This window comes from Leucobacter chironomi DSM 19883, from assembly GCF_000421845.1.
Taxonomy (GTDB): domain Bacteria; phylum Actinomycetota; class Actinomycetes; order Actinomycetales; family Microbacteriaceae; genus Leucobacter; species Leucobacter chironomi.
This window is the reverse complement of record NZ_ATXU01000008.1, coordinates 1-56,724: the sequence shown is the minus strand read 5'-3', so window position 1 is coordinate 56,724 and position 56,724 is coordinate 1. Positions and strand designations below refer to the sequence as shown.

Genomic DNA, 56,724 nt, shown 5'->3' with positions numbered 1-56,724 from the left:
CGCTCCAGCCTATGGCCGCGCCGCCACGGGTGTCATCCGGCGGTGCTATAGTGGCTGCATGCTGTTCGGCTCGCTTCTCCTTAGCTGCCGCGACGAGTCCTAATCCCAGGCCTCCCTCGTCGCGGTGTTCGTGTTTGGCTGAGCAAGAGATATTGAGACGAGAAAGTACGAGCCCATGAAGAACACGCAGAAGCCCTCCGGTATGCCGGTGCACCGGTACCGCCCGTTCCACGAGATCATCAATGTGGAGCTGCCGGACCGCACCTGGCCCACGAAGCGCATCACCGAAGCTCCTCGCTGGTGCGCGGTCGATCTGCGCGACGGCAACCAGGCGCTCATCGATCCCATGAGCCCCGAGCGCAAGCGGATCATGTTCGAGCTGCTCGTCAAGATGGGCTACAAGGAGATCGAGGTCGGCTTCCCGTCGGCCAGCCAGACCGACTTCGACTTCGTGCGCCAGCTCATCGAAGACGACGCGATCCCTGACGACGTGACGATCCAGGTGCTCACCCAGGCGCGCGAGCACCTCATCAAGCGCACCTACGAGTCGCTCATCGGCGCGAAGCAGGCCATCGTGCACCTCTACAACTCCACGAGCATCCTGCAGCGCGACGTGGTCTTCCGCTCCGACCGCGAGGGCATCAAGAGGATCGCGACCGACGGCGCGAAGCTGTGCCGCGAGAGCGAAGCGATCTGCGCCGGCACCGACATCTACTACGAGTACTCGCCCGAGTCGTACACCGGCACCGAGCTGGAGTACGCCGCCGAGGTGTGCAACGACGTCCTCGAGATCTTCGAGCCCACGCCCGAGCGCAAGGTCATCATCAACCTGCCCGCCACGGTCGAGATGGCGACGCCGAACGTCTACGCCGACTCGATCGAGTGGATGAGTCGGCACCTGAACCACCGCGAGAACGTGATCCTCTCGCTGCACCCCCACAACGATCGCGGCACCGCCGTCGCCGCCGCCGAGCTCGGCTACCTGGCGGGCGCCGACCGCATCGAGGGATGCCTCTTCGGCAACGGCGAGCGCACCGGCAACGTCGACCTCGTCGCGCTGGGCATCAACCTGTTCACGCAGGGCATCGACCCGCAGATCGACTTCTCGCGTCTCGACGAGGTGCGCCGCACCGCCGAGTACTGCAACCAGCTGCGGGTGCCCGAGCGCAGCCCCTGGGCCGGCGACCTGGTCTACACGGCATTCTCGGGATCGCATCAGGACGCCATCAAGAAGGGCTTCGAGCGTATGGCGCGCGACGCCGAGGACGCCGGCGTGACGGTCGACGACATCGAGTGGGCCGTGCCCTACCTGCCCGTCGACCCGAAGGATCTCGGCCGCTCCTACGAAGCGGTCATCCGGGTCAACTCGCAGTCGGGCAAGGGCGGCGTCGCCTACCTGTTGAAGACCGACCACAGCCTCGACCTGCCGCGTCGCCTGCAGATCGAGTTCAGCGCCGTGGTGCAGGGCCTCACCGACAGTGAGGGCGGCGAGGTCTCGAGTGATGAGATCTGGCGCATCTTCCAGGACGAGTACCTCCCGACCACCGACTCCTCCTTCGATCGTTGGGGTCGCTACGAGCTGTTCCGCACCGCCTCGACCAGTGCGGGCGACGGTGTGACCGAGCTCACCGTCGACTATCGCGACGGCGAGGGCGAGCACCAGCTCACCGCGCGAGGCAACGGACCCGTCGACGCCTTCATCTCGGGCATCAACGAGAACGGCCACGCCGTGACCCTGTTCGACTACGTCGAGCACGCGATGAGCTCCGGCGGAGACGCCGTCGCCGCGGCCTACGTCGATCTCGAGGTCGACGGGCAGCGACTGTGGGGCGTGGGCATCGACCCCGACACCACGCGGGCCACGCTCAAGGCGATCGTGTCGGCAGTGAACCGTGCGGTGCGCGCGTCGCGCGAGCAGGCGCAGCCCGTCGGAGCGAGCGCCTGACGCAACTGCGAACCACGCCCTGTTCGTAGATATATTCGAATGATCGGTGTGGCGCGGGCCCGTCTGTCGGAGGCGCACCCTAGGCTGGGAGCGTGATTGCTTCGATAGGCGGGCCCGTGCTCGCATCCGGCGCCGGTTGGGTCGTCGTGAGTGTCGGCGGGCTCGGCATGCGCGTCGAGGTGCCGAGCGGCCGAGTCTCCCAGTCGGCCGTCGGCGACGAGGTCTTCCTGCACACCTCGCTCGTGGTGCGGGAGGACTCGCTCACCCTCTTCGGTTTCGCCACGCAGGACGAGCTCGAGGTCTTCGGTCACCTCATCGCGGTGTCTGGCGTCGGTCCCCGCAGCGCACTCGGCGTGCTCTCGGCGCTGAACCCCGCCGAGGTGGCCCGCGCGGTGTCAGCCGAAGACGAGAAGCCGTTCCGCAAGGTCTCGGGCATCGGCCCCAAGACGGCGAAGCTCATCGTCGTATCGCTCGCGGGCAAGCTGCCCGAACTCGGATTCTCCGACGCGGGCGCCCCGGCCGGAGGCGCGGGCGATCCCGCGCAGCTCGTCGCCGAAGCGGTCGGGGAGGGGCTCGTGGGGCTCGGCTGGTCGGATTCCGACGCGCGCCAGGCGGTGCAGGACGCCCGCGACGCCGGCGCCCCGGAGGACCACGCGGGTCTGCTGCGCGCGGCGCTCGCGCTGCTGCAGGCCGCCCGCAGCGGAGCCGGAGCCCGCCGATGACCGGCGAGCTGTCCCCCCAGGCATCGCCCTCCGAACAGGGGTACGAGGGTGCGCTGCGCCCCTCGACGCTGTCGGAGTTCGTCGGTCAGTCGAAGGTGCGACGCCAGCTCGGGCTGCTGCTCGACGCGGCCACCATGCGCCGGCACACGCCCGATCACATCCTGCTGGCGGGGCCTCCGGGACTGGGCAAGACCACCCTGTCGATGATCGTGGCCTCCGAGCTCGGCAAGCCGCTCCACCAGACCTCGGGCCCGGCGATCCAGCACGCCGGCGACCTCGCGGCCGTGCTCTCCGCCCTCACCCCGGGCGAGGTGCTGTTCGTCGACGAGATCCACCGGATGGCCCGCAGCGCCGAGGAGATGCTCTACCTCGCGATGGAGGACTTCAAGGTCGACATCATGGTGGGCAAGGGCGCCGGCGCCACCTCCGTGCCGCTGGAGCTCGCGCCGTTCACCCTCGTCGGCGCCACCACACGGGCCGGCCTGCTGCCGAACCCGCTGCGCGACCGCTTCGGCTTCACCGCGCATCTCGAGTTCTACTCCGATGACGAGCTGGCGAGCGTCGTGCGTCGCGCCGCAGGGCTGCTCGACTTCGGCCTCTCCGCGCAGGGCGTCGAGGAGATCGCGCGGCGGTCCCGGGGCACCCCCCGCATCGCGAACCGGCTGCTGCGCCGCGTGCGCGACTACAGTCTCGTGCACGAGACCCCCGGCGACACCGCGAGCGTGCAGGCCGCACTCGCGCTCTACGACGTCGATCAGCACGGGCTCGACCGGCTCGACCGGGAGGTGCTGCGCGCGGTGGTCGAGCGCTTCGCGGGCGGCCCCGTCGGTCTCTCGACGCTCGCGGTGTCCGTGGGGGAGGAGGCCGAGACGATCGAGGCGGTCGTCGAGCCCTTCCTCGTGCGCACGGGCCTGCTGACCCGCACTCCGCGGGGGCGGGTCGCGACCCGGCTCGGCTGGGAGCACGTGGGCGTCGTACCGCCCGCCGCCCCGGCGGGCACGCCGACGCTGATCTGAGCGGCGATGCACGGCGCGAATACGGGCTCGAATCGGTCGGGTTTCCCAGCCTGAGCACGCTAAGCTAATCAAATCTGTGCCTCGCGGCTCCAATTTCGGGACCGCCCACCGAAAGGACCCTCGTGACTCTCGACCCGATCAGCATCCTCATGTTCGGACTCATCGCCGTTCTGATCTTCTTCATGTTCCGCAACGGCAAGAAGCGTCAGCAGGCCATGCAGGAGCTGCAGAACGGCCTGCGCCCCGGCGCCGAGGTGATGCTGCAGTCGGGCATCTTCGGCACCATCGAGTCGATCGACGAGGACGAGAACCGCGCCACCGTGCGCAGCGGCACCACCACCCTGATCGTGCACCGCAACGCGATCTCGCAGATCATCACCCCCGTTGAGAGCGCCGACGAGGCCGAGCAGACCACCGCGTCGTTCGCTCCCGACGACGACCCCGAGTTCGGCGAGCGTCTCGCGAAGGGCGCGCCCAGCGACGCCGCCCCCGCATCCGACGAGACCACCGAGGGCACCGGTGAGACCACCGAGCGCCCCGACGCCGACGACCAGACCGACGGGCAGAACCCCAAGGCCTGATCCGGCGCCGCCGCGGGAGGGGACCGCGGCAACCTCCACTTCACTCAGACAGAAAGCAGTCAGTCTTGGCGTCCACACCTGCGGTGCGGAGGGCTCGTCGCTCCCTCGTATTCCTCCTGGTCCTCATCGTCGGCCTCGCGGGCCTCATCACCTACGGCGTGTTCCGCAGCGACGCGACGTGGACGCCGAAGCTCGCCCTCGACCTGCAGGGCGGCACGCAGATCCTGCTCGCCGCCGAGCAGACCGACGGTCAGGCGGTGAGCGGCGAGCAGTTGCAGCAGGCGGTCTCGATCATCCGCCAGCGCGTCGATGCGGCCGGTGTCTCCGAAGCGGAGATCACCACGCAGGGCAGCCAGCACATCTCGGTGTCGATCCCGGGCAAGGCCGACGAGGCCACGCTGCAGCGGATCGAGGCCTCCGCGAAGCTCGACTTCCGCCCCGTGCTCGCCACGGGCATGGGCGTCAACCTCGAGCAGTTGCAGCAGGATGGCGAGCAGGCGACCCCCGAGGGCGAGACCGCCGACCCGGCCGCCGATGCGACGGACGCCGACGCCAAGGAAGCTGACGCGAAGGACGCAGACGCGAAGGCCGACGACACCAAGGCCGCGGACGCCGAGGCGAAGGCCGACGACGCCGCGGCGACGACCGAGGGCGTCGATCCCGATCCGCTGCCCACCGAAGCCGGTGACCTGGCCTGGATCACCCCGGGGCTGCAGCAGCAGTTCGACGCCTTCAGCTGCGACTCCGAGGCCGCGCTCGACACGCGCGACGCCGCGGCGGATCGTCCCCTGATCACCTGCGACGACGCCGGCATGGAGAAGTTCATCCTCGGCCCGGTCGAGCTGAGCGGCGACGTCATCACCGACGCTGTCGCGCAGATGGGCACCACCAGCACCGGCGCGAGCACCGGCGAGTGGGTCGTGCAGATCACCATGAACCGCGAGGGCGCAGACACCTTCGGCAAGATCAGCACCCGGCTCTACGGCGCCGCGGAGCCCCAGAACCGCTTCGCCTTCGTGCTCGACGGCAGCGTGCTCTCGGCCCCCACCATGAACGGGCAGATCCTCGACGGCCGCCCGTCGATCAGCGGCAGCTTCACCCAGGAGTCGGCGCAGGCGCTCGCCGATCAGCTCAAGTTCGGCGCGCTGCCGATGGACTTCACCGTGCAGAGCCAGGAGGACATCTCCGCGACGCTCGGCACGAACCAGCTGCAGGCGGGCCTGCTCGCCGGCCTCATCGGTCTGCTGCTCGTGGTGGTCTACTCGATCTTCCAGTACCGGGCGCTCGGCTCGCTCACGATCGCCTCGCTCGCGATCGCCGCGGTCCTCACCTATCTGCTGCTCACCTTCTTCTCGTGGCGCCAGGGCTACCGCCTGTCGCTCGCGGGAGTCGCGGGCATCATCGTGGCGGTGGGCTTCACCGCCGACTCGTTCATCGTCTACTTCGAGCGCATTCGCGACGCGCTGCGCGACGGCTTCGGCATCGAGAGCGCGGTCGAGCACGGCTGGAAGCGCGCCTTCCGCACGGTGCTCGCCTCCGACGGCGTGAACTTCCTCGCGGCGGTGATCCTCTTCATCCTCGCGGTCGGCAACGTGAAGGGCTTCGCGTTCACGCTCGGGCTCACCACTCTCGTCGACGTGCTGGTCGTCGCGTTCTTCACGCACCCGATGATGACGCTGCTCGCGCGCACCCGCTTCTACCGTTCGGGCCACCCGGCCTCGGGCCTCGATCCGAAGCGACTCGGCGCGGTCTACCGCGGCCGGGCGCAGTTCCGCGAGCCCGTCATCACGACCAAGGGCGCCGGCAAGAAGAACGCTCGCAGCCAGAAGGAAGCAGAGCGCCGGCAGACGATCGCCGAGCGCAAAGCGGCGGATCAGGGCATCTCGCTCGAGACCGCCAACACCGGAAAGGAGAGCTAAGCATGGCTCGTTCATTCGCCGAATTCGGCAACGCTCTCTACACCGGCGAGAAGTCGATCAACTTCGTCGGCAAGCGCAAGATCTGGTATCTGGTCTCCCTAGTGCTGATCGTGCTCTCGGTGCTCGGCCCGCTTGCGCGCGGCGGCTTCACCTTCGGCATCGAATTCACCGGCGGCAGCCAGTTCCAGGTGCACCTCGCCGAGGGCGGCGACCGCGACGCCGCGCTCGCGGAGACCGCCGTATCCGAGGTGCTGCCCTCCTCGGCGCCCCGTGTCACGCAGCTCGGCCCGACCGACATCCGCGTGCAGACGGAGGCGCTCGACGAGTCCGAGAACCGGGCCGTGACGACCGCGCTCGCCGAGGCCTACGGCGTCGGCGAGGACGAGGTCACCTACTCGTACATCGGCCCCGCCTGGGGGCAGGACATCACGCGTCAGGCCGTGATCGCCCTCTTCGTCTTCCTGCTGTTCGCCGCGCTCGTGATGGCCATCTACTTCCGCACCTGGAAGATGTCGCTGGCAGCGATCATCGCGCTGCTGCACGACCTCGTCATCACCGCGGGCATCTACGGCATCTCGGGCTTCGAGATCACCCCGGCGGCCATGATCGGCTTCCTCACGATCCTCGGCTACTCCCTCTACGACACCGTCGTGGTCTTCGACAAGATCCGCGAGAACACCTCGCCGGGCGAGCTGAACGACCGCCGCACCTTCGCCGAATCGGTGAACCTCGGCGTCAACCAGACGCTCGTGCGTTCGATCAACACCTCGGTCGTCGCCCTGCTGCCGGTCGCTTCGATCCTCTTCATCGGCGCGTTCGTGCTCGGCGCGGGCACGCTGCGCGACATCTCGCTGGCACTGTTCATCGGCATCCTGGTGGGCGCCTACTCGACCATCTTCATCGCTGCCCCCGCCTACGCGCACCTGCGCGAGAAGGAGCCCGCCGTGAAGCGGCACGACGAGAAGGTGCTCCGCTCGCGGAAGGCCCAGTCGAGCGACGCAGAGGAGCAGAACGGGGCCGCGATCAGCGCCTAGCGGCCGGTTCGTGGGAATGACCTCTCGTGGTGTAACGTTCAAACATTCGAGGGAGGTCAGAGTGGTCACGAACGACGTCACGCAGCAGAGCGGTACGACGGCGCTGCGTCGGCTGGTTCCTCGGATCTTCTCTCGAGGCAGCTCGCCCGGCGCCGTCGACCAGCTCGTGCGCACGGTACGCGCGAACTATCCGCGTGCCGATCTCTCGGTGATCGAGCGCGCTTATGTCGTGGCCGAGCGCGCGCACCGCGGGCAGAAGCGCCGCAGCGGTGAACCGTACATCACCCACCCGATCGCGGTCGCCCAGATCCTCGCCGAGCTGGGCGTCGCGCCGGTCGCCATCGCCGCCGCGCTGCTGCACGACACCGTCGAGGACACCGACTACACCCTCGAACAGCTGACCGCCGAGTTCGGCGACGAGATCGCCATGCTCGTCGACGGCGTCACGAAGCTCGACAAGGTGAAGTACGGCGACTCCGCGCAGGCGGAGACCGTGCGCAAGATGGTCGTCGCGATGTCGAAGGACATCCGCGTGCTGGTGATCAAGCTGGCGGATCGCCTGCACAACGCCCGCACCTGGGGCTTCGTCCCCGGCGACTCCGCGAAGCGCAAAGCTCAGGAGACCGTCGAGATCTATGCGCCGCTCGCGCATCGGCTCGGCATCCAGTCGCTGAAGGCCGAGCTCGAAGATCTCTCCTTCGCGGTGCTGAAGCCCAAGCTCTACGCCGAGATCGAGAATCTCGTGACGCAGCGTAACCCGCAGCGCGACGAGCTCGTCGGCAACGTGATCAGTTCGATCGAGAACGATCTACGCGACGCGAAGATCCGGGGCGAGGTGACCGGTCGCCCCAAAGAGCTCTACTCGATCTATCAGAAGATGGTGGTGCGCGGCCGCGACTTCGACGACATCTACGATCTGGTCGGTATCCGGGTGCTCGTGAACTCGATCCGCGACTGCTACGCGGTGCTCGGCGCGGTGCACGCGCGCTGGACCCCGATCCCCGGCCGATTCAAGGACTACATCGCCACCCCGAAGTTCAACCTGTACCAATCGCTGCACACCACGGTGATCGGCCCCGACGGGCGCGCGGTCGAGATCCAGATCCGCACCGTCGAGATGCACCAGCGCGCCGAGTACGGCGTGGCGGCGCACTGGAAGTACAAGCAGCGCCAGCAGGGTCAGCAGGGGCCCGGGTCGAGCGACATGGCGTGGCTCGCCCACATCTCGGACTGGCAGGCGGAGACCGAGGACCCGAGCGAGTTCCTCGACGCGCTGCGCTTCGAGATCGGGGCGAAGGAGGTCTACGTCTTCACCCCGAAGGGCCGCGTCATCGGGCTGCCCGCCGGCGGCACCCCCGTCGACTTCGCCTACGCGGTGCACACTGAGGTGGGCCACCGCACGATGGGCGCCCGTGTGAACGGCCGCCTCGTCTCGCTCGAGACTCCGCTGCAGAACGGCGACGTGGTCGAGGTGTTCACCTCGAAGGATCCGAACGCGGGGCCCAACAAGTCGTGGCTCGACTTCGTGAAGAGCAAGCGCGCCCAGAACAAGATCCGCCAGTGGTTCACGAAGGAGCGTCGCGAGGAGGACGCCGAGAACGGCAAGGTGGAGATCACGAAGGCGCTGCGCAAGCAGGGGCTGCCGCTGCACCAGGTGATGAACTCCGAGGGGCTGCAGCAGGTCGCGCTCCAGCTGCGGTACGCCGATGTCACGGCGCTCTACGCCGCGGTGGGGGCGGGACACGTCTCGGCCCAGTCGGTGGTGGAGAAGGTCACCGCTCTGCTGTTCGACGAGCAGAGCTCGACGGAGCCGGCCCTCGCCACGCTGCCGATCATCGAGGCGCCGCGCGCGAGCCGGGTCGCCGACTCGAGCGGCATCGCGGTGAAGGGCGCCTCCGGGGTGCTCGCGAAGCTCGCGAAATGCTGCACGCCCGTGCCCGGTGACGAAGTGATGGGCTTCGTCACGAAGTCGGAGGGCGTCTCGGTGCACCGCGTCGACTGCCACAACTTCCTCAATCTGCGGGAGCAGCAGGATCGGGTGGTCGAGGTCGAGTGGGCACCCTCCTCGAAGAGCGTGTTCCTCGTGCAGATCCAGGTCGAGGCGCTGGACCGCTCGGGCTTGCTCTCGGACATCACCCGCTCACTCTCGGAGCACCACGTCAACATCCTCTCGGCCTCGGTGAACACCTCGACGGCCCGTCTCGCGGTGAGCAAGTTCGTGTTCGAGATGGCGAACTCGACGCACCTCGACCACGTGCTCAACGCGGTGCGTCGCATCGACGGCGTCTACGACGTCTATCGCATCACCAACTGACCGCTCGGCCTGTGCGCCGGCGCCGGCAGTGGGACCGCTGATGCCGGCCGTGGGATCGGCGATGCCGGCCGTCGCGGCCTGCTCGGCGGTGGGGATCGCGGATCGAGGCGATGGAGCGCCACGGTGCGGTACTGCGCGCGCCCGCTCGTGAGCCTCGCGCGCACTTCCTCCGCTCCGCCGGGAAGCATACCGATCAAGAGTCGCACGGCGACCCGGTGCGAACGGTCGAACTCGCCCGGCTTGCGCAGCAGGTCGCAGGCGGTCTGCGCGGGAGCGGTCACGCGCAGACCCGGGCCGAAGGCCCACAGCTCGTCGTCGGTGTAGCAGAACTGATGCAGCGAGACCCCGGAGGCGGGGGTGCGGTGCTCCGGCCTGCGGCGGTCGAGCGTGGAGAACTCGAGCGGTGGTCCCGGTTCGCGGCAGGCGCCCCACACCCAGGCGGCCGTGAGTCGCACCGCGACGCGGTCGGCGGCGAGCCAGTGGCTGAGGGCCGCGGCGCGCACGCGCGGCGTCTCGGGCCAGCCGGCGCCGCGGACGCCGGGGCCGCAGCGCAGCAGGGTGCCTCGCAGCCGTTCGGCCGAGCGGACGGCCGGGGGCCAGCGATCGAAGCAGGGGAGCGGCGGAGGTGAGAGCGAAGTCATGCTCTCATGCTCGACGCCGGGGTCCGGAAGCACCAGACCCCGGCGTCGAATGTGGATAACTCGCCCGAAGGCGGGCGGATCGCGCGGGTGTGAGCGGAGTGTTGGTCAGTCGCCGATGGCGGCGAGCCACGACTGCTGCGTCGCGAGCTTCTGCTCGGCCTCGGCCTGAGCCTTCGCGTCGCCGGCGGCGCGGGCCGCCTCGACCTCGGCGGTGAGCTCGGCGATCGAGGATTCCAGCTGGCCGCGCAGACCTTCGCTGCGAGCCTTCGTCTCGGGGTTGGTCTTGCGCCAGTGCTCGTCTTCGAGGCCCTTCACGTGGTCCTCGATCTTGCGCAGTCGCGACTCGACGTCGCGCAGCGCCTCGCGCGGCACTCGGCCGATCTCGTCCCAGCGCAGCTGCACCTCGGTGAGCGCCTTGCGGGCGGCGCCGTGCTCGCGCTGCTCGAGGATGGGGGCGGCCTCGTCGAGCAGCGCCTGCTTCGCGGTGAGGTTCGCGGCGTACTCCTCGTTGGTCTGCGCGGCCTCGGCGGCTTTCGCCTCGTAGAGCACGTCGCCGGCGGCCTTGAAGCGCGCCCAGAGCTGGTCGTCGAGCTTGCGGCTCGCGCGTCCCGCGGCCTTCCACTCGTCGAGCAGGGAGCGGTAGGCGGGAATGCCCTCGATGCCCTTGGGGGCGAGCGCCTCGGCGGCGGCGATGATCCGCTCCTTGCGCTGCTTCACGTCCTTGTTGTTGGCGTCCATCTGCGCGAAGTGCGAGCGGCGCGCCGAGTCGAACGACTGACGGGCGGTGCGGAAGCGCTTCCACATGGCGTCGGCCTGCGACTTCGGGATCTGCGGGCCGGTGCGCTGCGCCGTCTGCCAGTCGGTGAAGAGCTGCTCGAAGGTCTGGCTGGTGTCCTTCCAGCGGATCGAGGCCTCGGGCTGGGCCGCGAGGCGCTCGGCCTCGACGACGATGGCCTCGCGCTTGGCGACGGCCTCCTGGCGGGCGGCCTCGCGCTCGGCCTGCTGCTTCTCGCCGAGCGCCGCGGTCTTCTCGCCCAGCTTCTCGACGCGGTTGCGCAGCGCGGCGATGTCGCCGACGGCCGCGGGCTCGACCAGCTGCTCGCGCAGCTTGGCGACGCTGTCGACCGCCGATCCATCGGCGGTTCCCCGCGCCACGCGCGCCTCGAGCAGCACGATCTGCCCTTCGAGGTCGGCGTACTTGCGGGTGAAGTAGGCCAGCGCCTCTTCGGGGGTGCCGTCGGGGAAGGAACCGACCGCGCGTTCGCCGTCGCCCTCGCGAACATAGACGGTGCGGTCGTCGTCGACTCGGCCCCAGGGCGTTTCGTTGCTCGCTTCGCTCAAGGTTCTGCTCACCTGTCGTGTGGGGCCGGGCTCGCCGACCATAACGGAATAGACCCCTCCACTATGCCACAGCCGGGTTGCCCAGGCTCGTGCCGAGGGCGAATGTCAGGGGTGCTCGGTAGCATTGGGGGCGTGGAATCGAACACCGCTCCGTCGCACACCGCGCCTCTCGCGGTGCGCATGCGGCCCCGCTCGCTCGACGAGGTGGTGGGGCAGCAGCATCTGCTGCGCACGGGGTCGCCGCTGCGCACGCTCGCCTCCGACTCCGAGGGCGGCGGCGGGGCCGTCTCGGTGATCCTCTGGGGTCCGCCGGGCACGGGCAAGACCACGCTCGCCCAGGCCATCGCGCACTCGAGCGGCCGCCGCTTCGTCGAGCTCTCGGCGGTCACGGCGGGTATCAAAGACGTGCGCACCGTGATGGAGCGCGCCCTGAACGATCGCGATCTGTACGGCATCGCGACCGTGCTCTTCCTCGACGAGATCCACCGCTTCACCAAAGCGCAGCAGGATGCGCTGCTGCCCGGTGTCGAGAACGGCTGGGTGACGCTGGTGGCGGCCACCACCGAGAACCCCTCCTTCTCGGTGATCAGCCCGCTGCTCTCGCGGTCGCTGCTGCTCACGCTCGAACCCCTCGACGACGCCGATCTGCGTAAGCTGCTCGAACGCGCCATCGCCGATCCCCGGGGCCTGGCCGGCGCGGTCGAGGCCGACGACGAGGCCCTCGATGCGCTGGTGCAGCTCGCGTCGGGCGACGCGCGTCGTGCGCTCACCGCGCTGGAGGCCTCGGCCGCCTCGGCCCTCGCCGGGGGAGCGGCCGCCGGCGAGGAAGCCGGTGCTCGTGGTGATGCGGATCCCGATGCTGACGTGGATTCCGATGCTGACGGCGAAGCCGATCCTGACGACGAAGCCGAGACCGAAGAGAGCGACGGCGACGACGACAGTGACGGCGACAGCGAAGACGCCGCCGCGGTTGAGGCCGAATCCGGCGCCGGGCCGGCGGCCGAGCCCGCGAGACTGACCGCCGGGATCGTGTCCGCGGCGGTCGACCGCGCCCTGCTGCGCTACGACCGCAACGGCGACCAGCACTACGACGTCATCAGCGCGTTCATCAAGTCGCTGCGCGGCTCCGATCCCGATGCGGCGATCCACTATCTCGCCCGCATGATCGAGGCGGGCGAGGACCCGCGATTCATCGCGCGACGCCTCATGGTGCACGCCGCCGAGGACGTGGGCCTCGCCGACCCACAGGCGCTGCCGATCGCGGTCGCCGCGGCGGAGGCGACGCAGCTGATCGGCTTGCCGGAGGCGCGGATCCCGCTCGCCGAGGCAACGATCTACATCGCCACGGCGCCCAAGTCGAACGCCGTCATCACGGCGATCGACTCCGCGATCGCCGACGTGAAGGCCGGGCGCTTCGGCCTCGTGCCCAAGCACCTGCGCGATGCCCATTACCCGGGCGCGAAGCGGCTCGGGCACGGCAAGGGCTACCTCTACCCCCACAGCGATCCCCGCGGGGTGTCCAGGCAGCAGTACCTGCCCGACGAGCTGGCCGATCGCGTCTACTACGCGCCCACCCAGCACGGCAACGAACGTGAGATTTCCGACCGCCTTGAGAAGATCCGCCGCATCACCCGTGGCTGAGCGCCGCCAGGTTCGGATAGATCCGTCAGCTTCTGATAGACTCTTCGCTGGCCAACACCGCTGCCGCGCACGGCTGCGCGCGGAGAAGCAGGTGGCAGTCGCCCTGTAGCCGGGTTTCTGCACTGGTCGTTCCCTCACCGAAGACGGTTTGCTGCGTCGCGTGCATTGCGAGCGAGAGCTCGTGAATGCGGGCGCAGCGTGGCCGAGAGAACACAGGGCTCGATCCCGAGCCCGCATCACCAGAAACCCGAAAGGATCCACGTGTCGACTACGTCGCGTACCCGTTCCAAGACTCGCCTGAGCCGCTCGCTCGGCATCGCGCTCACCCCGAAGGCCGCGCGCTACCTCGAGAAGCGCCCCTACGGCCCCGGCCAGCACGGCCGCACCAAGCGCAAGAGCGACAGCGACTACGCCGTCCGTCTGCGCGAGAAGCAGCGTCTCCGCGCCCAGTACGGCATCCGCGAGAAGCAGCTCGTCATCGCCTTCAAGGAGGCGCGTCGCCAGGACGGCCTGACCGGTGAGAACCTGGTCGAGCTGCTCGAGATGCGTCTCGACGCGCTCGTGCTGCGCGCCGGCTTCGCCCGCACCACCGCGCAGGCCCGCCAGCTCGTCGTGCACCGCCACATCCTCGTCGACGGCAAGATCGTCGACCGTCCCTCCTTCCGCGTGAAGCCGGGCCAGCTCATCCACGTCAAGGAGCGCTCGGAGGGCCTCGAGCCCTTCCAGGTCGCCGCTGCCGGCGGTCACGCCGAGGTGCTGCCGAACCTCCCCGGCTACCTCGAGGTCGAGCTCGACAAGCTCCAGGCTCGCCTCGTGCGCCGCCCGAAGCGCGCCGAGGTCCCCGTGACCTGCGAAGTGCAGCTCGTGGTCGAGTACTACTCGGGCCGCTAAGCACCGAGCACCACACGCCGAAGGGGCGTCGGAGAGATCCGGCGCCCCTTCGGCGTCTCCGGGCGCATCCGGCCGCGTGTCGGGGGCTACCGCTAAGCTTGGAGAATGCTTCTCGCGCGCAGCCTTCGGACTGCGCGCGAACGCCACGAGGAGGAATGGGAACATGCGCAAACTGCTGTGGCTGATGAGCGGAGTCGTGCTGGGATTCGTCGCCGCGCACTTCGTCAACCAGACGCCCGAGGGGCGGCGGTTCTTCGCCCGCGTCAATCGCGGCGTCGATGAGCTGAACCGCGCGTTCGTCACCGGCTACCGGGAAGCCGAGGCCGAGGCCGACGAACTGCTCGACGACGTCGAGAACGCGCTGCGCAAACTGCGCGAGCAGCGCTGAGCCCGCCCCGCCACCCACACACCGAGAAGGACCCCGCCCGGATGCAGACCGCCGAAATCCACCGCCGCTGGCTCGACTTCTTCGAGAAGCGAGGACACACCGTCGTGCCCTCGGCCTCCCTCGTGAGCGACGACCCGAGCCTCATGTTCACGGTCGCCGGCATGGTGCCGTTCGTGCCCTACCTCTCCGGTCTCGTTCCCGCCCCGTACCCGCGGGCGACGAGCGTGCAGAAGTGCATCCGCACCAACGACATCGAAGAGGTCGGCAAGACTCCGCGTCACGGCACCTTCTTCCAGATGTGCGGCAACTTCTCCTTCGGCGACTACTTCAAGGAGGACGCGATCCGCTTCGCCTGGGAGCTGCTCACCACGAGCGAGGCCGATGGCGGGCTCGGATTCGAGGCGAAGGATCTCTGGGTCACCGTCTACGAGGACGACGACGAGGCGATCGCGTTCTGGAAGCAGCACTCCACCCTGCCCGACGAGCGCATCCAGCGCCTCGGCAAGGAGACGAACTACTGGTCGACGGGTCAGCCCGGCCCCGCGGGACCCTGCTCCGAGATCTTCTACGACCTGGGTCCCGAGCACGGCGTCGACGGCGGCCCCGCCACCGACGACGACCGCTACGTCGAGATCTGGAACCTGGTCTTCATGCAGTACCAGATCACCGACGTGAAGTCGAAGACCGACTTCACGATCGTGGGCGAACTGCCGAACAAGAACATCGACACCGGCATGGGGCTCGAGCGCGTGGCCTTCATCAAGCAGGGCGTGCAGAACATGTACGAGATCGACCAGGTGCGCCCCGTGCTCGACCGCGCCGCCGAACTCGCCGGCAAGACCTACGGCGCGAACCACGACGACGATGTGCGACTGCGCGTCATCGCCGATCATGTGCGCAGCGGCCTCATGCTCATCGCCGACGGCGTCACCCCCTCGAACGAGGGCCGCGGCTACATCCTGCGACGCCTGCTGCGCCGCGTCATCCTCTCGATGCGCCTGCTCGGATTCGACGGCCAGAGCTTCGCCGAGCTCTTCCCGGTCTCGCGCGACGCGATGAGTGCCGCCTACCCGGTGGTGGAGCGCGACTTCGACTTCATCTCGCGGGCCGCCTACGCCGAGGAGAAGACCTTCCTGCGCACGCTCGCCTCGGGCATCCAGATCCTCGACTCGGCAGTAGCCGACGCGAAGGCCGCGGCTGCCGCAGTGCCGGGCGACACGGCGTTCCTCCTGCACGACACGCACGGCTTCCCGATCGAGCTCACGCTCGAGATCGCCGAGGAGGCCGGCGTCTCGGTGAACCGCGAGGTCTTCACCGCGCTCATGCAGGAGCAGCGCGACCGCGCGAAGGCCGACGCCAAGGCGAAGAAGGGCCAGCGCGCCGATCTCTCCGTCTACAAGGAGCTGCGCGGCCTCGGCGAGACCGCGTTCGTCGGCTACGACGAGCTGAACCACGAGAGCCGCGTGCTCGGGATCGTGGTCGACGGCGCGCCCACACCCGAGGCGCGCGAGGGCCAGGTGGCCGAGCTCGTGCTCGCCGAGACCTCGCTGTGGGCAGAGTCGGGCGGTCAGGACTCCGACCAGGGCCTCATCGTGGGCGACGGCTTCGAGGCCGAGGTGCTCGACGTGCAGAAGCCGGTGCCCGGCCTCATCGTGCACACCGTGAAGGTGACGATCGGCACGGTCGGTCTCGACGCGCGCGCCGAGACGCGGGTCGACGCCGACTACCGCCGCGGCGCCACGCAGGCCCACTCGGGCACGCACATCGTGCACGCCGCGCTGCGAGAGGTGCTCGGTTCGAGCGCCCACCAGGCCGGCTCCTACAACAAGGCCGGCTACCTGCGGCTCGACTTCACCCACGCCGACGCCCTCTCGACGGAGACGAAGAGCGAGATCGAGGAGATCTCGAACCTCGCGATCCGCAGCGACTACGACGTGGTCACCCGCGAGATGCCCATCGACGAGGCGAAGGCGATGGGCGCGATGGCGCTCTTCGGTGAGAAGTACGGCGACCGCGTGCGCGTCGTCGACATCGGCGGCCCGTGGTCGCGCGAGCTCTGCGCCGGCACGCACGTGTCGAGCTCGGCCGAGATCGGCATGATCAGTCTCGTCTCCGAGAGCTCGGTCGGGTCGACGAACCGCCGGGTGGAATCGCTCGTCGGCATCGAGGCGTTCCGCAACTTCGCGGCGGAGCGCGCCATCGTGCAGCAGCTCACCGGCGGCCTGAAGGTGCCGCGCGCAGAGCTGGTCACGAAGGTGCAGGATCTCGGCGCGCAGCTGCGTGCGGCCGAGAAGAAGATCGCCGCGCTCGAGGCCGAGAAGCTGGGCCAGCGCGTGCCCGAACTGCTCGCGGGAGCGCAGGAGCTCGGTGGCGTGCGCGCAGTGCTCGGCTCCCTCGGCGCGGTCGGGTCGGCCGACGACGTGCGTGGGCTCGTCCTGCAGCTGCGGGACCGACTCTCCTCGGAGGCCGGGGTCGTGGTGCTCGCGGGCGAGGCCGGCGGCAAGCCCGTGGTGATCGCCGCGACGACCGCCGACGCGCGGGACCGCGGCGTGCGCGCCGGCGACCTCGCGAAGCTCGGCGCCCAGGTGCTCGGCGGCGGTGGCGGCGGCAAGCCGGATCTCGCCCAGGGCGGCGGCGCCGATCCGGCGAAGATCGACGAAGCGCTCGCCGAGATCCGGCGACACCTGGGCGGTTAGCGCGTGTCTCGCAGATCCTTGCCTACTGCGCGCGCCTGTTCGGGGCGCCTCGCTGCGTTGTCGTCGTCAGATTTACACCCAGCAAACCGTCCTCCTCTGCCTTGCGAGGCACCCCGCCCAGGCGCTGCTCGCAACGGCAACGATCTGCGAGGCACACGCTGATGCGCAGCGGAGTACGCCTGGGGATCGACGTGGGCAAGGCCCGCGTCGGGGTCTCCCGCAGCGACCCCCACGGCATGTTGGCGACGCCGGTGGAGACCGTGCCGCGCGACCTCGGCGGCGACGCCGACCTCGCCCGCATCGCCGAGATCGTCGCAGAGCTCGACGCCTTCGAGGTGATCGTGGGGCTGCCGCTGAACCTGCGGGGCGAGCGCACTCCCTCGACCGACGATGCCGCGGCCTTCGCCGGGCGCCTCGCGGCCCGGCTGGGCGGCGACGCCGCGGCCGTGCGGCTCGTCGACGAGCGCCTCTCCACCGTGTCGGCGCAGGGGCAGCTGCGCCAGGCCGGAAGAAAGACCAAGCAGAGCCGGTCGATCATCGATCAGGCCGCGGCCGTGGTGATCCTGCAGCACGCGCTCGACCTTGAGCGCGCCCGGGGCGAGGCCCCGGGCCAGGAGGCCGCACTTCCCGAGCCCCCCGAGGAGGAGACTCGCCCATGAACGCCCGTTCTTCCGAGCAGGGGGGCCGCACCGGCCGCCGCGTGCTCATCTCGCTGCTCGTCGCGCTGCTGCTGCTCGGTGGGCTCGCCGGGGCCGGCGCCTACCTGTGGTCGCAGTACGGCGAGCAGATCTCGCTCGCGATGGGGTGGTCCACCAACGACTACGACGACAGCGATCAGGGCGCGGAGGTGTCGGTCGCCATCCGTTCCGGCGAGATCGGCTCCGACATCGCCGTCTCGCTCGAGCAGGCCGGTGTGGTGAAGACCTCCGACGCCTTCTACGAGCTGCTGCTCGCGCAGCAGCCGCAGGTCGAGTTCCTTCCCGGCATCTACACGGTGCGCGAGCGCATGAGCGCGCAGGCCGCGCTCGACGCGCTGCAGGATCCCGAGAATCGCCGTCAGCTCAGCGCCACGATCCCGGAGGGGCTCACGATCGAGGGCACGCTCAAGCGGCTCTCGCAGGGCTCCGGCATCCCCTACGAGGAGTTCGCCGCGGCGGCCACCGACCCGGCGGCGTTCGGCGTGCCGGCCGGCGTGCCCTCGCTCGAAGGCTGGCTGTTCCCAGCGACCTACGAGTTCACGCCCGAGATGACGGCGCACGACATTGTCGCCCTGCTCGTGAGCCATCAGGTGCAAGTGCTCGACGAGTTCGGCGTGCCCGAGGCGGATCGCGAGCGTGTGCTCACCATCGCGTCGATCGTGCAGCGGGAGGGCCGCGATGCCGACTTCGCGACGATCTCGCAGGTGATCCACAAGCGGCTCGCGATCGATATGGCGCTGGGCATGGACTCGACCGCGCAGTATGGCTCGGGCGAGCACGGCAGTTTCTGGTCGAGCGACGAGGCGCTGAGCGACGACAACCCCTGGAACACCTACGTGCACAAGGGACTGCCGATCGGGCCGATCTCGAACCCGGGGCGCGCCGCGATCGACGCCGCGCTGCACCCCGCCGACACCGACTGGCTCTTCTTCGTGAACGCGCCTGGCGGCAACGGCGCGCTCACCTTCACGTCGAACGAGGCGGAGCACGAGGCCGCGATCCAGGAGTACCGCGACTGGTGTGCGGCGACGCCCGACAGCGGGTGCTGAGGTGGTCCACGAGCACGAGCACGAGCACGAGCACGAGCACGCCGAGTCGCGCTCGCCCGTGACGGAGCTGCCGACGGCGCGCCTCGCGGTGCTGGGCTCGCCGATCCGCCACTCGAAGTCGCCCGCGATCCACGCGGCCGCGTACGCGGAGCTCGGGCTCGACTGGAGCTACGGCCGCGAGGAACTGGGGGCGGCGGATCTCGCAGGGCTGCTCGCCGACCTCGGCCCCGAGTGGCGCGGCCTGTCGCTCACGATGCCGCTCAAGGAGGAGGCACACCGCCTCGCCCTCGTGCGTGATCCCGTGGCCGAGGAGAGCGGCGTGGTGAACACGCTGCTGCGCCTCGGCGTGCCCGCGCCCGGCGGCGGCACCGCCTGGGCCGGCTTCAACACCGACGTCGGCGGTCTCGCCGCCGCGATCTCGAAGGCCGGGCTCGACGCGACGAGCACCGTCGTGATCGGATCGGGGGCCACCGCGGTGTCGGCGGTGCTCGCGGCACGCCGACTGGGCGCCGACCACGTCGAGATCGTCGCGCGCAACACCGCGGCGATCGGCGATCTGGTCGCCCGCTTCGGCGATACCCGTGAGCCGGGGTCGGATCGGGCGCTGCACGTCTCCGGCACCGTGATGCCGCACACCGGCACCCTCGTGGACGCGGGCGTCCTCGCTGCGCAGACCGCCGCGGACGGTCGGGTCCTACCGCCGACGCTCGTCATCTCGACCGTGCCCGGCCCCGCCGGCGCCGAACTCGAACTGCCCGACGCGCTGCTGCGGATCCCGCTCTTCGACGTCGCCTACGACCCCTGGCCGTCGCCGCTCGCCGAGCGCTGGCGCGCGGCCGGAGGCGAGGCCCACTCCGGTGACGGCATGCTCGTGGAGCAGGCGCTGCTGCAGATCCGCATCTTCGTGGCCGGCGATCCCGCGATCCCGCTGCCTGACGAGGAACGCCTGCTCGCGGTCATGCGCGACGCGGCGACGCCGACGGATATGGGAAGATAGCAGGTATGCTGCGTTGGCTGACTGCCGGAGAATCCCACGGCCCTGAACTCATCGCCGTCCTCGAAGGGCTGCCCGCCGGGGTGCCCGTCTCGCTCGACGGCATCCGCGAAGACCTCGCTCGGCGAAAGCTCGGCTACGGCCGCGGCTCGCGCATGAAGTTCGAGCAGGACGAACTGCATGTCTCGGGCGGTGTCGTGCAGGGCGTCTCGATCGGCGGCCCCGTTGCGATCCGCATCGGCAACACCGAGTGGCCCAAGTGGACCGAGGTGATGAACGCCGAGCAGACCGAGCTCACCGAGAAGTCCCGCGGCCGCGGCGCGCCGCTGACCCGCCCCCGACCCGGGCACGCCGACCTGGCCGGGATGCAGAAGTACGGCTTCGACGAGGCCCGCCCCGTGCTCGAACGAGCGAGCGCGCGCGAGACCGCCGCCCGCGTGGCGCTCGGCGCCGTGGCCCGATCCTTCCTCGCCGAACTCGGCATCCGCCTCGTGAGCCACACCATCTCCATGGGCGAGGTCGAGGTGCCCGCCGGTTCGCCGCTGCCGCGCCCCGACGACGTCGCCGCGCTCGACGCCGATCCGCTGCGCTGCTTCGACGCCGCGACGAGCGAGCGCATGGTCGCCGAGGTCGACGACACGAAGAAGACCGGCGACACGCTGGGCGGCATCGTCGAGGTGCTCGCCTACGGTCTGCCGCCCGGGCTCGGCTCCTACGTGCACTGGGACCGTCGTCTCGACTCGCGCCTCGCCGGCGCCCTCATGGGCATCCAGGCGATCAAGGGCGTCGAGGTCGGCGACGGATTCGAGACCACCCGCCGCCGCGGTTCGGCCGCGCACGACGAGCTGCACCTCTCGGACGGCACGATCACCCGTGAGACGGGACGCGCCGGCGGCATCGAGGGCGGCATGACGACCGGGCAGGTGCTGCGCGTGCGCGCCGGCATGAAGCCGATCGCCACGGTGCCGCACGCGCTGCCCACGATCGATGTCGCCACCGGCGAGGAGGCGAAGGCGCATCATCAGCGCAGCGACGTCACCGCCGTCCCCGCGGCCGGGGTCGTGGCGGAGGCGATGGTCGCGCTCGTGCTGGCCGACGCCGTGACCGAGAAGTTCGGCGGCGACAGCGTGCCCGAGACCCGGCGCAACCTCGAGGCCTACGTGGCGGCGATCCCCGAGCGGCTGGCGACCGTCATCGAGTCGTGAACGGGCACCGGCGAGCGGGTCGCGCCTCGGGTCCTCCCGCGGCGAAGCCGAAGCCCGCGCCGCCCGCGAAACCCGCACAGCAGACGGACGCGACGCCTGACGAGGCGCCCGCGGCCGAGACGGGCCGGGCGCCCGCCCCCTCAGGTTCGCGCGGCCGCTCCCGCCGTCGCCGGCGGCGCCGGGGCGGCGCACGCCTGCCCGATCGCGCCGTCGTGTTCGTGGGGCCGATGGCCGCGGGCAAGACGAGCCTCGGCAAGCGGGTCGCCCGCGAGCTCGGCATCCCGTTCATCGACACCGACGCCGTGTTCGTGCGCCAGCACGGTCCCATCACGGAGTTCTTCGAGCGCCACGGCGAGCCCGAGTTCCGGCGCATCGAGGCCGAGGTGATCGCGGCCGAACTGTCCGTCGCGGGTGGGCGGATCGTGGCGCTCGGCGGGGGAGCGGTGCTCACCGAGAGCACCCGGCGGCTGCTCGGGGATCACCCGGTCGTGCTGCTCATGACCACCCAGGAGGCGGTGCTGCGCACCGCGAACCTCGCGCGCAGGCCGCTGCTGCGCGACGATCCCGAGGCGTGGGGCCGCATTCTCGAGGAGCGGCGCCCCCTCTACGAGGAGGTCGCGGATGTGACCTACCGCACCGACCGGGCCACCAAGGAGCAGCTCGCGCGCCGCGTGGCGCAGTGGGCCCGCAGTTTCAGGAAGAGGAGCGACCAGGCATGAGCGACACCCCGACCCGTATCGAGGTCACCGGCGACGCCGAGTACATCGTCACGGTGGGGCGCGGCGTGCTCGACCGGGTGACCGAAGCGCTCGGCGATCGAGTCGCCAAGGTGCTGATCGTGCACACGGCCACCGTCGGGCGTCTCGCCGACGAGCTGCGGAGCGAGCTGCAGCAGCATTACGGGCAGGTGCTGCTTGCGGAGGTGCCCGACGCCGAGTCGGCGAAGCGCGTGGAGGTCGCCGCGTTCTGCTGGCAGATCATGGGCCAGGCCGACTTCACCCGCACCGATGCCGTGATCGGTCTGGGCGGCGGCGCCGTCACCGACCTCGCCGGCTTCGTGGCGGCCACCTGGCTGCGCGGTGTGCGGCTCGTGCAGATCCCCACCTCCGTGCTCGGCATGGTCGACGCGTCGGTGGGCGGCAAGACCGGTATCAACACCGCCGAGGGCAAGAACCTCGTCGGCTGCTTCTACGCGCCCGCCGCGGTGATCTGCGACCTCGACCTGCTCGGCACGCTGCCGAAGAACGAGATCCTCGCCGGCTTCGCCGAGATCGCGAAGTGCGGCTTCATCGCGGAACCCGAGATCCTCGACATCCTCGAAGCCGACGTGGAGCGGGCGACCGACCCGGCCACCCCGGAGTTCCAGCGCGTCGTCGAACTCGCCATCGCCGTCAAGGCGCGCGTCGTCTCCGAAGACTTCCGCGAGGGCGGTCTGCGAGAGATCCTCAACTACGGGCACACCCTCGGCCACGCCATCGAGCACGCCGAGCGCTACCAGTGGCGTCACGGCGTGGCGATCGCGATCGGCATGATGTACGCGGCCGAGCTGGGACGCATGGCCGGTTCGCTCTCCGATGAGGCCGTCGAGCGCCACCGCCGGGTGCTCTCGTCGCTGTCGCTGCCGCTCTCGTATCCCGCGGGGCGCTGGCCGGGCCTGCTCGCCGCGATGCAGCGGGACAAGAAGGCCCGGGCCGGGATGCTGCGCTTCATCGTGCTCGACGACATCGCGAAGCCGCGGGTGCTTGCGGGCGTCGACGAGTCGGTGCTGCAGTTCGCCTACCAGGAGATCGCCTCCTAGGGCTCCCCGCTCGCGCCGCCGTGCGACACGGTGTTGCCGAATGTGACGCGAATCGCGCCGCGGTCCCGCGCGGCCGATAGATTTGACGGGTTGCGGGCGACACCGCGACCCCACTTGACACAGGAGTTCCCCATGAGCCTTCGACGCCGACTCTCGGGAGGCATCGCCCTCCTCGCCAGTGCTGCTCTGCTCGCCGGATGCGCCTCGGGCGGCACCGCCGAGGCGGGCACCGGCGATCCGGCAGACGCACCGAAGATCACCTTCCTCTACTCGCCGTACGCCGATTACGCCCCGTTCTTCATCGCAGAGGAGAAGGGCTACTTCGAGGAGGCCGGCCTCGACGTCGAGCTGATCTCGAAGAGCGGCAGCTCGGGCGAGACCTATCAGCAGGTCAGCACGGGCAGCATCACCGCGGGCGGCGCCACCTGGGGCGCCGGCCTGTTCAACGCGACGAAGGCCGGCGCATCGCTCTCGGTGATCGCCAGCGTCTCGAAGGTGCCCGACGAGGGCAAGAACCCCGCACCGCTCATGGCCTCGGAGCAGTCGGGCGTCACTGACGCGAAGCAGCTCAAGGGCAAGAAGATCGGCATCCCCGGCGACGGCGGCTTCGGCATCTACTCGGTGCACCTCGCCCTCGACTCGGTGGGCCTCAGCCTCGACGACGTCGAACTCGTCAACCTGAGCCCCGGCGACATCCCGCCCGCCATGGCCAACGGCTCCGTCGACGCGAGCTGGACGATCGAGCCGATCTCGTCGGCGATCGCAGGCAAGGACATCGGGCACGATCTGCTGCCGGTCGACTACCAGGCCGGCGTGGAGCTCGGTGCGCTGGTGTTCAACAGCGAGTACGTCGACAAGTACCCGGAGGCCGTGACCGCGTTCACCGCCGCGTACCTGCGCGCCGTGCAGGAGCTCGAGGCGGGCGGTTGGAACGATCCCGCCGACCAGGAGATCATCGCCGAGTACACCGATCTGCCCGTCGAGACCCTCACCGCCATCGGCCTCACCCGCCAGGACCCGGAGGGCGCCATCGACTGGGAGGACGTCGCCCGTCAGGAGGCGTTCTTCCGCGAGCGCGGCGCTCTGGAGTTCGACGGCCCCTCCGGCATCGAGCAGGTCTTCCGCAAAGACATCCTGAAGGAAGCGGTCGCGCAGGCCGCGGAGCAGGCAGCCGCGAAGTGACGAAGCCCGGCATCTCCATCCGCAACCTCTGGAAGGCGTTCCCCGACGCCGACTCGAAGGGCGACGTGCTCGTCGCCGTCGAGGACGTCTCCCTGGAGATCGGCGAACGCGAGTTCGTCTGCGTGCTCGGCCCGTCCGGGTGCGGGAAGAGCACGCTGCTGCGGGTGGCGGCCGGGCTCGAGAAGCCGAGCCTTGGCACCGTCGAGATGGCCAGTCGCCCCTCGGTGGTGTTCCAGGAGCACGGCGTGTTCCCGTGGCTCACCGTCGCCGAGAACGTCGGCTACCCGCTCAAGCTGCGGGGCATGCCCCGTGCGGCGCGGCGGGAGCGGGTGCGCGAGCTGCTCGATCTCGTGGGGCTCTCCGACTTCGGCAGCTACTATCCGGCGCAGATCTCCGGCGGTATGCGTCAGCGCACCTCGGTGGCGCGCGCCCTCGCCGACGACGGCGATGCGCTGCTCATGGACGAGCCCTTCGGTGCGCTCGACGAGCAGACCCGTGTGGCGCTGCAGCAGGAGCTGCTGCGGATCTGGGAGCAGACCTCGAAGTCGGTGATGTTCATCACGCACAGCGTCGATGAGGCGCTGACCCTCGCCGACCGCGTCGTGGTGATGTCGCGCAGGCCCGGCCGCATCGTGGCCGAGATCGAGATCCCGTTCGAGCGGCCGCGCGACATCATCGAGCTGCGGCGCGATCCGCGCTACGGCGAGATCACCTATCAACTCTGGAACCTGCTCGAGCAGGACGCGGCGGGGGAGGAGGCGGCGTGACCGCTCAGGTGGAGGAGACCCGGCAGGATCCGTCGGCATCGCGCGAGGAGATCACGCGCAAGCTGGCCGCCGCCGTGCACGCCGAGAAGGGCTCGCCCTGGATCCGCCGCATCGGCCCGTACACGCCGCTGCTGCTCATCCTCGTCTGGGAGGTGCTCAGCCGCGCCGGTGTGCTCGACGCGCGGTTCTTCCCGCCGCCGAGCTCGATCGTCGAGACCTTCGTGAAGATGCTCATGGACGGCGTGCTCATCGAGCACACCGCGATGACGCTCTCGCGCATCTTCGTCGGCTTCCTGATGGGCGCGATCCCGGGCGTGCTGCTCGGGGTGCTGCTCGGCACGGTGCGTCCGCTGCGCCAGCTGCTCGAACCGATCTTCTCGAGCCTGCTGCCGATTCCGAAGGTGGCGATCTTCCCGCTGCTGCTGCTCATCTTCGGCCTCGGCGAGACGAGCAAGTACGTGATCGTCGCGATCGGCGTGTTCTTCTACCTGTTCTTCAACACGATGAGCGGGGTCATGCAGACACCGCCGCTGTTCGAGGACGTGGCTCGCGCGAACGGCGCGACCCGTCTGCAGCGCTGGTTCACGGTGTCGTTCCCCTACGCTCTGCCGTCGATCTTCACGGGGATGAAGCTCGCGACCGGCGGTGCGTTCGTGATCATCGCCGCGTCGGAGTTCGTCGGGTCCCAGAGCGGGCTCGGGTATCTGATCTGGAGTTCGTGGTCGACGTTCGCGGTGTCGAAGATGTACGTGGGCATCGTCACGATCTCGGCTCTCGGCTACGGCGCGACGGCTCTCGAAGGCTTCATCGAGCGCCGAGTGGTGCCGTGGGTGAAGTACTGAGCGCGGGGGCTCCGGTGATCGAGGTCGCCCCCGAGCGGTTGCAGCTCGCCGTGGCGCGAGCGCTCGCGCCGCATGCGGCGGCTGCGGGCGGGGGCTTCGCTGCCCAGGATGCGGATCGCGCGGCCTGCTGGATCGTGCAGGCCGAGCAGCTCGGCCTCGCGGGCTTCGGCGTCGACATGCTGCTGCGCGACCTGCGGCGCGTGGACATCGGGTCGCGGTCAGCTGACGCCGTGGCCGCCCCGTCGGCCGTCGGCGCGATCGCGGGCATCGACGCGGCCGGGACTCCCGGCCCGTTGGCCCTCGCCGCTGCGGTGCGGATCGCCGAGGCCGCCGTCGAATCCCACGGGATCGGGCTGGTCGGCGTGCGCAACGTCGGCGCGCTCGGCGTGCTCGGCCTCGCGGCGCGCTCCCTCGCCGAGCGGGGCCGCGTCGCGCTCATCTCGGCCCAGGCGCCCGCGATGGTCGCGCCGTGGGGTGGATCCGCGCCGGCGATCGGCACGAACCCGCTCGCATTCGGCGCGCCCCGCGCGGGCGGTGCGCCGCTCGTCGCCGACTTCGCCACCTCGCGGATCACGCTCGCCGAGCTGCGTCGGCGCCGTGACGCGGGGGAGCAGCTGCCCGAGGACGTCGCCATCGACGCGGAGGGCCGCCCGACCGCCGATCCCGACGCGGTCGCCGCGCTGCTGCCGGAGGGTCGGCTCGGATCGCTCGCGGGTCTGCTCGTCGAGGTGATCGCGGGGGCCGCCGTCGGCGGCCGCGCGCCCGCGGGCGCACCCGCCGACGGCCGCGGCGCCGTGGTGATCGCCGTCGACCCCGCCCGTGCGGGCGGTGCGCGGGTCGCCGAGACCTGCGCCGAGATCGCCGAGGAGTGGCGCGCGGCCGGCGGGCACGTGCCGGGGCGCTTCGACGCGCTCGGTTCTTCGTCCTCCGACACCTCGGAGGCGCCCGGTGCGCCGGATGCCTCGATCCGGCTGCGGCAGACCGACTTCGACGCGCTGTTCGCGCGCGCCGAAGAGGCGCGCGCATGAGCGGCGCCGCGGCCCCGGGAGCGCTGCGCATCGCAGCGGAGCCGAGGACCGGTCTGCTCTCGCAGCGTCGCCGCATCACCGTCGACTCGGCCGTGCCGGGGTCCCTCGTGACCCTGCGGGCGGAGACCCGGCGCGGGGCCGAGCTGTGGGCGTCGCAGGCGACGTTCCTCGCCGATGCGGACGGCCGCGTCGACCTCGACCGCTCCGCGCCCGTGTCCGGCGACTACCGCGTCGCCGACGCGATGGGGCTGTTCTGGGCGCAGCACCGCGAGACCGCCGAGGGCGGCAGCATCGAACCGGGCGACGTGTCGGCGCCGATCCTCACCCGCATCACCGCACGCGCCGAACCGGGCACCGGCCTGCTCGACGTGCCGGCCGCAGGGATCTTCCGCGAGGGGGCGCCCGCGGCCTCCGCCGAGACAGTGGTCGAGCAGCGGCTGCTCGACGGCGGCGTGCAGCGCAGCGAGATCCGGCGGCACGGGCTCGTCGGCACGCTGTTCACACCCGCGGGTGACGGGCCGTTCCCCACGATCATCGTCATGAACGGCTCGGGCGGCGGCATCAACGAGCCGCGCGCGGCCCTCTACGCGGCCCACGGCATCCAAGCCTTCGCGCTCGGCTATTTCAAGGCGCCCGGCCTGCCCGATTACATCTCGCGCACGCCCCTCGAATACTTCGAGCGCGCCCTCGACTACGCCATCGCCGAGCTCCGCCCGCTCGGAGGCGCACCGCTCGTGAGCGGTCAGTCGCGCGGCGGCGAACTGACCCTGCTGCTCGCCGCCACCTTCCCGGAGCGCATCCTCGGCGTCGTCGCCTTCGTGCCGGCCGCCTTCGTCTTCGGGGCCCAGGGCGCTGCAGACCCGGCCGAGGGGTGGGACGGCCCCACGTGGACGCGCGGCGGCGAGCCGCTCGAACACCTCTGGCACGACAACCGCGCGGTCGACTGGCAGCCCTGGAACGACGATCCAGCTCCCACCCGGCACGCCGACGTCTACGTCGACGGCCTGCACGACCGCGATCTCGCCCGCGCCTCGCGCATCCCGATCGAGCGCTTCCCCGGCCCCGTCGCCTGCGTGTCGGGCCTCGACGACCGCGCCTGGCCGTCGAGCTTCGCCTCCCGCATCGTTTTCGACGCCCTCGAACGGCACGGCCACACTGCCGAACGCCTCCACCTCGACTACGTGGACGCCGGCCACGGCATCACGATCCCGCACCTGCCGAGCACCGAGATCGAACGCGTGCACCCCGTCTCCGGCGTGCACTACTCGAACGGCGGCACCCCGCGCGGCAACGCCGAGGCCGGCGCCGACTCCTTCGAGCGGGTCTGCGCGTTCGTGCACCGCGCGGCGTCGCGGCACACTTCCACCCATGAACAGTAAGGAGCAGCGATGCCGGTAACCGAGCATCTCGCCGGGCAGTGGCGCGAGTGGCGCCACAAGCACGTCTCGGACCTCACCCGACCCTACGGCTGGACGGCGCTCGTCGCGCAGTACTGGCTGCACGAGGGCGCATCGGGCGTCGAGCTCGAGCTGCTGCCCGGCACCTGGAGCGTCGCGGACGGCCGGGTGATCCACACCCCGGCGGCCGAGGGACCGCAGCTCTCCGTCGACGGCGAGTATCCGATCGGGCCCGTCGAGATCGTCACCGGCCGCAACCAGACGTACGGCCACGGCGCGAGCGCACCCGTCTACTTCGGCGAGTGCGAGGTCGAGACCGTGCCGCGTACGAACGACGCGGGCGACCGCATCTTCGGCGTGCGCGTGCGCGATCCGCGGGTCTCCGTGCGGGCCGAGCAGATCGGACTCACCGCCTTCGAGTACGATCCCGCCTGGCGCCTCCCCGCAGTCTTCGTCCCGGCCGAGCGCGACGACGTCGAGCAGGAGACCGTCGAGCGCGGCGTCCGCGAGACCACGAGCCGCATCGGCACGCTGCGCTTCGAGCACGACGGCACGCCGTACGAGATCGTGCTCATCGGCAAGGACGCGGGGGATCGGGTGCAGCCCGTCGCCCACATCCGCGACGCCACCAGCGGCCCCGTCAGCTACGGCGCCGGCCGCGTGATCGAGCTGCAGTTCTCGGAGGACGGCGCGGGCCGCATCGACTGGATCGACTTTAACTACGCCGTGGCGCTGCCGTGCGCGGTCACGAACTTCGTGACCTGCCCGCTGCCGCCGCGTCAGAACCACCTCGACTTCGAGGTGCTCGCCGGTGAGAAGAAGCCCGAGCACGACGTCGCACGGGTGCTCACCTACGAGGCGCCCGCGGCCTGAGCCCGCACGGCCGCCGCCCCCTCCGCAACCCCTTGCGATCCTCCCGGATCGCGCTGAGGATGGGGAGGGAGCGGCGGACCCTCCGCCGCCGGAGGGGACCCCATGACCACGATCGCTCAGAACCTCGTCGACACCCTCGAGGCGAACGGCATCGAACGCGTCTACGGCATCCCGGGCGACTCGCTGAACGGCATCACCGACGCGCTGCGTACCTCGGGCATCGAATGGGTGCACGCCCGCCACGAGGAGGGGGCCGCCTTCGCCGCCGCGGGCGAGGCCTCCGTCACCGGTAGTCTGGCGGTGTGCGCCGGCAGCTGCGGCCCCGGCAACCTGCACCTCATCAACGGGCTCTACGAGGCGCAGCGCTCGCGCGTGCCGGTGCTCGCCATCGCCGCGCACATCCCGAGCGCCGAGATCGGCTCGAACTACTTCCAGGAGACGCACCCGCAGGAGCTCTTCCGCGAGTGCTCCGTCTACGCCGAGCACGTCTCCGACCCAGCGCAGATGCCCCGGCTGCTGCGCATCGCCATGCAGACCGCGGTGGAGAAGCAGGGCGTCGCGGTGCTCGTGATCCCCGGCGACATCGCGGTCTCCGACATTCCCACCGAGGGCATCGCCAGGATCACGACGGCGCGTCCCCGGGTCGTGCCGCAGGAGGAGCAGCTGGAGCGCGCCGCCGAACTGCTGAACCGCGCGAAGAAGGTGACGATCCTCGCGGGAGCGGGCGTCGCCGGCGCCCACGACCGGGTGATCGCCCTGGCCGACGCCCTCGCCGCGCCCATCGTCCACGCGCTGCGCGGCAAGGAGCACATCGAGTTCGACAACCCCTTCGACGTGGGCATGACGGGACTGCTCGGCTTCGCCTCGGGCTACCGCGCCATGGAGGCCGCCGACACGATCCTCATGCTCGGCACCGACTTCCCGTACCAGCAGTTTTACCCGGCGGGCGCGACCAAGATCCAGGTCGATGTGCGGGGTGAGCAGCTGGGACGCCGCACCCCGCTCGACCTGGGGATCGTCGGCGACGTGCGCGAGACCGCCGTAGCGCTGCTGCCGCTCCTGCAGCGCAAGAAGCGACGTTCCCACCTCGACGACGCACTCGAGCACTACCGCAAGACGCGCAAGAAGCTCGACGAGCTCGCCACGCCCTCGGGGCCGGGGAAGGCGATCCACCCCCAGTATGTGGCCCGGCTGATCGACGGGCTCGCCGCCGAAGACGCCGTGTTCATCCCCGACGTCGGCTCGCCCGTCGTGTGGGCGGCCCGGTACCTCACGATGAACGGGCGCCGTCGCCTCATCGGCTCCTTCAGCCACGGCTCGATGGCGAACGCGCTCTCGCAGGGCATCGGCGTGCAGGCCTCGCACCGCAGCCGCCAAGTGGTGGCGCTCGCGGGCGACGGCGGGCTCGCGATGCTGCTCGGCGAACTGCTGACGCTCGAGCAGAACGCGCCGCTGCCGCTCAAGATCGTGGTGTTCAACAACTCCTCACTGAACTTCGTCGAGCTCGAGATGAAGGCCGCGGGATTCGTGAACTACGGCACCGAGCTGAAGAACCCCGACCTCTCCGCCGTCGCGCGGGCGATCGGGCTGCACGCCACCCGGGTGAGCGAATCCGAGCAGTTGGAGGACGCGCTGCGCGACGCGTTCGCCCAGGACGGGCCGGCGCTCGTCGAGGTGATGACCGACCGCCAGGAGCTGTCGATGCCGCCGTCGATCAGCGTCGAGCAGATGAAGGGCTTCACGCTCTACGCGCTGCGCTCCGTGCTCTCGGGGCGGGGCGACGAGGTGCTCGACCTGGCACGCACCAACCTGCGCCAGATCTTCTAGCGGACGCGGCTCAGCCGATCCGGAACCCCTGTCCCTGCAGGATGAGCGCGAGCACCCGGCGATCCTCGCGGTGCATCACGCCCTCGACGAAGCGGGTCAGCGCGCGATCGAGCGACACCGCCCCGGCGCTGCCCGCCACCTTCTGCAGGATCGCGACGAGGGTGCGCGGCGCGAGCACCGCCTCCTCCAGCCCCGGACGGCCGTCGATCTCGCGCTCCGTGCTCACGTACGCGCCGAACCCCTCGCCGTGCTCGCCCGAGAACACCTGCTGGCTGATGAACGCCGCCCGCGCGACCCGGAACAGCTCGTCGACGCCGAGCTCCGGCGGCAGCTCGCCGCGCTCGTCGACCACGGCCGCAGCCGCCAGCAGCGCGTTCTCCGCGGGGAACTCCTCGTAGCCGAGGCCCGTGTCGGGGTAGTGCACGCGGTACGCGTTCGCGCCGAAGCGGTTCACGAGCTCGGCGCTGAGCCTGTCGAGGCCGCGATAGCGGTGCGGTGTCTGCTCGTTGGCGGTCGCGAGGATCGCGAAGCCCGCGGCGATCCGCAGTTCCCGGCCCGCGTCCTCCTGCACGCTGAACACGTCGCCCGGGCGCAGCTGCAGCACCCGGTTGAGGCGCTTCAGGAACTCGGCCGGCATCGCGTTCAGCTCGTCCAGGATCACCGGCCGCCCCTCCGCCATCGCGCGCAGCAGCGGTCCGGGCACGAACACGCTCACAGTGGCGCCGGCCTCCGCCCGCAGCTCGTGGGTGCCGATCAGCTGCGCACCGGTGATGTCGCCGTAACCGGAGACGAACTCGGGGTCGGCGCCGACCGCCAGCCTGGAGAGATGCTCGGCGAGCGCTGTCTTCGCCCCGCCGGTCTCGCCGACGAGCAGCACCGGGTCGCCGCGCAGCACCGCCGGCAGCGCCTCCGAGATGATGCCGCGCATCTGGTCGGTCTCCAGCAGGCCGCCGCGCAGCTGACGCGTCGCCCGCCGCAGTCGCAGGGTGCCGAGGGCTTCGAGCACGGCATCGCGCCGGTCGGCCGTCGACACCGCGGATCGCCAGCCGTTCTCGGGCACCACCTGGGCGGCGGCGCGCAGCTCGCGCGCCCGGACGCCCTCGGCGGCGGTCGGCGCCCGGCCCGCGGCGACCGCACGGGCCACGATCGCGTCGGCTGCGGCGAGGCGCGCCGTCCGGGCCGCCCGCTCGCGCTGCGCGGCGACGGCGGTGCGCAGCACGCGCGCCCGCTCATCGAGGGCGTCCTCCACCAGCTCGCGGCTGTCCGCGTCGCCGAGGATCGTCGAGAGCCGGGCCTCCACGGCTTCGAGATCGGCCCGGTGCTCGGCGGCCTCCGCCTGCCCGGCAGCTGCGGCGAGAGCGCGGCGCACCCGGCGGCGCTCGTCGGCGAGGGTGCGCGCCTCGCGCAGCACGGGGTCAGCGTCGAAAGCCAGCATGCCCGTCACGCTACCACCGCGCCGCGGCCGCGGCGGGCCGGTAGTGTGTGGGCATGGTGGACCCGGGCATCGAGGAGCGCGAGCGCCTGCGAGCCGTCGGCGCCCTGATCGGGGTGGCCGTCTCGGTCTCGGACGACGAGAGCTGGGAACTCGACGAGAACGGCCTGCGGGTGGGGCTCGGCTGGTACGCCCGCCGAGGGCACGGGCACGATGAGGCCGTCGCGCTCGCGCTGCTGCAGCTCTGGGAGAGCGTGCGCGGCGAGCGCCGCGCACCGGAGCGGGCGCGCCGCAGCCGTTCGATCATCGCCGCCCGCCCCGCCGCGGAACCGCTCGTGGCCGCGGTGATCCGCCTGCAAGCCGCAGCCGAGATGCTCGCCGCACTGCCGGGCCTCCGGCAACGGCTCGCCGCGGCGACCGCCCGCAGCCTGCCCGCGAGCCCTGGCGAGCAGCCCCGCCACCTGCAGTGGGTCGCGCTGCTGCTCGCGGAGGGGACTGGCGCCGCCCGGCTCGCCGGCCTCGCTCCCGAGGTGGAGGCCGAGTGGGAGGCGCTCGCGCGCGCATCGCGCAGAGACGACGCGCTGCGGCGGGTGCTCGCCCCCGACGCGCGCCGGGCACCGCTCGACCGCTTCGAGCGGGCACTCGCGCTGCTGCTGCCGCCCTACGAGCGGCTGCTCGCCAGAGACGCCCAGGAGCGCGGCCTCGGCGAGAGCTCCCGCGGCGCCGAAGCCGAGGACCACGAGGGCGGTGCCGCAGCCGACGACTTCGGGGCGGCCGGCGCGGGCGGCGATGCCGAGCAGCAGGCCGCCGACGACGGGCCCGCGGAGGGCGAGGCGGAAGCGCCGGGCGACGACGAGCGGGCGCGGGCCGGCGAGGGGCGGCAGGCGGCCGAGGGCGCCGACCTGTTCGCGGCGGAGCAGGCGGGATTCGTGAGTGCGGTGCTCGCGACGCCCCTGCCAGCCGAGGGAGCGCTGCTCGAAGCGATGGCCCTGCCCGAGATCGAGGGCGCCCCGCAGCCCGGCGACGAGCAGCGGGAGATCGGCGGAGGATCGGCGGACGCGAGCGGCGGCCGCGCACGCGCCGACTACCGCGACCGGGTGGCCGAACTCACGGAGGCGATCGAGCGCATGCGGGCGGTGTGGGCGCAGGTCATCGCGGATCGGGTCGCGCAGCTGCGCGGCATCGGGCGGCGACCGGTGCCCGAGGGGGAGATGCTGGCGCCGGACGCGCTGGCTCGCGCCGTCGCGGAGGCACGCGCCGGCGTGGCGCGCCCGGCCGCATTCCTGCGGCGGGAGTCGCGCCCCCGCCGCCGCCGCCGCGCCGGCAGCACCGACTACGTGCTGCTCGTCGACCGCTCGGCCTCCATGCAGGGCCGCGTCGCCGACGCCGCGGCCGACGCCGCGCTCATCATGCTGGAGGCGCTCGCGGGCGTCGAACGCGACATCGCGCACGCCGAGCAGCACGCCGGCATCGACATCGACCTCGACATCCGCACCGCGCTCGTGGTGTTCGACGCTGAGCCGCTCCTCGTGAAGCCGCTCAGCCGCGGCCTCGACGACGGAGTGCGGCGCCGCATGCACGCCGAGATCAGGTCGCCGCGCGGATCCACCAACGACGGCGCCGCGCTGCGGATCGCGGCCCAGCAGCTGGGCATCGTGCCGGGCGCGGCAGGGGCTTCCGGCGCATCCGGCACGCCCGGCTCCTCCGCCGACGGCGTGGAACGGCGCCGTATCGTGCTGCTCGTCAGCGACGGAGGGTCGAACGACCCGGTCGCCGCTGCTCGCGAGCTGCGACGGCTGCGAGACGCCGGCGTCGAGGTGCACGGCATCGGCATCGGCTCTGACGAGGTGGTGCGGCGCTACGCCCCGAGCAGCCGGCGCGTCGACGACCCGGGAGTCATCGCCGAGGCGATCCAGCAGCTCGTGGAAGGTGAGCTACCGTGAAGAGGAGCGATACGAGATCGGAGACCACATGACCACGGCAGACGCGGGCGACCGGATCCGCCTCGTGAGGGGGCTCTTCCCCGACCTCGCAGCCGAGCTCGACGGCGCACTCGCGGCGACGGGCGGCGCGGCCGACGACTTCGACGCCTGGCTCGACGGCGAGACCGCGCTGCTGCGCTCGACCGCCATCGGCTCGGCCGCATTCGCCGACGTGCTCGACGCGGGCCCGCGAGAGCGCTTCGAACGGGCCTTCGCGGCGGCCCGCACCGTCGCGTCGTGGCTCGGCCTCGAACCGCCCCAGCCGGAGGCCTTCGCCGCCGCCGGTGTCGACCTCGGCGGGCTCGGCGCGGCTCTCGCGGTCGACCCCACCCTCGTGCCCGTGCCCGCGCCCCACGGTCTCGGCGTCGCGGGGTGGCGGCGGCTGTTCGAGCGCGCCGCCGAGGACGACGGCCCGCTGGCGCAGCGGGAGGGCGGATCGCCGCTCGTGCTGGCGAGCGAGGCCGAGCGCGAGTTCGCGATCCTCGACCGCACCATCCCGGGGGTGCCCGTCGTGCGCGACGGCGGGTCCGTCGGCGCCGTCGGCTGGACGCTGCGGCTCGTGCCGGCCGGTCTCGCACCCGCGGTGCTCGGCCTCAGTTTCGAGCATGGGCCGCACGCGACGCTGCCGGAGATGCTGATGCTGCAGCTCATGCGCGCCGTCGCGGGGGAGCCCCTCGTCGACGCCCGCAGCTTCACCTGGCTCGCGGGCGCCCTCGCCGACGGCCGCCTCGCCGCTCGGCACGTCTACGACGCGGCCGAGCGCAGCGTGCGCATCAACTGCCGGGAGGTCGGCAACCAGGGCCCGCACCTCGGGGCCCGGCCGCCGATCGCCTGACGCGCCGGGGAAGCCGCTACTCCCAGACGCTCCGCGCGTCGGCGCGCGTCGACGGGAGGCGGGAGGCGACGCCCCACGCGAGCACATCGTCTGGCACGCGCAGCTGATCCGGATCCGCACCGCTCTTCTCGATGACCTCGGCCACCGGCACCGTACCGCCGCCGCGGCGCAGGATGCGGCCCCGCACCACCGCGCGCGCGTAGATCTCCGGGCGCCGCTGCGCATCGGGGCGCACGAAGCGCTGCTCGATGTAGACGGCCTGCTCGTCGAAGCCGAGGATGCGCGACTCGATCCAGAACCGCATCCAGGGGTTCAGCGACTTGCGGTAGGAGATGGTCTGGCCCACGACGACGGGGTACCAGCCCTCGCGCTTGAAGACGTCGAGCGCGCCGTTGCGCTGGATCAGGTCGAAGCGCGCGACGTCCATGATCGACAGGTACTTGCCGTTGTTCATGTGGCGCAGCACGTCGAGGTCGGTGGGCCAGACCCGGAATCGTGAGCGCGAGACGTCGCCGAAGCCGAGACGCGGGCCGCGCGGCCCCACGAACCAGAGGTGCCAGAGAGTGCGGAAGAGCATATGCATCACCGCAGGATAGGGCTGCGGCGGCGCACGTCGCACACCGTTTGTGGGAGAGCTGCAAGGTCGGCGCCGGGAGCGCGGTGTAAACTGTATCGGCGCTGGTCTGGCGCTCGAACCCGACAGAACCCGGAGAATACCCGTATGGCAACCTCGAACGACATCAAGAACGGCACCGTGATCAAGGAGAACGGTCAGCTCTGGAGCGTGGTCGAGTTCCAGCACGTGAAGCCGGGCAAGGGCGGTGCGTTCGTGCGCACCAAGCAGAAGAACGTCGTCTCGGGCAAGATCATCGACAAGACCTACAACGCGGGCGCGAAGATCGAGACCGCCAGCGTCGACCGCCGCGACTACCAGTACCTCTACCAGGACGGCGCCGACTTCGTCTTCATGGACAAGAGCGACTACGACCAGCTGACCGTCTCGGCCGCCGTCGTCGGCGACTCGGCGAAGTTCATGCTCGAGAACCAGGACGTGCAGATCGCGCTGCACGAGGGCGACCCCCTCTACCTCGAGCTGCCCGCCTCGGTCGTGCTCGAGATCACCTACACGGAGCCGGGTCTGCAGGGCGACCGCTCCACCGGCGGCACCAAGCCCGCGACGGTCGAGACCGGCGCCGAGATCCAGGTGCCCCTGTTCCTCGAGACCGGCACCCGAGTCAAGGTCGACACCCGCACGGGCGACTACCTCGGCCGCGTCAACGACTAGTCACGGTGTCAGCCCGCTCCAAGGCGCGCAAGCGCGCCCTCGACATGCTCTTCCAGGCCGACGTGCGCCACGAGTCGATCACCGCGATCGTGGGTGCCGAGGCGCGCCGCGCCGCCGGTGAGCCCGACCGCGAGGCCTCGTGGCTGTACGCCCGCGAGATCGTGGACGGCGTGACCGACCACCGCGACGAGATCGACGAGCTCATCATGAGCTACGCGCAGGGGTGGACCCTCGAACGTATGCCCAACGTCGACCGCGCCCTGCTGCGGCTCGCGGCGTGGGAGATCCTCTTCAACGACGAGGTTCCCACCGCCGTCGCCATCGACGAGGCGGTGGAGCTCGCCAAGGAGTACTCCACCGAGGATTCCAGCCGCTTTGTGAACGGCGTGCTCGGCCGCATCGCCGACCACGCGCAGGCATAGCCCGGCAGACGTCCGAACGCACCGACGGCCCGCGCACCGAACTTCGGAGCGCGGGCCGTCGGCGTTTCGTGGGCTGGCTGATGCGTCGAAAGGCGGGTTTCGCAGGTGATTCTTCCGAATCGCCTGCGAAACCCGCCTTTCGTGTCGATGGGAGGCGCAGCGTGAGTGTGGCCCGGCCTATGCCTGGCAGGTCTGGAGAAGTGCGGTGTAGGAAGCCTGCGCTGTCTCATTGGCCGAGGTGAACGCGCCCATCGCGGTGAGGTCGCCGTTGACGTGCACCTGCTGCATGGCATCGCGAAGCGCGGCGAAATCGGTCTGAGCGATGGTAGCCGCCTGCTTCACCTCCTGATCGGATGCGGACTGGGCGACCGACCCGAGCGCGTCCACGAGCGCGGTCCAGCCATCGACGGCCGCCTGGGGATCGGCGTCGCCCGATGCGAGCGAGGCGAGCTTGCCGCTCGCCTCTGCGAAGGGCCCCGCCAGGTCAAGACAGGCCTGCAGCGAGTCGTCGCCCGTCGTGGGAGCTTCGGCGGGCTCGGTGGTCGAGGAGGCAGCGGGCGCGGCAGAGCCGGAGCAGCCGGCGAGCCCGACGGCGAGGAGGGCGGCGACGGCGAGCGAGGGGAGTGCATTCTTCATGTGGATCGGAGACCTTTCGAGTAGGAGCGAGGAGAACCCTGTTGCAGGGCGCGGCGCACAGTACAAGAACCTGTGCTTTTTGCACAGTATCCTGTGCTGTGCCGCGAGGCCAATCTCTGTGGACTTGAGGGATGCCGATTTCTCCCGAACCCGACCTGACCCAGCTCAAGGTGATCATCGGGCGGGAGCGCGTGCGCGCCGGCCTGACGATCGAGCAGCTCGCAGAGGCGTCGGGCGTCAGCCGGCAGACGATCCTCAACCTGGGCTCCGGCAAGCACCACGGAGATCTCAAGACGTGGCTGAAGCTCTCACGCGCACTCGGCCTGGGTCTTGACGAACTGCTCGCCCCCGTCTGGCCCGAGTGAGGGAGTCTGCGCCGGGCGCCGAGAGGCGGATTTCGCAGCGGGTTCTTCGAGGTTTCCTGCGAAAGTCGCCTCTCGAAGCGGGGGCGTGGCGGGCGGGCGGCGCGGTGGTGCGAGCGCGGAGCTGGGGTGCGGGGCCTGGTATGGTTGAGGTGACATGAGTTCCTTTAAGTCCGTCCTGTGAGGCGGGAAAGGAGTGCTGGGCACATGCGTACCCTCCTCTACGCCGACGACATCTCGCGAGCGCTGACCCGCATCTCGCACGAGATCGTCGAAGCGAACAAGGGCACCGACGGCCTGATCCTCGTCGGCATCCCGAGACGCGGCACCCTGCTGGCGCACCGCATCGCCGCGAACATCGCCCGGATCGAAGGCGTCGACGTGCCGGTCGGCAGTCTCGACGTCACCATGTACCGCGACGATCTCTCGCGCCAGCCCGCCCGCGCGCCGCAGCCCACCGACATGCCCGTCGCCGGCGTCGACGGCGTTACGGTCGTGCTCGTGGACGACGTGCTCTACTCCGGCCGCACCGTGCGCGCCGCCCTCGACGCGCTGAACGACCACGGCCGGCCCCGCGCCGTGCGCCTCGCCGCGCTCATCGATCGGGGGCACCGCGAGCTGCCGATCCGCGCCGACTACATCGGCAAGAACCTGCCGAGCGCCAAGCACGAGCGCATCTCGCTGCGCCTCGAAGAGCTCGACGGCGTCGACGAGGTCGCCATCGGCAGCGTCGACGAGGGAGCCGCAGCATGAGGCACCTGCTCGACACGCGCACCCTCAGCCGTGAGGAAGCGATCCTCATCCTCGACACCGCCGAGGAGATGGACGCCGCACAGCAGCGCGAGGTGAAGAAGCTGCCCGCCCTGCGCGGCAAGACCGTCGTCAACCTCTTCTACGAGGACTCGACTCGCACCCGCATCTCCTTCGAGGCCGCCGCGAAGCGCCTGAGCGCCGACGTCATCAACTTCAGCGCGAAGGGATCGTCGGTGTCGAAGGGGGAATCCCTGAAGGACACCGCGCAGACGCTGCAGGCCATTGGCGCCGACGGCGTGGTGATCCGCCACCCGGCATCGGGCGCGCCCGAACGGCTCGCCCGCAGCGGCTGGATCGACGCCGGCGTGCTCAACGCGGGCGACGGCACCCACGAGCACCCGACGCAGGCGCTGCTCGACGCCTTCACGATGCGCCGCCGCCTGTTCGGCGACGCGAGCCGCGGCCGCGATCTCGACGGCGTCTCGGTGGTGATCGTGGGCGACGTCGCCCACTCGCGCGTGGCCCGCTCCAACCTCTGGCTGCTGAACGCGCTCGGCGCGCGCGTCAGCTTCGTCGCCCCCGAGACGCTGCTGCCCTACGGCGCCCGCGACTGGCCCGTCACCCTGCACCACTCCCTCGACGCCGCCCTGCGCGAGGAGCAGCCCGACGTGGTGATGCTGCTGCGCATCCAGACCGAGCGCATGCATGCTGCGTTCTTCCCGAACGAGCGCGAGTACGCGCGCAACTGGGGGCTCGACGACGCGCGCCTCGCCAGGCTCGGCGAGCGCACCATCGTGATGCACCCCGGCCCCATGAACCGCGGCCTCGAGATATCCTCCCGCGCGGCCGACTCCGAGCGATCGACCGTGCTCGAGCAGGTCGCGAACGGCGTCTCGGTGCGCATGGCGGCCCTGTACCTGTTGTTGAGCGGATCCGAACGGAGCACCCATTGAGCAACCCCGACATCCTGATCCGCGGCACCCGACTCGCCGCCGACCTCACCGAGCGCGGTGCCGACCACCGATCCGCCGCACCGGTCGATCTGCGGATCTCCGGCGGACGCATCGTCGAGCGCGGCGCCCAACTGCAGCCGCGCGACGGTGAGCGCGTCATCGAGGCCGACGGCCTCGTCGCGATCACCGGCCTCGTCGACCTGCACACGCACCTGCGCGAGCCCGGCTTCGAGCAGTCCGAGACGGTGCTCACCGGTACCCGGGCGGCGGCGGCCGGCGGCTTCACGAGCGTGTTCGCGATGGCGAACACGATGCCCGTGCAGGACACGGCCGGCGTGGTCGAGCAGGTGCAGTCGCTCGGCGACGCCGCCGGCTACGCCACGGTCCGCCCCATCGGCGCGGTCACCGAGGATCTCGCGGGGGAGCGCCTCAGCGAGATCGGCGCGATGGCGCAGTCGCGCGCCGGCGTGCGGGTGTTCTCGGACGACGGCAAGTGCGTGCACGACCCGCTGCTCATGCGCCGCGCGCTGGAGTACGTGAAGACCTTCGACGGCGTGATCGCGCAGCACGCGCAGGATCCGCGGCTCACCGAGGGCGCCCAGATGAACGAGGGCGCGCTCTCGAGCGAGCTCGGCCTCAAGGGCTGGCCCGCCGTCGCCGAGGAGTCGATCATCGCCCGCGACGTGCTGCTCGCCGAGCACATCGGCGCGCGGCTGCACATCTGCCACCTCTCGACCGCCGGCTCGGTCGAGGTGGTGCGCTGGGCGAAGGCCCGCGGCGTGCAGGTCACCGCGGAGGTCACGCCGCACCACCTCATCCTCACGGAGGAGCTGGTGCGCAGCTACGATCCGCGCTACAAGGTCAACCCGCCGCTGCGTCGTGACGCCGATGTGCGCGCGCTGCGCGCCGCCGTCGCCGAGGGCGTCATCGACATCATCGCCACCGACCACGCGCCGCACCCCGTCGAGGCGAAGGAGTGCGAGTGGGATGTCGCCGCCTTCGGCATGGTGGGCCTCGAATCGGCGCTGCCGATCGCGTTGCTCACCCTCGTGAACGAGGGCCACGCCAGCTGGGCCGAGATCGAGACGCTGCTCTCGCAGAAGCCCGCCGAGATCGGGCGCCTGGCGGGGCACCCCGCTGCGCTCGCCGAGGGAGAGCCCGCCGATCTCGTGCTCGTCGACCCGGACGGGGCGAGCGCCTTCGATGTCGAGCGCCTGCACGGCCTCAGCGTGAACTCGCCCTACCTGGGCATGGAGCTGCCGGGCCGCGTCACCTACACCGTGCGCCGGGGCTACCTGACGCTCGACGACGGTGAGCTCGTCAATTCGGAGACGGTCGCCGACGCCGCGGCCGCGGCGCTGGAGGGGACGCGGTGAGCGCCGCCTCCATCGCGCTGCTCTTCGCCGCCGGCGGCGTGCTCGTGCTCGTGGGCATGTGGTTCGCCTGGCGCGCGCGCGGCCGACGCGACGCCGCAGCGGCCGCGACATCGCCGGCGCCCGGCGGCGAGACGATCGCGCGCTTTCCCCGCGCGGCCTACGTCTCGACCACAGCCGAGGGCGCGCCGCTCGAACGGATCGCGCTGCCGGGCCTGCGATACAAGGGCTACGCAGATGTGACGGTGCGCCGGGACGGCGTCACCATCGAGGTCACGGGCGAGCGGCCCGTGCATATCGGCGCCGCACGCGTGCTCGGCACCGACGAGACGGGCATGCGGATCGGCAAGGCCGTCGAACGCGGCGGGCTCTCCCTGCTGCTCTGGCGCGCCGATGACAGCCACGGCACCAGCGAGGCCGGCGACGACAGCCGGATCCTCGAATCAAGCTTCCGCTTCACGGACGCCGCCGAACAGCGGCGCTTCGCAGCGGCGATCGAACAGATCCTCACCCCCGCCGCGTGCGGGGCGGGGGACCGGGACACACACGGAACGACGCAGGAGGACGCGTGACCACGAACACAGGTGAAGAGGTGTCGACCCCCGAGTCGACGACGAGCGGCGTCACGGCGCCGCCGGCAGCCGCAGTGCCCCAGGGCGGTGCCGTGCTGGTGCTCGAGGACGGCTCCCGATACGAAGGCCGCGCCTACGGTGCGACCGGCCGCACGCTGGGGGAGGTCGTGTTCTCGACGGGCATGACCGGCTACCAGGAGACGCTGACCGACCCCTCCTACGCGGGGCAGATCGTGCTCATGACCGCGCCGCACATCGGCAACACGGGCGCCAACGACACCGACATGGAGTCGCGCAAGATCTGGGTGGCCGGCTTCGTGGTGCGCGACCCCGCACGCCGCGTCTCGAACTTCCGCGCGCAGCGCTCGCTCGACGAAGACCTCGTCGACGACGGCGTCGTCGGCATCTCCGGTGTCGACACCCGCGCCATCACCCGGCACATCCGCTCCGCGGGTGCCATGCGCGCCGGCGTCTTCTCGGGCGCCGACCTCGCGCTGACGGGCGATGAGCAGCTCGCCCTCGTGCGCGAGCAGACCGGCATGGCCGGCAAGAACCTCTCGGCCGAGGTGACGACCCCCGAGCGCTACGACGTGCCCGCCGCCGAGGGCGTCGAGCGCGTCGGCTCCATCGCGGTGCTCGACCTCGGCATCAAGCGCGCCACCGTGCGCTACCTCTCGGAGCACGGCTTCGACGTCATCGTGCTGCCGGCGACCACTTCGATCGACGAGATCCGCGCCATCGCACCCGACGCGCTGTTCTACTCGAACGGCCCCGGCGATCCCGCCGCCTCCGAGCAGCAGGTCGTGCTGCTGCGCGAGCTGCTGCGCGACGGCTTCCCGTACTTCGGGATCTGCTTCGGCAACCAGCTGCTGGGCCGCGCGCTCGGCTTCGGCACCTACAAGCTGCCCTTCGGCCACCGCGGCATCAACCAGCCCGTGCTCGACAAGCGCACCGGCCGGGTCGAGATCACCGCCCAGAACCACGGCTTCGCCGTCGACGCGCCCATCGAGGGCGAGCTCGACGCGCCCGAGGGATTCGGGCGCGTGCAGGTGAGCCACTACAGCCTCAACGACCAGGTGGTGGAGGGGCTCGAGTGCCTCGACATCCCCGCCTTCTCGGTGCAGTACCACCCCGAGGCCGCGGCCGGTCCGCACGACGCCTTTTACCTCTTCGATCGATTCCGCCAGCTGGTGACGGATCGGGCCTCGGCAGGCTCGGCCAGCGCAGAAGGAGCCAACTAAGCCATGCCCAAGCGTTCAGACATCAACTCCGTCCTCGTCATCGGCTCGGGTCCGATCGTGATCGGTCAGGCCTGCGAGTTCGACTACTCGGGCACCCAGGCCTGCCGCGTGCTCCGCGAGGAGGGCGTGCGCGTGATCCTCGTCAACTCCAACCCGGCGACGATCATGACCGACCCCGACTTCGCCGACGCCACCTACGTCGAGCCGATCACCCCCGAGGTGATCGAGTCGATCATCATCAAGGAGCAGCCCGACGCGATCCTGCCCACCCTCGGCGGCCAGACCGCGCTCAACGCGGCCATGGCGCTGCACGAGCAGGGCATCCTCGAGAAGTACGACGTCGAGCTCATCGGCGCGAAGGTCGACGCGATCCGTCGCGGCGAGGATCGCCAGATCTTCAAGGAGCTCGTGCTCGAAGCCGGCGCCGACGTCGCCCGCTCGCACATCGCGCACACGCTCGAAGAGGCGAAGGAGTTCGCGAAGGATCTCGGCTATCCCCTCGTGGTGCGCCCCTCCTTCACCATGGGCGGCCTCGGCTCGGGCTTCGCGTACACCGAGGAGGACCTGATCCGCATCGCCGGCGACGGCCTCCACTACAGCCCCACCAGCGAGGTGCTCCTCGAGGAGTCGATCCTCGGCTGGAAGGAGTACGAGCTCGAGCTCATGCGCGACACCTCCGACAACACGGTCGTGGTCTGCTCGATCGAGAACGTCGACGCGGTGGGCGTGCACACGGGCGACTCCATCACCGTGGCGCCCGCGCTCACCCTCACCGACCACGAGTTCCAGAAGCTGCGCGACATCGGCATCGACATCATCCGTCGCGTCGGCGTCGACACCGGCGGCTGCAACATCCAGTACGCCGTCGACCCGGTGACCGGCCGCATCATCGTCATCGAGATGAACCCGCGCGTCTCGCGCTCCTCGGCGCTCGCGTCGAAGGCCACCGGCTTCCCGATCGCGAAGATCGCGGCGAAGCTCGCGCTCGGCTACCGTCTCGACGAGATCCCGAACGACATCACCCAGAAGACCCCCGCGAGCTTCGAGCCCACCATCGACTACGTCGTGGTGAAGGCGCCCCGCTTCGCGTTCGAGAAGTTCCCCGCCGCCGACGACACCCTCACCACCACCATGAAGTCGGTGGGCGAGGCCATGGCGATCGGCCGCAACTTCACGACCGCGCTGCAGAAGTCGCTGCGCTCGCTCGAGAAGCGCGGCACCTCGTTCCACTGGGATCCCGTCGCGGAGTCCGAGCGCGAGACGCGCGTCGCCGAGCTGCTGGAGAGCTCGAAGCGTCCTACCGACGGCCGCATCGTCGACGTGCAGCAGGCGCTGCGCCTCGGCGCGACCATCGAGCAGGTCTTCGAGTCGACCGCGATCGATCCGTGGTTCCTCGACCAGATCCAGCTCATCAACGAGGTCGCGGAGACCGTGAAGAGCGCCCCGCAGCTCACGCTCGACGTGCTGCGCGAGGCGAAGGACCACGGCTTCAGCGACGCGCAGATCGCCGCGATCCGCGGGGTCAGCGAGAGCGAGATCCGCGGCCTCCGTCACGGCCTCGGCCTGCGCCCCGTCTACAAGACCGTCGACACCTGCGCGGGCGAGTTCCCGGCGCTCACGCCGTACCACTACTCCTCGTACGACCTCGAGACCGAGGTCATCCCCTCCGACCGCAAGAAGGTCGTGATCCTCGGATCGGGCCCCAACCGCATCGGCCAGGGAGTCGAGTTCGACTACTCGTGCGTGCACGCCTCCTTCGCGCTGAGCGACGCCGGCTACGAGACGATCATGATCAACTGCAACCCCGAGACGGTCTCGACCGACTACGACACGAGCGACCGGCTCTACTTCGAGCCGCTCACGCTCGAGGACGTGCTCGAGGTCATCCACGCCGAGCAGGCGTCGGGCGAGCTGCTGGGCGTCGTCGTGCAGCTCGGCGGCCAGACCGCGCTCGGGCTCGCGCAGCCGCTCAAGGACGCGGGGATCCCGATCCTCGGCACGACCCCCGAGGCCATCGACCTCGCCGAGGAGCGGGGCGCCTTCTCCCGCATCCTGGAGCGCGCCGGCCTCGCCGCGCCGCGCAACGGCACCGCGATCGACGAGGAGGGCGCGGTGCGCGTCGCCGAGGAGATCGGCTACCCCGTGCTGGTGCGCCCCTCCTTCGTGCTCGGCGGCCGCGGCATGGAGATCGTGTACGACACGGCGTCGCTGCGCGGCTACTTCGGGCGCATCGAGGGCCACGCTCTCGTGGGCCCGGGTCACCCGCTGCTGGTCGACCGCTTCCTCGACGACGCGATCGAGATCGATGTCGACGCCCTCTACGACGGCGAGCAGCTGTACGTCGGCGGTGTGATGGAGCACATCGAGGAGGCGGGCGTGCACTCGGGCGACTCCAGCTGCACGCTGCCCCCCGTCACGCTCGGCCACGACCAGATCGCCCAGGTGCGCGAGGCGACGCTCGGCATCGCCGAGGGCATCGGCGTGCGCGGCCTGCTCAACGTGCAGTTCGCGATCGGCCAGGGCGTGCTCTACGTGCTGGAGGCGAACCCGCGCGCCAGCCGCACCGTGCCCTTCGTGTCGAAGGCGCTCGGCATCCCGCTCGCCAAGGCCGCCTCGCGCATCATGGCGGGCGAGACGATCCAGCAGCTCGTCGACGCGGGCTTCCTGCCCGAGCGCGACGGCTCGCGCGCCCCCATCGACGCGCCCATCGCGGTCAAGGAGGCCGTGCTGCCCTTCAAGCGCTTCCGCACGAACGAGGGTCTCGTGGTCGACTCGCTGCTCGGCCCCGAGATGCGCTCGACGGGCGAGGTCATGGGCATGGATCGCGACTTCCCGACCGCGTTCGCGAAGAGCCAGTCGGCGGCCGGCAGCGAGCTGCCCACCTCCGGCACGGTGTTCCTGTCGGTGGCGGATCGCGACAAGCGCGCGGTCGTGCTGCCGGCGCTGCGTCTGCAGGAGCTCGGCTACCGCATCCTCGCGACGCAGGGCACGCAGGTGGTGCTCGCTCGCAACGGCATCTCCTCGGAGGTGGCGCGCAAGCACTCCGCGCAGGCCGAGGGCGACACGATCGTCGACCTCATCAACAGCGGTCAGATCGACATGATCGTGAACACGCCCTCGGGGTCGTCGGCGCGCGCCGACGGCTACGAGATCCGCGCCGCGGCCGTCGCCGCCGACAAGCCGATCTTCACCACGGTGTCCGAGCTGTCGGCCGCGGTGGGGGCGATCTCCGCGCAGCAGCAGGGCTTCGCCGTGAAGTCGCTGCAGGAGTATCAGGCGGATCGCAATGCGGCGCTCGGCGAGGCGGCGACCGCGCGATGACGGTTCTCGCCTTCGGGGCCCGGCTCGCGGCGGAGTTCGCCGCGGGCCGGCACCTCTGCGCCGGCATCGATCCGCACGCGCCGCTGCTGGCCTATTGGGGTCTCGCAGACGACGCCGCCGGCGCCGAGCGGATGGGCCGCGAGGTCGTGGCCGCGGCGGCCGGGGTGGCCGCCTGCGTGAAACCGCAGGTGGCGTTCTTCGAGCGCTTCGGCTCGGCGGGCTTCGCGGCGCTCGAGCGCGTGCTCGCCGATGCTCGGGATGCCGGGCTGCTGGTGGTCGCCGACGTGAAGCGCGGCGACATCGGATCGAGCTTCGGCGCCTACGCCGACGCGTGGCTGGCCCCGGGATCGCCGCTCGAGGCCGACGCGATGACCGCGGTCGCCTATCAGGGCTTCGGCAGCCTCGCGGGTGCGTTCGCGCATGTGCGCGACCACGGTAAGGGCCTCTTCGTGCTCGCCGCGACCTCGAATCCCGAGGCGCGCGAGGTGCAGCGGGCGGTGCGCGACGACGCGCGCAGCGTTGCCCGCGCGATGGTCGAGGACGCCGAGGCGTTCAACGCGAGCGCCGCGCCGGGAGCGGCCGCGGGTGCTGTCGGGTCCGTCGGCGTGGTGCTGGGCGCCACCCTCGACCTGGCAGACTTCGGCATCGACATCGCGAAGCCCGCTTCCGGCCCGACGCTGCCGGTGCTCGCACCCGGCTTCGGACACCAGGGCGCCCGCATCGAGCAGGCCGCGCAGATCTTCGGCGGCATCGGCCACGCGCTGCTCGCGAACGAGTCGCGCAGCATTCTCGCCGGGGGAGCGGACGGCCTCGCCGGCCGCGTGCGCGAACGCGCCGAGGCGATCGCTGCGGCGCTGGGCGCTTCGCGCGTCTAGGCTGGGACCGGGAGTTGAGGAGCAGAACGATGAGCACGAATGGCAACCCGCAGCAGCGCGCGATGCCCGAGGTCGACCGGGTCGCCGCCAATCGCGCCGCGATCGCCGCACGGCGGGCGCGCGCCGAGCTGAAGCGACGGCTTCGCAGCGGCGAGGTGTCCCCGCTGCGGGTGCTCGAACAGTCCCGCGTGCCGGGCAGCACGGAGGCGTCGCTGCGCATCACCGACTTTCTGCTCTCCTTCCCCGCGATCGGTGCGGTGAAGGCCGACCGCGTGCGCGACGAGCTCGGCATCTCTGAGCGCAAGCGGCTGGGCGGCCTGGGCGGCCTCCAGCGCGAACGGCTCGAGGGCTTCGTGCGCGAGCGCACCGGCGCTGTCCCCTCCGAGCGGCCGCCGCTCACGGTGCTCGCCGGCCCGACCGCGGTCGGCAAGGGCACCGTCGCCACCTACATCCGGGAGCACTACCCGGAGGTGCGGCTCTCGGTCTCGGCCACGACCCGCGCACCGCGACCCGGTGAGGAGCACGGCCGTCACTACTTCTTCGTCGACGACGAGGGCTTCGACCGCATGCTCGCCGCCGACGACCTGCTGGAGTGGGCCACGGTGCACAACCGGCACCGCTACGGCACGCCGCGGGGGCCGGTGCTCGAAGCGGCGGCCCGCGACGAGCTGATGCTGCTCGAGATCGATCTGCAGGGCGCCCGCCAGGTGCGCGCGAGCATGCCGGAGGCGCGGCTCGTCTTCCTCGCACCGCCCAGCTGGGATGAACTGGTGAATCGCCTCGTAGGGCGCGGCACCGAGGGCGCCGAGGAGCGGGAGCGTCGCCTCGAGACCGCGAAGGTGGAGCTGGCGGCCGCCGAGGAGTTCGACGAGATCATCGTGAACGACGAGGTGCCGCGCGCAGCCGCACGGCTCGTCGAACTCATGCGCGGCGGTTCCTGACGGTGACGATGCTGGCCATGGCCGGGATCGAGGAGGTTGCCGGGCTCGACCCGAAGCAGTTCCTGGGGATCCCGCTCGCCCTGATGGGGGCCGCGCTGCTCGCCTTCGGCGCGCAGTACCAGTCGCGCGGGCTCAACAAGGTCGAGCGCCTGGTCGGGGCGAGCGCCGGCTCGGGCCTCTCGCTGAGGCACGTGCTCGGCCTGCTGCGCCGCCCGTCGTGGGTGAGCGGCACCCTGCTGCTGGGCCTCGCCGTGGCCTTCCAGATCGGGTCGCTGGCGCTGTCGCCGATCATCATCGTGCAGCCGATCGGCGTGGTCGGGCTCGTGATCACCTCGATCCTGAACTCGCGGATGAGCGGTGTGCGGCTCGACAAGCGGGTGCGGGTGTCGGTGAGTCTCGCGGTGCTCGGGATCGTCGCGTTCGTGAGCATCGCGGCGTTCACCGCCACCGACCGTCCGGTGACCGATGCGAAGCTCACCACGATCCTCATCACCTTCGCCGTCGTGCTCGCGGTGGCGCTCACCGCCTTCGTGCTGCTGCGGCACCACCGGGTGGCACTGCTCTACATCGTCGGCGCGGGCGTGCTGTACGGTTTCGTGGCGACCTTCGCGAAGGCCGTCATCGGCCGGCTGCAGCAGGGCGAGTTCGAGACGCTCACGTGGCTCTGCGTGGCGGCGCTCGTGGTGGGGGCGCTGCTCGGCATGGTCTTCGTGCAGAACGCGTACTCCTCGGGGCCGCCCGATCTGGTGGTCGCCGGGCTCACGGTGATCGACCCGATCATCGCGGTGCTGATCGGCATCGTCGTGCTCGGCGAGGCGGCGAACGCCCCGCTCTGGGCGGTGTTCGCGTTCATCGCCTCCGGCGCGCTGGCGGTGGTGGGCGTGGTGGGGCTCGCGAAGTTCCACCCGCAGACGGGGGCTTCGGCGCTCGATGCGCCGGGGGAGGACGCGGCGGCGGATCCGGCGTCCGACCCAGCCTGAGACTTTTCCACCGCGCCGTGGAGCCTGCTCGACCATGCCGTGCCGCGACCGCGGTGCGATAAACTCTCTGCGGCGGGGGAGACGGTTGCCGTGAGATGGTTGCCGAGGGGAGTCGCCGGTGTCGGTTGCGATGTCAGCGGCTGCGACGAGTGTCACCCGCGGCGAACAGCAGTGCGGTTGGTGATCACCCGCGGCGCGAACGCGCGATCGATGGAGGAGAGACGGTGACGCAGACGCTCAGGATCGGAGTTCTCGAAGACCAGCCGCTCTTCCGGGAGATGCTGCTGCACCTGCTCCGCTCGGTGCCGGGCTTCGAAGTCGTGGCGGCGGGCGACTGCGCGGGCGTGAGCGCGAACTGGGATCCGCGAAGCCTCGACGTGGCGCTGCTCGATGTCGAGCTGCCCGACGGCACCGGGATCGATGCCGGGCGCGCCCTGCAGCGTGCGAACCCGCAGCTCGGCATTGTGCTGCTCTCGGCCGTCGACCGTTCGCAGCTGCTCGTCGATCTCGACGAGGGTGAGCAGTGGAGCTACCTCTCGAAGAACTCCTCGACCTCGTCGGCCAAGCTGATCCGCACGCTTCGCGCCTCCGCCGCGGGCCGCTGCGTCATCGATCCGGAGGTCGTGGGCACCCGCACGGTGCGCGCGGGCGGCCGCCTTGCCACGCTCAGCGCCCGCCACGTCGAGGTGCTGCAGCTCGTGACCGAGGGGCTCACCAATCAGTCGATCGCCGAACGGCTGGGCATCGCCCTCAGCTCGGTGAACAATCACGTCAATGCCATCTATGCGAGTCTCGACATCGACCGGGAGCGGTGCAACCCGCGGGTCGCTGCGGCGCGCATCTTCCTCGCGGAGACCGCGTGATCCGGGCTGCGCAGGGGGAGACCTCGGCGGACAGAGCGGCGGACCGGCGCCTGCTCATGCTCACCGTGCTCGTGATCGGGGTGTTCTTCGCGTTCGGTGCGACGGCGCAGTCGATGCTCGTGCACGGGGTGCCGGCGCCCCGCATCGGCGGGCAGCCGCTCGGCCCGGTCGCCGAGGCCGGCCTGCGCGCCTCGATCAATCTGCTCACCGTCGCAGTGCTCGCCCTCGGCGCGGCGTGGCTGCGGATCGTCGATCGCTCTCTGGGGGCCGCCGTCGGGCTCGCGCTGCTCGTCGCGGTGGTGGCTGCGACGACGCGGGGCGTGCTGCAGCTGACCTTCGGGATCCACCCCTCGGCGCAACCCTCGGAGACCCTGCACGACGCCATGACGGCGGTGCCCGTCGGCCTCGCGGTGCTCGGCACGGCGGCCGCGATCGTCGGACTGAGTCGACGGGCGCGCTCGGCGGATCGCGAACGGCAGGCCGCCGCGACTCGTGCCGCAGAAGCGCTCGACGAGCTGCAGCAGGAGGAGATCCGCGTGCGGCGCGAGGTCGCGGACACGCTCCACGGAACCCTCCAGAACCGCTTCGTGATGCTTGCGGCGTCTCTTGCCGAGATCGGCACCCAGCTGGAGTCCGGCGTCGACGCAGCCGGATCCCGAGCGCTCGCCGAACGGCTGCGGGCGGTGCGGATCGAACTCGACGAGCTGCGCGAACGCGAGCTGCGGTCGCTGAGCTCCGCCCTCTACCCCGAGGCGCTCGACCGCGGCCTGGTGCCGGCCGCGCGGGCGCTGGTGGCCCGCATCCCGCCCTCCATCCCGGTGCGCGTCTCGGTCGACGACGTACCCGTGCCGGACCCGCTCGACCGCACGAGCCGACTGCTGCTCGTGCGCGCCATCGAAGAGGGGGTCTCGAACGCGCTGCGCCACGGCGAGGCGAGCGAGCTCGCGCTGCGACTCGAAGTGCGTGACGGGCGCGTGCTGGCCGAGGTGCGGCATCTCGGCGCGGCGCCGGTCGAGAACCCCGAGCTCAGTGGTCTCGCCCGCCTCGGCAGCCGCATCTCGGACCGGGGCGGCGCACTCGATCTGCAGCCGAAGCCTGACGGCGCGGCGCTGCGCGCCTGGCTTCCCGCCTGAGCTGGCAGGACGCTCAGTTCGCGGGTGCAGCTGTCAGCCGCGCAGAGCTCGTGGAGCGCCACGACCGGGTCTGAACGCCGACACGCTCGGCTCGCCCGCGATCCAGAACCGCCACGGGAACGCCGGCCCGCCGGCCTCACCGGCGACCCCCACCCGCGCACCGCTCTCGACGCGCGTGGTGGGCTCCGCCGGCGCGCCCACGGAGAACGGAGCCGAGAACAGGTCGAGGCCGTCATGCGTCTCACGGGCGATGCCGAGCGCCGCCGCGACGTTTCCCGGGCCTCGGGCGAGCATGTGCTGCGGCACCGTCGTGCCGCCGCGCTTCGCCGAGCGCCGCCGCTGCGCGATCTCGTGCCCCTCGACCACCTCGCCCGCCCGGATCAGCACCCCGGAGGCCATGCCTGCGGGGGAGCACACGAGGTTCAAGGCGAAGTGCATACCGTAGCTGAAGTAGACGTAGGCGTGACCCGGTGGCCCGAACATCGAGGCGTTGCGGGCGGTGCGGCGATCCTTCGAATGGGAGCCCGGATCGTAGGGGCCGGGCGTGCCGACCCCGTGATACGCCTCGACCTCGGTGATGCGGATCGCCACCGAACCTCGGCCGCCGAGCCCGTCGTCGCCGGCGACTTCGAGCCGGGCGCCCAGCAGCAGGGGCGCGACCTCGAGCGCGGGGGAGAGGAAGAACTCGCGATCCATTCCCCCATTCTCGCTCAAGCCAGGTGCCGTACTCTGGAGAGGAGCGCCCCGTCCCGAATGCGGGCGCCGAGGAGGTCGACCGTGAGCCAGTACCCCGTAGTCACCAGCACCGGGCAGCGGCGGTTCCCGTGGTGGACGCTGCTCATCACCGGCGTGCTCGTCGCGGCCGTCGGTGTCGGGTTCCTCGTGTGGCCGTTCTTCGCCGCGACCTGGATGCTGGTCGTGCTCTTCGGATCCGCCCTCATCGCGAACGGCCTGGCCGTGCTCACGCGATCCGCGGGCTCGCCGGCCGCGCTCATCGGCGGCATCGTGCTCATCGCCGCCGGCGTGCTTGCCATCGTCTTCTCCGACCTCACCGTCGGCGCGATCGTCGCCTTCGTCGGGGTTGCGCTCGTGGTGTTCGGCGTGCTCTGGATCGCGATCGGCGCGCGCTTCGCCGGGCGCAGCCCCGCGATCCTCGTGCCGGGTGTGCTCATCCTCGTCGGCGGCATCGTCGCGCTCGCGTGGCCCGGGCTCGCCCTCACCGTGATCGCCGTGATCGGCGGCATCTGCCTCGTGCTGCTCGGCGCGCTCATCATCTGGACGTCGAACCGGCTGCGCCGCGTCGACGTCTCCGCCACCACCATCGTGATGTGAGCGGCGCCGGGCGATCGGTGTGAGTCGCCTGTGAACGCCCGATAGAGTTGACGCTGTTCCCCGACATCCCACGAGGTCTCACATGGTAAGCACCACCCGCGGCTCCCAGAAGGCGCGCGACACGCTCGACTTCCTGCGCGGCCGGATCTCGAGCGGCGAGTGGCCGGTCGGCGACCTGATCCCGAAGGAGCCCGAGCTGGTCGAGCTGATCGGCGTCGGCCGATCCACCGTGCGCGAAGCGGTGCGGTCGCTCGCCGCCTTCGGCATGCTCGAGACTGTTCCCGGGGTGGGCACCTTCGTGCGATCCCGCACCCCGGTGAGCTCGATCCTGTCGGAGTTCCTCGCCGACCACGACCTCGAAGAGGTGCTCGTCTACCGGCGATCCCTCGAGATCGAGGCCGCCCAGCACGCCGCCGTGCACCGCACCGAGGAGCAGCTGGCCGGGCTGCGCGAGGCTCACCGCCGCGTGCACGACGGGCTCACCGCCGGTGCCGCCCCCGATGCGCTCGACACCTGCAACCGCAGCACCGCCCCCGACGCGTTCCACCGCCTCGTGGTCGAGGCGAGCGGCAGCAAGCTGCTGCTCGACCTGTACCTCGGGGTCATGTCGGTGCTCGAAGGCGCGAGCACCGAAGGGCGAGTCATCCTCGGCACCACGCTCGAGACGATGCACCGCGACCACGGCGCCGTGCTCGACGCGATCGCCGCCCGCGACGTGCGCGACGCCGCGCACTCGATGGCGCTGCACGTGGATCGCGACCTGGGCCTGCGCACCGACATGCTCGACTTCCGCGGCCAGACCGAGCGCGCCACCTCGCTCATCGACGCCGGCTACGACCCGGACCGCATCCAGGCCTGAAGCCCCCGCGCCCGCACGGGGCGCGTCGTCCGCTCCACTAGGATGGAACGGTCGCCAGGGGCGTTAGCTCAGTCGGTCAGAGCAGCGGACTCATAATCCGTCGGTCGCGGGTTCAAGCCCCGCACGCCCTACTAGTGTTTGCAAGGGATCGCGCGGTATCCGTCGAGCGGCGGTTTGCGAGTTCCACTCCAAAACCCCTCCAAGGCGTTGAGCGCTGCACTGGACCCCGTGCCTCTTAGGTGAGGCGGAGCAGGAGGGCGTATTCATTTGCGCTGTGAGATGCTAGGAAGTCTTTGCGGCGGCTCGCCTTTGCAGTTCTGCCGCCATCGGTTCAATCACGGCAATGAGGGTCGAGGACACCTGACTGAACGGTTTCCCGGCCTCTAAGAGGCGAGTGGATGCGTGGACGACGGCGTTGATCATCTCGCCCATGGCCTCGGAATCCTCGACCCCCAGGACTTCAAGTGTGTGAATCAGTGGCTCCTGGATAGCGCGATGCATGCCGGCCGCTTGTTCGTTCAGGGCTTCTCCGGGTGAGAGGGCCGCGAGTGCGGAGCCGACTGCGTGTGCCCCTTCATGCACGAGACGGAGATTCTCGAGGGCGTAGGCAACGAGTCGGCCACTTGGTTCGGGTTCAGCATCCATGGCATCAGTGATGCGTATCGTCCATCTGGGGAAGATGTCCTCTACCAGCGCCTGAAGCAATGCCTCCGTGGACTCGAAGTAATGGTAAACACTCGACCTTGCCAGCCCTGCACGTTCAGCGACATCGCGCATGCTTCCGATCTCGCCAGTCTCCTCTAGGATCGCGTGTGCGACGTCGAGAAGCAGGCGCTCTTGATTTGCGCGGTGCTCAGCTACGGTGTTCGCAGTGATTCGTGGCACAGTTCATCCTCCACTGGTCTCATTCCGTCGCCTGCTAATGAACTTACCGTGAAGCTGACCTTTCGGGCGAGATGGGAGGTCCGCGGAGTCTACGTTGTCGCTGGTTGGAATGTTCCGAGTCGGCCGTCGACCATCTCTAGCACGCGGTCGCAGTGTCCGAGCACTTCGTGGTCATGGGTGACCATCATGATGGCAACCCCATGGGTCTTACTCTGTTCCGCGAGAAGGGCGACAACCTGTTGGCTTCGGGCGCGGTCTAGTGCTGCCGTTGGCTCGTCGACCAGCAGTAGACCCGGACGGGTGACGAGCGCTCTGGCGATGCCAACACGCTGTCGCTCGCCTCCGGAGAGCTGACGGGGAAGACTCTTCGCCTTGTGTGCCATGTCAACGGCTTCCAGGAACGGCATCGGGTCGAACGACGACGATCCGCCTGCGAGCCTGTTCACGAGACGCAGCTGGTCTGCAGAGTTGAGTGCGGGGATCAGATTGCCCGATTGAAACACGAAGCCGATGTTTCGCAGACGAAACTTGGCCATCCTTCCCTGAGAGCCAGCCATCTCCGTAAGCTCCTGGTCGAGCACGCGAACCGAACCGCTGTCAGGTGACTGCAGCGCACCCGCCACGGCAAGCAGGGTCGATTTTCCGGCCCCGGATGGGCCTACCACGCCCACGAACTCGCTGCGCGCGATCTCAAGGCTCACTGAGTCCAGCGGCCGCACCCTACTATCGCCGTCACCGAGTTCGAGCGTGACATTCTCAAACCGAAGTATCGTTTCCAGGTTATGTGCAAATGACATTAGCGCTGCCCTCCCAAGGCGGAGATGGGTTCGATTCGCGTGATGCGGAGGACCGCAACCGCAGCCCCAACGAGGCCCAGAGCGATTGTGATCAAGGAGGCCGTGAGGACGGGTGCGGGCTCAAGAGCGAAGGGCATGCCTTCCGGCATTATGGAGCCCAGCCCGACACCAGCGGCAACTCCGATTGCTGTGAATGCGACCAACAAGATCGCGGCTTGGGTCAGCGAGTCCCGAAGCAAGTAGCGACCCGAGGCGCCCACAGCTCGGAGAACCGCGAGCTCATGCTGCCGCTGAATCGTCCAGACCGTGAAGAAGGCGCCGACCACGAGAGCGCTGATCGCGTAGAGGAACATCTGAATCATGCTGAGCGTCAGTGTCTCTGCCTCGTATCCAGGGGACGAGTTGAAAGACTCCTTCAGCGTGACGGCTGTGGTCTCCGCCTGACGATCGCCTGCGGCGAGATCGAGCTCTTCTGCATCGCTCGCTTGGATCGCGACCACGCTCGCGACATCGAAATCGAGCGCATCAACTTGGTCCTGCGTCGGAACGCCGGGTTGTGCAGCACCGGAGGCGATGAGCCGCCAGGTATCAATATTGAGATAGGCCATGTCGACGTGACCGAACGTCGCCTGCCCCTCGGTAAAGCCGACAACCTCAAGTTCAGTGTCGAGTCGATCAAGGGTGATGATGCTGCCAACTTCTAGTCCGTCGCTCTTCGCCGTCTCGGATACCACGATGCCCCCAAGACCCGATATGGTCGACCCCTCGGATACCTTCGGGCTCAGGAACGAATCAGGGACGATTCCAAAAAGCGAGAGATCGATCTGAGTGCCGTCTTCTGTCGTGGCATTCGTCATTCCCGCACCGACCGGCGTCGCAGCCCCCACGCCAGGGAACGACTCCCAGATCTCGAGCTGGGACTCCTCGACGACTGAGCGCGAAAAAGCGTTGTCGGTCTTCGTGCCTTCGTCAAACGCAAACGCGGTGACCGGCAGCGACTTCAGACCAGACACCCCGTCGTTGACCAAGCCTGACGAGAGACCCGAGAGCAAAACGATCAGCAGTGCGACGAGCGAGACGACTGCACCCATCAGGCCGAATCGTCCGCGCGCAAACTTCAGTTCGCGGATCGCTAGAAACATGTCTCCCTTTCCTACCAGTTCTTTGTCGACTCTGCGTCAACAAACATGTCAACGCTATGTCGATAACTCTGATAGCGGCCTGTGAGAATCCGCGGCCGTTAGCCAACAGGAGGTGGAGGCCGGAGCGTTCCGGTTAGGTTGAAGTCATGGACCTACTTCACGCTTCACTCGTCTTCCTGCACATTCTCGGCGCGGCCGCACTCGTGGGCGGATGGCTCGCCACATTCAAGACTCCGACCGTCGGCCTCTTCCAGTTCGCCGGTGCATGGGTGCAACTCGTTACCGGCGTTCTGCTCGTCGGAGTGAACGAGATGGGTGACGGAGGCGTGAATCACGTAAAGATCGCAGTTAAACTTGTTGTTCTCGTCGTAATCCTTGCCATGGCATGGACAGGGCGCCGGAAGGTCAAGAAGAATGAGCCAGTTCCGGTCGGTGTTGCCCACGCGGTTGGCGGACTGACACTCGTCAACGTTGCACTCGCCGTGTTCTGGTGAGACCCAACCCTTGACTCCGCTTTCTCGGTCAGGGGGCCTCAGAAATTCGGGTACACCGAGGGAGAAGTATCGCACTGGATGGTAGGGCGGGCGGACTTTGAACCCGCGACCGCTGGATTATGAGTCCAGTGCTCGGGTCTGCTGCACGAATAGGTGACAGTTCCTAGTCACGCCGCCAGTGCGACGGTCGTGTTCATGATGGTCTCGAACTCGATGGGCGTCAAGCGCCCCAGATGGGCCTGGCGACGTTGGCGGTGGTAGGTTCGCTCGATCCAGGTGACGATCGCTATGCGCAGTTGCTCGCGGGTGGTCCAGGACCGGCGGTCGAGGACGTTCTTCTGCAGAAGCGCGAAGAAACTCTCCATAGCCGCGTTGTCCCCGCTCGAGCCCACTCTTCCCATGCTCCCAACCATGCGGTGACGGTTCAGCGTGCGCGGGAACTTCCTGCTTCGGAATTGAGATCCCCT

The 56,724-nt window shown here is 70.3% G+C and carries 53 protein-coding genes and 1 tRNA gene; 44 read left to right on the top strand and 10 right to left on the bottom strand.

Annotated elements, in window-relative coordinates:
- The first annotated feature begins 175 nt into the window (after window positions 1–175).
- From leuA to H629_RS0110015, 7 genes are all read left to right on the top strand, one after another.
- Entirely contained in the window at window positions 176–1,945 is a 1,770-nt protein-coding gene (gene leuA / locus H629_RS0110045) for a 2-isopropylmalate synthase (protein WP_024357136.1), read from the top strand.
- A gap of 92 nt (window positions 1,946–2,037) precedes the next feature.
- Entirely contained in the window at window positions 2,038–2,667 is a 630-nt protein-coding gene (gene ruvA / locus H629_RS0110040; RefSeq protein WP_024357135.1) for a Holliday junction branch migration protein RuvA, read from the top strand.
- Complete coding sequence (gene ruvB, locus H629_RS0110035; RefSeq protein ID WP_024357134.1) at window positions 2,664–3,683, top strand: Holliday junction branch migration DNA helicase RuvB; 1,020 nt, start codon at window positions 2,664–2,666, stop codon at window positions 3,681–3,683. Before ruvA ends, ruvB begins: the two co-directional genes overlap by 4 nt.
- 122 nt (window positions 3,684–3,805) lie before the next feature.
- Window positions 3,806–4,264 (top strand): preprotein translocase subunit YajC, encoded by a 459-nt coding sequence (gene yajC, locus H629_RS15715; RefSeq protein WP_024357133.1) that lies wholly within the window; start codon window positions 3,806–3,808, stop codon window positions 4,262–4,264.
- Between the two features lie 65 nt (window positions 4,265–4,329).
- Window positions 4,330–6,183, top strand: a complete 1,854-nt coding sequence (gene secD / locus H629_RS0110025; protein ID WP_024357132.1) for a protein translocase subunit SecD — start codon at window positions 4,330–4,332, stop codon at window positions 6,181–6,183.
- A 2-nt stretch (window positions 6,184–6,185) separates the two neighbouring features.
- The gene (gene secF, locus H629_RS0110020; RefSeq protein WP_024357131.1) at window positions 6,186–7,217 is read left to right on the top strand and encodes a protein translocase subunit SecF; all 1,032 of its coding nucleotides are present in this window, start codon (window positions 6,186–6,188) and stop codon (window positions 7,215–7,217) included.
- A gap of 61 nt (window positions 7,218–7,278) precedes the next feature.
- The gene (locus H629_RS0110015; RefSeq protein WP_024357130.1) at window positions 7,279–9,531 is read left to right on the top strand and encodes a RelA/SpoT family protein; all 2,253 of its coding nucleotides are present in this window, start codon (window positions 7,279–7,281) and stop codon (window positions 9,529–9,531) included.
- Here the strand turns inward: H629_RS0110015 and H629_RS0110010 are convergent.
- Together H629_RS0110010 and H629_RS0110005 are read right to left on the bottom strand one after the other, a co-directional pair.
- The gene (locus H629_RS0110010) at window positions 9,513–10,172 is read right to left on the bottom strand and encodes a hypothetical protein (protein WP_024357129.1); all 660 of its coding nucleotides are present in this window, start codon (window positions 10,170–10,172) and stop codon (window positions 9,513–9,515) included. The genes H629_RS0110015 and H629_RS0110010 overlap by 19 nt on opposite strands.
- 105 nt (window positions 10,173–10,277) lie before the next feature.
- Window positions 10,278–11,555 carry a DUF349 domain-containing protein gene (locus H629_RS0110005; RefSeq protein ID WP_051137875.1) on the bottom strand — a complete coding sequence of 426 codons (1,278 nt, stop codon included), beginning with the start codon at window positions 11,553–11,555 and terminating at the stop codon, window positions 10,278–10,280.
- 60 nt (window positions 11,556–11,615) lie between these two features.
- Here H629_RS0110005 and H629_RS0110000 point away from each other — a divergent pair, with 60 nt between their 5' ends.
- The 17 genes from H629_RS0110000 (at window position 11,616) to poxB (ending at window position 30,789) form a co-directional block, all read left to right on the top strand.
- A complete protein-coding gene (locus tag H629_RS0110000; protein ID WP_084705395.1) occupies window positions 11,616–13,154 on the top strand; it encodes a replication-associated recombination protein A in 1,539 nt (512 codons plus the stop codon).
- Between the two features lie 261 nt (window positions 13,155–13,415).
- A complete protein-coding gene (rpsD, locus tag H629_RS0109995; protein ID WP_024357126.1) occupies window positions 13,416–14,045 on the top strand; it encodes a 30S ribosomal protein S4 in 630 nt (209 codons plus the stop codon).
- A gap of 163 nt (window positions 14,046–14,208) precedes the next feature.
- Window positions 14,209–14,433, top strand: a complete 225-nt coding sequence (locus H629_RS0109990; protein WP_024357125.1) for a hypothetical protein — start codon at window positions 14,209–14,211, stop codon at window positions 14,431–14,433.
- Window positions 14,434–14,474: 41 nt separating this feature from the next.
- A complete protein-coding gene (gene alaS / locus H629_RS0109985) occupies window positions 14,475–17,129 on the top strand; it encodes an alanine--tRNA ligase (protein ID WP_024357124.1) in 2,655 nt (884 codons plus the stop codon).
- 161 nt (window positions 17,130–17,290) lie between these two features.
- On the top strand, window positions 17,291–17,788 hold the full coding sequence (gene ruvX / locus H629_RS0109980; protein WP_024357123.1) for a Holliday junction resolvase RuvX: 498 nt from the start codon (window positions 17,291–17,293) through the stop codon (window positions 17,786–17,788).
- On the top strand, window positions 17,785–18,876 hold the full coding sequence (mltG, locus tag H629_RS0109975) for an endolytic transglycosylase MltG (RefSeq protein WP_024357122.1): 1,092 nt from the start codon (window positions 17,785–17,787) through the stop codon (window positions 18,874–18,876). Before ruvX ends, mltG begins: the two co-directional genes overlap by 4 nt.
- A gap of 1 nt (window position 18,877) precedes the next feature.
- Window positions 18,878–19,873, top strand: a complete 996-nt coding sequence (locus H629_RS0109970) for a shikimate dehydrogenase family protein (protein WP_240471090.1) — start codon at window positions 18,878–18,880, stop codon at window positions 19,871–19,873.
- A 5-nt stretch (window positions 19,874–19,878) separates the two neighbouring features.
- A complete protein-coding gene (gene aroC / locus H629_RS0109965; protein ID WP_024357120.1) occupies window positions 19,879–21,075 on the top strand; it encodes a chorismate synthase in 1,197 nt (398 codons plus the stop codon).
- A complete protein-coding gene (locus tag H629_RS14585) occupies window positions 21,072–21,794 on the top strand; it encodes a shikimate kinase (RefSeq protein WP_024357119.1) in 723 nt (240 codons plus the stop codon). The genes aroC and H629_RS14585 overlap by 4 nt, the downstream gene beginning before the upstream one ends.
- On the top strand, window positions 21,791–22,873 hold the full coding sequence (aroB, locus tag H629_RS0109955) for a 3-dehydroquinate synthase (protein ID WP_024357118.1): 1,083 nt from the start codon (window positions 21,791–21,793) through the stop codon (window positions 22,871–22,873). The genes H629_RS14585 and aroB overlap by 4 nt, the downstream gene beginning before the upstream one ends.
- Window positions 22,874–23,005: 132 nt before the next feature.
- A complete protein-coding gene (locus H629_RS0109950) occupies window positions 23,006–24,055 on the top strand; it encodes an ABC transporter substrate-binding protein (protein ID WP_024357117.1) in 1,050 nt (349 codons plus the stop codon).
- Window positions 24,052–24,822, top strand: coding sequence for an ABC transporter ATP-binding protein (locus tag H629_RS0109945; RefSeq protein ID WP_024357116.1), 771 nt, complete (start codon window positions 24,052–24,054; stop codon window positions 24,820–24,822). The genes H629_RS0109950 and H629_RS0109945 overlap by 4 nt, the downstream gene beginning before the upstream one ends.
- The gene (locus H629_RS0109940) at window positions 24,819–25,664 is read left to right on the top strand and encodes an ABC transporter permease (RefSeq protein ID WP_024357115.1); all 846 of its coding nucleotides are present in this window, start codon (window positions 24,819–24,821) and stop codon (window positions 25,662–25,664) included. The genes H629_RS0109945 and H629_RS0109940 overlap by 4 nt, the downstream gene beginning before the upstream one ends.
- Window positions 25,649–26,692, top strand: coding sequence for an Ldh family oxidoreductase (locus tag H629_RS14170; protein WP_084705394.1), 1,044 nt, complete (start codon window positions 25,649–25,651; stop codon window positions 26,690–26,692). The genes H629_RS0109940 and H629_RS14170 overlap by 16 nt, the downstream gene beginning before the upstream one ends.
- Window positions 26,689–28,071 carry an acyl-CoA thioesterase/bile acid-CoA:amino acid N-acyltransferase family protein gene (locus H629_RS0109930; RefSeq protein ID WP_024357113.1) on the top strand — a complete coding sequence of 461 codons (1,383 nt, stop codon included), beginning with the start codon at window positions 26,689–26,691 and terminating at the stop codon, window positions 28,069–28,071. The genes H629_RS14170 and H629_RS0109930 overlap by 4 nt, the downstream gene beginning before the upstream one ends.
- Window positions 28,072–28,080: 9 nt before the next feature.
- On the top strand, window positions 28,081–28,962 hold the full coding sequence (locus H629_RS0109925) for a DUF1684 domain-containing protein (RefSeq protein ID WP_024357112.1): 882 nt from the start codon (window positions 28,081–28,083) through the stop codon (window positions 28,960–28,962).
- Between the two features lie 102 nt (window positions 28,963–29,064).
- Window positions 29,065–30,789: a ubiquinone-dependent pyruvate dehydrogenase gene (poxB, locus tag H629_RS0109920; RefSeq protein WP_024357111.1), complete on the top strand. Its 1,725-nt coding sequence runs from the start codon at window positions 29,065–29,067 to the stop codon at window positions 30,787–30,789.
- 10 nt (window positions 30,790–30,799) lie between these two features.
- Here poxB and H629_RS0109915 read toward each other — a convergent pair whose 3' ends face one another.
- Entirely contained in the window at window positions 30,800–32,224 is a 1,425-nt protein-coding gene (locus tag H629_RS0109915) for an AAA family ATPase (RefSeq protein ID WP_029746845.1), read from the bottom strand.
- Between the two features lie 53 nt (window positions 32,225–32,277).
- On the opposite strand from H629_RS0109915, the gene H629_RS0109910 reads away from it, so the two are divergent.
- Both H629_RS0109910 and H629_RS0109905 read left to right on the top strand, forming a co-directional pair.
- Complete coding sequence (locus H629_RS0109910) at window positions 32,278–34,164, top strand: vWA domain-containing protein (RefSeq protein WP_152485693.1); 1,887 nt, start codon at window positions 32,278–32,280, stop codon at window positions 34,162–34,164.
- A 28-nt stretch (window positions 34,165–34,192) separates the two neighbouring features.
- Complete coding sequence (locus H629_RS0109905) at window positions 34,193–35,038, top strand: hypothetical protein (protein WP_029746844.1); 846 nt, start codon at window positions 34,193–34,195, stop codon at window positions 35,036–35,038.
- 16 nt (window positions 35,039–35,054) lie between these two features.
- Here the strand turns inward: H629_RS0109905 and H629_RS0109900 are convergent, their stop codons facing one another.
- The gene (locus H629_RS0109900; protein ID WP_024357107.1) at window positions 35,055–35,621 is read right to left on the bottom strand and encodes an acyl-CoA thioesterase; all 567 of its coding nucleotides are present in this window, start codon (window positions 35,619–35,621) and stop codon (window positions 35,055–35,057) included.
- A 138-nt stretch (window positions 35,622–35,759) separates the two neighbouring features.
- On the opposite strand from H629_RS0109900, the gene efp reads away from it, so the two are divergent.
- Together efp and nusB are read left to right on the top strand one after the other, a co-directional pair.
- Entirely contained in the window at window positions 35,760–36,323 is a 564-nt protein-coding gene (gene efp, locus H629_RS0109895) for an elongation factor P (RefSeq protein ID WP_024357106.1), read from the top strand.
- 5 nt (window positions 36,324–36,328) lie between these two features.
- Window positions 36,329–36,745 carry a transcription antitermination factor NusB gene (nusB, locus tag H629_RS0109890; protein ID WP_024357105.1) on the top strand — a complete coding sequence of 139 codons (417 nt, stop codon included), beginning with the start codon at window positions 36,329–36,331 and terminating at the stop codon, window positions 36,743–36,745.
- Between the two features lie 177 nt (window positions 36,746–36,922).
- Here nusB and H629_RS15225 read toward each other — a convergent pair whose 3' ends face one another.
- Complete coding sequence (locus H629_RS15225; RefSeq protein ID WP_024357104.1) at window positions 36,923–37,381, bottom strand: hypothetical protein; 459 nt, start codon at window positions 37,379–37,381, stop codon at window positions 36,923–36,925.
- Between the two features lie 131 nt (window positions 37,382–37,512).
- On the opposite strand from H629_RS15225, the gene H629_RS0109880 reads away from it, so the two are divergent.
- The 12 genes from H629_RS0109880 to H629_RS0109825 all read left to right on the top strand — a co-directional run bounded on the left by H629_RS0109880 (window position 37,513) and on the right by H629_RS0109825 (window position 50,748).
- Window positions 37,513–37,746, top strand: a complete 234-nt coding sequence (locus H629_RS0109880) for a helix-turn-helix transcriptional regulator (protein ID WP_024357103.1) — start codon at window positions 37,513–37,515, stop codon at window positions 37,744–37,746.
- 204 nt (window positions 37,747–37,950) lie between these two features.
- Window positions 37,951–38,496 carry a bifunctional pyr operon transcriptional regulator/uracil phosphoribosyltransferase PyrR gene (pyrR, locus tag H629_RS0109875; protein WP_024357102.1) on the top strand — a complete coding sequence of 182 codons (546 nt, stop codon included), beginning with the start codon at window positions 37,951–37,953 and terminating at the stop codon, window positions 38,494–38,496.
- Entirely contained in the window at window positions 38,493–39,449 is a 957-nt protein-coding gene (locus H629_RS0109870) for an aspartate carbamoyltransferase catalytic subunit (RefSeq protein WP_024357101.1), read from the top strand. Before pyrR ends, H629_RS0109870 begins: the two co-directional genes overlap by 4 nt.
- Window positions 39,446–40,825: a dihydroorotase gene (locus H629_RS0109865; protein WP_029746842.1), complete on the top strand. Its 1,380-nt coding sequence runs from the start codon at window positions 39,446–39,448 to the stop codon at window positions 40,823–40,825. Before H629_RS0109870 ends, H629_RS0109865 begins: the two co-directional genes overlap by 4 nt.
- Complete coding sequence (locus H629_RS0109860; RefSeq protein ID WP_024357099.1) at window positions 40,822–41,394, top strand: PH-like domain-containing protein; 573 nt, start codon at window positions 40,822–40,824, stop codon at window positions 41,392–41,394. Before H629_RS0109865 ends, H629_RS0109860 begins: the two co-directional genes overlap by 4 nt.
- A complete protein-coding gene (gene carA, locus H629_RS0109855; RefSeq protein WP_024357098.1) occupies window positions 41,391–42,635 on the top strand; it encodes a glutamine-hydrolyzing carbamoyl-phosphate synthase small subunit in 1,245 nt (414 codons plus the stop codon). The genes H629_RS0109860 and carA overlap by 4 nt, the downstream gene beginning before the upstream one ends.
- Before the next feature lie 3 nt (window positions 42,636–42,638).
- Window positions 42,639–45,956: a carbamoyl-phosphate synthase large subunit gene (carB, locus tag H629_RS0109850; protein ID WP_024357097.1), complete on the top strand. Its 3,318-nt coding sequence runs from the start codon at window positions 42,639–42,641 to the stop codon at window positions 45,954–45,956.
- Window positions 45,953–46,831, top strand: a complete 879-nt coding sequence (gene pyrF / locus H629_RS0109845; protein ID WP_024357096.1) for an orotidine-5'-phosphate decarboxylase — start codon at window positions 45,953–45,955, stop codon at window positions 46,829–46,831. The genes carB and pyrF overlap by 4 nt, the downstream gene beginning before the upstream one ends.
- 29 nt (window positions 46,832–46,860) lie before the next feature.
- Window positions 46,861–47,772, top strand: a complete 912-nt coding sequence (gmk, locus tag H629_RS0109840) for a guanylate kinase (protein ID WP_024357095.1) — start codon at window positions 46,861–46,863, stop codon at window positions 47,770–47,772.
- Between the two features lie 17 nt (window positions 47,773–47,789).
- Window positions 47,790–48,752, top strand: a complete 963-nt coding sequence (locus H629_RS0109835; RefSeq protein WP_024357094.1) for a DMT family transporter — start codon at window positions 47,790–47,792, stop codon at window positions 48,750–48,752.
- 224 nt (window positions 48,753–48,976) lie between these two features.
- On the top strand, window positions 48,977–49,615 hold the full coding sequence (locus H629_RS0109830) for a response regulator transcription factor (RefSeq protein WP_024357093.1): 639 nt from the start codon (window positions 48,977–48,979) through the stop codon (window positions 49,613–49,615).
- Window positions 49,612–50,748 (top strand): sensor histidine kinase, encoded by a 1,137-nt coding sequence (locus H629_RS0109825; protein ID WP_024357092.1) that lies wholly within the window; start codon window positions 49,612–49,614, stop codon window positions 50,746–50,748. The genes H629_RS0109830 and H629_RS0109825 overlap by 4 nt, the downstream gene beginning before the upstream one ends.
- A gap of 33 nt (window positions 50,749–50,781) precedes the next feature.
- Here the strand turns inward: H629_RS0109825 and H629_RS0109820 are convergent, their stop codons facing one another.
- Entirely contained in the window at window positions 50,782–51,444 is a 663-nt protein-coding gene (locus H629_RS0109820) for a DNA-3-methyladenine glycosylase (RefSeq protein ID WP_024357091.1), read from the bottom strand.
- Between the two features lie 81 nt (window positions 51,445–51,525).
- On the opposite strand from H629_RS0109820, the gene H629_RS0109815 reads away from it, so the two are divergent.
- The 3 genes from H629_RS0109815 to H629_RS0109805 all read left to right on the top strand — a co-directional run bounded on the left by H629_RS0109815 (window position 51,526) and on the right by H629_RS0109805 (window position 53,070).
- Window positions 51,526–52,080, top strand: coding sequence for an HdeD family acid-resistance protein (locus tag H629_RS0109815; protein WP_024357090.1), 555 nt, complete (start codon window positions 51,526–51,528; stop codon window positions 52,078–52,080).
- An 82-nt stretch (window positions 52,081–52,162) separates the two neighbouring features.
- Complete coding sequence (locus tag H629_RS0109810; protein WP_024357089.1) at window positions 52,163–52,939, top strand: FadR/GntR family transcriptional regulator; 777 nt, start codon at window positions 52,163–52,165, stop codon at window positions 52,937–52,939.
- A 57-nt stretch (window positions 52,940–52,996) separates the two neighbouring features.
- Window positions 52,997–53,070 (top strand) — tRNA-Ile (locus tag H629_RS0109805).
- Window positions 53,071–53,221: 151 nt separating this feature from the next.
- On the opposite strand, the gene H629_RS0109800 is transcribed toward H629_RS0109805, so the two are convergent.
- From H629_RS0109800 to H629_RS0109790, 3 genes are all read right to left on the bottom strand, one after another.
- Window positions 53,222–53,824, bottom strand: a complete 603-nt coding sequence (locus H629_RS0109800) for a TetR/AcrR family transcriptional regulator (protein WP_029746838.1) — start codon at window positions 53,822–53,824, stop codon at window positions 53,222–53,224.
- A gap of 89 nt (window positions 53,825–53,913) precedes the next feature.
- Entirely contained in the window at window positions 53,914–54,621 is a 708-nt protein-coding gene (locus H629_RS0109795) for an ABC transporter ATP-binding protein (RefSeq protein ID WP_029746837.1), read from the bottom strand.
- Window positions 54,621–55,763, bottom strand: coding sequence for an ABC transporter permease (locus H629_RS0109790; protein WP_024357086.1), 1,143 nt, complete (start codon window positions 55,761–55,763; stop codon window positions 54,621–54,623). The genes H629_RS0109795 and H629_RS0109790 overlap by 1 nt, the downstream gene beginning before the upstream one ends.
- 146 nt (window positions 55,764–55,909) lie before the next feature.
- On the opposite strand from H629_RS0109790, the gene H629_RS14845 reads away from it, so the two are divergent.
- Window positions 55,910–56,257: a hypothetical protein gene (locus H629_RS14845; protein ID WP_076623993.1), complete on the top strand. Its 348-nt coding sequence runs from the start codon at window positions 55,910–55,912 to the stop codon at window positions 56,255–56,257.
- A gap of 167 nt (window positions 56,258–56,424) precedes the next feature.
- Here the strand turns inward: H629_RS14845 and H629_RS0109785 are convergent.
- Window positions 56,425–56,724 (bottom strand): integrase core domain-containing protein (locus tag H629_RS0109785; RefSeq protein ID WP_036084907.1); only part of this gene is annotated, 300 nt, incomplete at its 5' end.

Bases quoted from the DNA above. Each gene is read 5' to 3' on its own strand.
- leuA (WP_024357136.1), top strand. From the start codon at position 176: ATGAAGAACACGCAGAAGCCCTCCGGTATGCCGGTGCACCGGTACCGC.
- ruvB (WP_024357134.1), top strand. From the start codon at position 2,664: ATGACCGGCGAGCTGTCCCCCCAGGCATCGCCCTCCGAACAGGGGTAC.
- secF (WP_024357131.1), top strand. From the start codon at position 6,186: ATGGCTCGTTCATTCGCCGAATTCGGCAACGCTCTCTACACCGGCGAG.
- H629_RS0110010 (WP_024357129.1), bottom strand. From the start codon at position 10,172: ATGACTTCGCTCTCACCTCCGCCGCTCCCCTGCTTCGATCGCTGGCCC.
- H629_RS0110005 (WP_051137875.1), bottom strand. From the start codon at position 11,555: ATGGTCGGCGAGCCCGGCCCCACACGACAGGTGAGCAGAACCTTGAGC.
- H629_RS0110000 (WP_084705395.1), top strand. From the start codon at position 11,616: ATGTCAGGGGTGCTCGGTAGCATTGGGGGCGTGGAATCGAACACCGCT.
- H629_RS0109990 (WP_024357125.1), top strand. From the start codon at position 14,209: ATGCGCAAACTGCTGTGGCTGATGAGCGGAGTCGTGCTGGGATTCGTC.
- alaS (WP_024357124.1), top strand. From the start codon at position 14,475: ATGCAGACCGCCGAAATCCACCGCCGCTGGCTCGACTTCTTCGAGAAG.
- ruvX (WP_024357123.1), top strand. From the start codon at position 17,291: ATGCGCAGCGGAGTACGCCTGGGGATCGACGTGGGCAAGGCCCGCGTC.
- mltG (WP_024357122.1), top strand. From the start codon at position 17,785: ATGAACGCCCGTTCTTCCGAGCAGGGGGGCCGCACCGGCCGCCGCGTG.
- aroC (WP_024357120.1), top strand. From the start codon at position 19,879: ATGCTGCGTTGGCTGACTGCCGGAGAATCCCACGGCCCTGAACTCATC.
- aroB (WP_024357118.1), top strand. From the start codon at position 21,791: ATGAGCGACACCCCGACCCGTATCGAGGTCACCGGCGACGCCGAGTAC.
- H629_RS0109950 (WP_024357117.1), top strand. From the start codon at position 23,006: ATGAGCCTTCGACGCCGACTCTCGGGAGGCATCGCCCTCCTCGCCAGT.
- H629_RS0109930 (WP_024357113.1), top strand. From the start codon at position 26,689: ATGAGCGGCGCCGCGGCCCCGGGAGCGCTGCGCATCGCAGCGGAGCCG.
- H629_RS0109925 (WP_024357112.1), top strand. From the start codon at position 28,081: ATGCCGGTAACCGAGCATCTCGCCGGGCAGTGGCGCGAGTGGCGCCAC.
- poxB (WP_024357111.1), top strand. From the start codon at position 29,065: ATGACCACGATCGCTCAGAACCTCGTCGACACCCTCGAGGCGAACGGC.
- H629_RS0109915 (WP_029746845.1), bottom strand. From the start codon at position 32,224: ATGCTGGCTTTCGACGCTGACCCCGTGCTGCGCGAGGCGCGCACCCTC.
- H629_RS0109910 (WP_152485693.1), top strand. From the start codon at position 32,278: ATGGTGGACCCGGGCATCGAGGAGCGCGAGCGCCTGCGAGCCGTCGGC.
- H629_RS0109905 (WP_029746844.1), top strand. From the start codon at position 34,193: ATGACCACGGCAGACGCGGGCGACCGGATCCGCCTCGTGAGGGGGCTC.
- H629_RS0109900 (WP_024357107.1), bottom strand. From the start codon at position 35,621: ATGCATATGCTCTTCCGCACTCTCTGGCACCTCTGGTTCGTGGGGCCG.
- efp (WP_024357106.1), top strand. From the start codon at position 35,760: ATGGCAACCTCGAACGACATCAAGAACGGCACCGTGATCAAGGAGAAC.
- H629_RS15225 (WP_024357104.1), bottom strand. From the start codon at position 37,381: ATGAAGAATGCACTCCCCTCGCTCGCCGTCGCCGCCCTCCTCGCCGTC.
- H629_RS0109880 (WP_024357103.1), top strand. From the start codon at position 37,513: ATGCCGATTTCTCCCGAACCCGACCTGACCCAGCTCAAGGTGATCATC.
- pyrR (WP_024357102.1), top strand. From the start codon at position 37,951: ATGCGTACCCTCCTCTACGCCGACGACATCTCGCGAGCGCTGACCCGC.
- H629_RS0109870 (WP_024357101.1), top strand. From the start codon at position 38,493: ATGAGGCACCTGCTCGACACGCGCACCCTCAGCCGTGAGGAAGCGATC.
- carB (WP_024357097.1), top strand. From the start codon at position 42,639: ATGCCCAAGCGTTCAGACATCAACTCCGTCCTCGTCATCGGCTCGGGT.
- pyrF (WP_024357096.1), top strand. From the start codon at position 45,953: ATGACGGTTCTCGCCTTCGGGGCCCGGCTCGCGGCGGAGTTCGCCGCG.
- gmk (WP_024357095.1), top strand. From the start codon at position 46,861: ATGAGCACGAATGGCAACCCGCAGCAGCGCGCGATGCCCGAGGTCGAC.
- H629_RS0109835 (WP_024357094.1), top strand. From the start codon at position 47,790: ATGGCCGGGATCGAGGAGGTTGCCGGGCTCGACCCGAAGCAGTTCCTG.
- H629_RS0109820 (WP_024357091.1), bottom strand. From the start codon at position 51,444: ATGGATCGCGAGTTCTTCCTCTCCCCCGCGCTCGAGGTCGCGCCCCTG.
- H629_RS0109810 (WP_024357089.1), top strand. From the start codon at position 52,163: ATGGTAAGCACCACCCGCGGCTCCCAGAAGGCGCGCGACACGCTCGAC.
- H629_RS0109795 (WP_029746837.1), bottom strand. From the start codon at position 54,621: ATGTCATTTGCACATAACCTGGAAACGATACTTCGGTTTGAGAATGTC.
- H629_RS0109790 (WP_024357086.1), bottom strand. From the start codon at position 55,763: ATGTTTCTAGCGATCCGCGAACTGAAGTTTGCGCGCGGACGATTCGGC.
- H629_RS14845 (WP_076623993.1), top strand. From the start codon at position 55,910: ATGGACCTACTTCACGCTTCACTCGTCTTCCTGCACATTCTCGGCGCG.